This is a genomic window from Alicycliphilus denitrificans K601, assembly GCF_000204645.1.
GTDB lineage: Bacteria > Pseudomonadota > Gammaproteobacteria > Burkholderiales > Burkholderiaceae_C > Alicycliphilus > Alicycliphilus denitrificans.
Genome location: NC_015422.1, coordinates 4,279,286 through 4,335,576, shown reverse-complemented (window position 1 = coordinate 4,335,576; position 56,291 = coordinate 4,279,286). Strand labels below are relative to the sequence as shown.

50 protein-coding genes and 1 other annotated feature (2 of these 51 running past the window's edge) are annotated in these 56,291 nt (G+C 68.8%); of the genes, 33 read left to right on the top strand and 17 right to left on the bottom strand.

Translation table 11 applies throughout. The annotated features are described in order from the left end of the window. From ALIDE2_RS20580 to ALIDE2_RS20555, 6 genes are all read right to left on the bottom strand, one after another. Positions 1-1,008 carry the 5' portion of a branched-chain amino acid ABC transporter ATP-binding protein/permease gene (locus ALIDE2_RS20580; protein ID WP_013723042.1) on the bottom strand. It extends 807 nt beyond the left edge of the window, so 1,008 of the gene's 1,815 nt are visible here — the first part of the coding sequence; its start codon is at positions 1,006-1,008; its stop codon lies off the left edge, out of view. Next, positions 1,005-1,925: a branched-chain amino acid ABC transporter permease gene (locus tag ALIDE2_RS20575; RefSeq protein WP_013723041.1), complete on the bottom strand. Its 921-nt coding sequence runs from the start codon at positions 1,923-1,925 to the stop codon at positions 1,005-1,007. The genes ALIDE2_RS20580 and ALIDE2_RS20575 overlap by 4 nt, the downstream gene beginning before the upstream one ends. Before the next feature lie 128 nt (positions 1,926-2,053). After that, positions 2,054-3,253: an ABC transporter substrate-binding protein gene (locus tag ALIDE2_RS20570; RefSeq protein WP_013520585.1), complete on the bottom strand. Its 1,200-nt coding sequence runs from the start codon at positions 3,251-3,253 to the stop codon at positions 2,054-2,056. Between the two features lie 145 nt (positions 3,254-3,398). Continuing rightward, on the bottom strand, positions 3,399-5,012 hold the full coding sequence (locus ALIDE2_RS20565; RefSeq protein WP_013723040.1) for a GMC family oxidoreductase: 1,614 nt from the start codon (positions 5,010-5,012) through the stop codon (positions 3,399-3,401). 87 nt (positions 5,013-5,099) lie between these two features. Then, complete coding sequence (locus tag ALIDE2_RS20560; RefSeq protein ID WP_013520583.1) at positions 5,100-5,765, bottom strand: glutathione S-transferase family protein; 666 nt, start codon at positions 5,763-5,765, stop codon at positions 5,100-5,102. Positions 5,766-5,824: 59 nt separating this feature from the next. Next, positions 5,825-6,883, bottom strand: a complete 1,059-nt coding sequence (locus ALIDE2_RS20555) for an AraC family transcriptional regulator ligand-binding domain-containing protein (RefSeq protein WP_013723039.1) — start codon at positions 6,881-6,883, stop codon at positions 5,825-5,827. Between the two features lie 145 nt (positions 6,884-7,028). On the opposite strand from ALIDE2_RS20555, the gene ALIDE2_RS20550 reads away from it, so the two are divergent. The 12 genes from ALIDE2_RS20550 to ALIDE2_RS20495 all read left to right on the top strand — a co-directional run bounded on the left by ALIDE2_RS20550 (position 7,029) and on the right by ALIDE2_RS20495 (position 19,956). Beyond that, the gene (locus ALIDE2_RS20550; protein ID WP_013723038.1) at positions 7,029-8,750 is read left to right on the top strand and encodes an AMP-binding protein; all 1,722 of its coding nucleotides are present in this window, start codon (positions 7,029-7,031) and stop codon (positions 8,748-8,750) included. After that, positions 8,747-10,351 (top strand): carboxyl transferase domain-containing protein, encoded by a 1,605-nt coding sequence (locus ALIDE2_RS20545; RefSeq protein WP_013723037.1) that lies wholly within the window; start codon positions 8,747-8,749, stop codon positions 10,349-10,351. The genes ALIDE2_RS20550 and ALIDE2_RS20545 overlap by 4 nt, the downstream gene beginning before the upstream one ends. 10 nt (positions 10,352-10,361) lie before the next feature. Beyond that, positions 10,362-11,141 (top strand): enoyl-CoA hydratase/isomerase family protein, encoded by a 780-nt coding sequence (locus ALIDE2_RS20540; RefSeq protein ID WP_013520579.1) that lies wholly within the window; start codon positions 10,362-10,364, stop codon positions 11,139-11,141. A 21-nt stretch (positions 11,142-11,162) separates the two neighbouring features. Next, on the top strand, positions 11,163-11,882 hold the full coding sequence (locus ALIDE2_RS20535; RefSeq protein WP_013520578.1) for a DUF4126 domain-containing protein: 720 nt from the start codon (positions 11,163-11,165) through the stop codon (positions 11,880-11,882). Beyond that, a complete protein-coding gene (locus ALIDE2_RS20530; protein ID WP_013723036.1) occupies positions 11,883-13,904 on the top strand; it encodes an acetyl-CoA carboxylase biotin carboxylase subunit in 2,022 nt (673 codons plus the stop codon). Positions 13,905-13,941: 37 nt separating this feature from the next. Next, positions 13,942-14,862 (top strand): 2-hydroxyacid dehydrogenase, encoded by a 921-nt coding sequence (locus ALIDE2_RS20525; RefSeq protein ID WP_013723035.1) that lies wholly within the window; start codon positions 13,942-13,944, stop codon positions 14,860-14,862. Between the two features lie 285 nt (positions 14,863-15,147). Then, positions 15,148-16,062 (top strand): hydroxymethylglutaryl-CoA lyase, encoded by a 915-nt coding sequence (locus ALIDE2_RS20520; RefSeq protein WP_013520575.1) that lies wholly within the window; start codon positions 15,148-15,150, stop codon positions 16,060-16,062. 5 nt (positions 16,063-16,067) lie between these two features. Continuing rightward, entirely contained in the window at positions 16,068-16,562 is a 495-nt protein-coding gene (locus ALIDE2_RS20515; protein WP_013723034.1) for a YbaK/EbsC family protein, read from the top strand. After that, positions 16,559-16,819 carry a DUF1289 domain-containing protein gene (locus ALIDE2_RS20510; protein WP_013723033.1) on the top strand — a complete coding sequence of 87 codons (261 nt, stop codon included), beginning with the start codon at positions 16,559-16,561 and terminating at the stop codon, positions 16,817-16,819. Before ALIDE2_RS20515 ends, ALIDE2_RS20510 begins: the two co-directional genes overlap by 4 nt. Further along, positions 16,816-17,457 (top strand): DsbA family protein, encoded by a 642-nt coding sequence (locus ALIDE2_RS20505; RefSeq protein WP_013723032.1) that lies wholly within the window; start codon positions 16,816-16,818, stop codon positions 17,455-17,457. The genes ALIDE2_RS20510 and ALIDE2_RS20505 overlap by 4 nt, the downstream gene beginning before the upstream one ends. Positions 17,458-17,479: 22 nt before the next feature. After that, positions 17,480-19,294 (top strand): DUF294 nucleotidyltransferase-like domain-containing protein, encoded by a 1,815-nt coding sequence (locus ALIDE2_RS20500; protein ID WP_013520571.1) that lies wholly within the window; start codon positions 17,480-17,482, stop codon positions 19,292-19,294. Beyond that, positions 19,291-19,956: a 3'-5' exonuclease gene (locus tag ALIDE2_RS20495; protein ID WP_013520570.1), complete on the top strand. Its 666-nt coding sequence runs from the start codon at positions 19,291-19,293 to the stop codon at positions 19,954-19,956. Before ALIDE2_RS20500 ends, ALIDE2_RS20495 begins: the two co-directional genes overlap by 4 nt. 123 nt (positions 19,957-20,079) lie before the next feature. Here the strand turns inward: ALIDE2_RS20495 and ALIDE2_RS20490 are convergent, their stop codons facing one another. Further along, positions 20,080-21,816, bottom strand: coding sequence for a cation acetate symporter (locus ALIDE2_RS20490; RefSeq protein WP_013723031.1), 1,737 nt, complete (start codon positions 21,814-21,816; stop codon positions 20,080-20,082). After that, positions 21,813-22,121: a DUF485 domain-containing protein gene (locus ALIDE2_RS20485; protein ID WP_013520568.1), complete on the bottom strand. Its 309-nt coding sequence runs from the start codon at positions 22,119-22,121 to the stop codon at positions 21,813-21,815. The genes ALIDE2_RS20490 and ALIDE2_RS20485 overlap by 4 nt, the downstream gene beginning before the upstream one ends. Before the next feature lie 316 nt (positions 22,122-22,437). Between ALIDE2_RS20485 and ALIDE2_RS20480 the strand changes: the two genes are divergently transcribed. The 3 genes from ALIDE2_RS20480 to ALIDE2_RS25315 all read left to right on the top strand — a co-directional run bounded on the left by ALIDE2_RS20480 (position 22,438) and on the right by ALIDE2_RS25315 (position 25,667). Beyond that, a complete protein-coding gene (locus ALIDE2_RS20480; RefSeq protein ID WP_013520567.1) occupies positions 22,438-24,132 on the top strand; it encodes an MFS transporter in 1,695 nt (564 codons plus the stop codon). A 202-nt stretch (positions 24,133-24,334) separates the two neighbouring features. After that, positions 24,335-25,354, top strand: a complete 1,020-nt coding sequence (locus tag ALIDE2_RS20475) for a porin (protein WP_013520566.1) — start codon at positions 24,335-24,337, stop codon at positions 25,352-25,354. Positions 25,355-25,499: 145 nt separating this feature from the next. Beyond that, on the top strand, positions 25,500-25,667 hold the full coding sequence (locus tag ALIDE2_RS25315) for a hypothetical protein (RefSeq protein WP_013520565.1): 168 nt from the start codon (positions 25,500-25,502) through the stop codon (positions 25,665-25,667). Positions 25,668-25,735: 68 nt separating this feature from the next. Here the strand turns inward: ALIDE2_RS25315 and ALIDE2_RS20470 are convergent, their stop codons facing one another. Then, a complete protein-coding gene (locus tag ALIDE2_RS20470) occupies positions 25,736-26,848 on the bottom strand; it encodes an ABC transporter substrate-binding protein (protein ID WP_013520564.1) in 1,113 nt (370 codons plus the stop codon). A gap of 133 nt (positions 26,849-26,981) precedes the next feature. On the opposite strand from ALIDE2_RS20470, the gene uvrA reads away from it, so the two are divergent. Then, positions 26,982-32,816: an excinuclease ABC subunit UvrA gene (gene uvrA, locus ALIDE2_RS20465; protein ID WP_013723030.1), complete on the top strand. Its 5,835-nt coding sequence runs from the start codon at positions 26,982-26,984 to the stop codon at positions 32,814-32,816. 20 nt (positions 32,817-32,836) lie between these two features. Here uvrA and ALIDE2_RS20460 read toward each other — a convergent pair whose 3' ends face one another. Together ALIDE2_RS20460 and ALIDE2_RS20455 are read right to left on the bottom strand one after the other, a co-directional pair. Beyond that, positions 32,837-33,295 carry a carboxymuconolactone decarboxylase family protein gene (locus ALIDE2_RS20460; protein WP_013723029.1) on the bottom strand — a complete coding sequence of 153 codons (459 nt, stop codon included), beginning with the start codon at positions 33,293-33,295 and terminating at the stop codon, positions 32,837-32,839. Positions 33,296-33,304: 9 nt separating this feature from the next. Continuing rightward, complete coding sequence (locus tag ALIDE2_RS20455; protein ID WP_013723028.1) at positions 33,305-33,688, bottom strand: DUF488 domain-containing protein; 384 nt, start codon at positions 33,686-33,688, stop codon at positions 33,305-33,307. A gap of 446 nt (positions 33,689-34,134) precedes the next feature. Between ALIDE2_RS20455 and ALIDE2_RS25525 the strand changes: the two genes are divergently transcribed. The 5 genes from ALIDE2_RS25525 (at position 34,135) to ALIDE2_RS20430 (ending at position 37,711) form a co-directional block, all read left to right on the top strand. Continuing rightward, positions 34,135-34,329: a hypothetical protein gene (locus tag ALIDE2_RS25525; RefSeq protein WP_238530059.1), complete on the top strand. Its 195-nt coding sequence runs from the start codon at positions 34,135-34,137 to the stop codon at positions 34,327-34,329. Between the two features lie 121 nt (positions 34,330-34,450). Next, positions 34,451-35,500, top strand: a complete 1,050-nt coding sequence (gene pyrC / locus ALIDE2_RS20445) for a dihydroorotase (protein WP_013723027.1) — start codon at positions 34,451-34,453, stop codon at positions 35,498-35,500. Then, on the top strand, positions 35,482-36,273 hold the full coding sequence (locus ALIDE2_RS20440; RefSeq protein ID WP_013723026.1) for a DUF3025 domain-containing protein: 792 nt from the start codon (positions 35,482-35,484) through the stop codon (positions 36,271-36,273). The genes pyrC and ALIDE2_RS20440 overlap by 19 nt, the downstream gene beginning before the upstream one ends. A gap of 126 nt (positions 36,274-36,399) precedes the next feature. Further along, the gene (gene htpX / locus ALIDE2_RS20435) at positions 36,400-37,272 is read left to right on the top strand and encodes a protease HtpX (RefSeq protein WP_013520558.1); all 873 of its coding nucleotides are present in this window, start codon (positions 36,400-36,402) and stop codon (positions 37,270-37,272) included. 85 nt (positions 37,273-37,357) lie between these two features. Then, on the top strand, positions 37,358-37,711 hold the full coding sequence (locus ALIDE2_RS20430; RefSeq protein WP_013723025.1) for a YXWGXW repeat-containing protein: 354 nt from the start codon (positions 37,358-37,360) through the stop codon (positions 37,709-37,711). Between the two features lie 123 nt (positions 37,712-37,834). On the opposite strand, the gene ALIDE2_RS24705 is transcribed toward ALIDE2_RS20430, so the two are convergent. Continuing rightward, positions 37,835-38,176 carry a VOC family protein gene (locus ALIDE2_RS24705; RefSeq protein ID WP_193353131.1) on the bottom strand — a complete coding sequence of 114 codons (342 nt, stop codon included), beginning with the start codon at positions 38,174-38,176 and terminating at the stop codon, positions 37,835-37,837. Here ALIDE2_RS24705 and ALIDE2_RS20420 point away from each other — a divergent pair. Continuing rightward, a protein-coding gene (locus ALIDE2_RS20420) for an IS3 family transposase (protein WP_085945337.1) occupies positions 38,175-39,409 on the top strand; the annotation gives its coding sequence in 2 pieces (ribosomal slippage) (positions 38,175-38,463 and positions 38,463-39,409; 1,236 coding nt in all). The genes ALIDE2_RS24705 and ALIDE2_RS20420 overlap by 2 nt on opposite strands. Further along, positions 38,453-38,569: a sequence feature (AL1L pseudoknot), on the top strand. It overlaps the preceding gene by 117 nt. Positions 39,410-39,495: 86 nt before the next feature. On the opposite strand, the gene ALIDE2_RS20415 is transcribed toward ALIDE2_RS20420, so the two are convergent. Beyond that, complete coding sequence (locus ALIDE2_RS20415) at positions 39,496-39,810, bottom strand: DUF1153 domain-containing protein (RefSeq protein WP_013723024.1); 315 nt, start codon at positions 39,808-39,810, stop codon at positions 39,496-39,498. Positions 39,811-39,847: 37 nt separating this feature from the next. Next, a complete protein-coding gene (locus tag ALIDE2_RS20410; protein ID WP_013520555.1) occupies positions 39,848-40,756 on the bottom strand; it encodes a LysR family transcriptional regulator in 909 nt (302 codons plus the stop codon). A 110-nt stretch (positions 40,757-40,866) separates the two neighbouring features. On the opposite strand from ALIDE2_RS20410, the gene ALIDE2_RS20405 reads away from it, so the two are divergent. The 11 genes from ALIDE2_RS20405 (at position 40,867) to ALIDE2_RS20355 (ending at position 53,091) form a co-directional block, all read left to right on the top strand. Further along, a complete protein-coding gene (locus tag ALIDE2_RS20405) occupies positions 40,867-42,984 on the top strand; it encodes a 3-hydroxyacyl-CoA dehydrogenase NAD-binding domain-containing protein (protein ID WP_013723023.1) in 2,118 nt (705 codons plus the stop codon). Between the two features lie 145 nt (positions 42,985-43,129). After that, a complete protein-coding gene (locus tag ALIDE2_RS20400) occupies positions 43,130-44,329 on the top strand; it encodes an acetyl-CoA C-acyltransferase (protein WP_013723022.1) in 1,200 nt (399 codons plus the stop codon). 12 nt (positions 44,330-44,341) lie between these two features. Next, the gene (locus ALIDE2_RS20395) at positions 44,342-45,538 is read left to right on the top strand and encodes an acyl-CoA dehydrogenase family protein (RefSeq protein WP_013723021.1); all 1,197 of its coding nucleotides are present in this window, start codon (positions 44,342-44,344) and stop codon (positions 45,536-45,538) included. Positions 45,539-45,548: 10 nt separating this feature from the next. Further along, positions 45,549-46,679 carry an acyl-CoA dehydrogenase family protein gene (locus tag ALIDE2_RS20390; protein WP_013723020.1) on the top strand — a complete coding sequence of 377 codons (1,131 nt, stop codon included), beginning with the start codon at positions 45,549-45,551 and terminating at the stop codon, positions 46,677-46,679. A 115-nt stretch (positions 46,680-46,794) separates the two neighbouring features. Next, positions 46,795-47,601 (top strand): oxepin-CoA hydrolase, alternative type, encoded by an 807-nt coding sequence (locus ALIDE2_RS20385; protein WP_013520550.1) that lies wholly within the window; start codon positions 46,795-46,797, stop codon positions 47,599-47,601. Positions 47,602-47,637: 36 nt separating this feature from the next. Continuing rightward, entirely contained in the window at positions 47,638-48,060 is a 423-nt protein-coding gene (locus ALIDE2_RS20380) for a PaaI family thioesterase (protein ID WP_013520549.1), read from the top strand. 24 nt (positions 48,061-48,084) lie between these two features. Continuing rightward, positions 48,085-49,317, top strand: coding sequence for a CaiB/BaiF CoA transferase family protein (locus ALIDE2_RS20375; RefSeq protein ID WP_013723019.1), 1,233 nt, complete (start codon positions 48,085-48,087; stop codon positions 49,315-49,317). Between the two features lie 72 nt (positions 49,318-49,389). Next, positions 49,390-50,385: a Bug family tripartite tricarboxylate transporter substrate binding protein gene (locus ALIDE2_RS20370; RefSeq protein WP_013520547.1), complete on the top strand. Its 996-nt coding sequence runs from the start codon at positions 49,390-49,392 to the stop codon at positions 50,383-50,385. A 7-nt stretch (positions 50,386-50,392) separates the two neighbouring features. Continuing rightward, entirely contained in the window at positions 50,393-51,367 is a 975-nt protein-coding gene (locus ALIDE2_RS20365; RefSeq protein WP_013723018.1) for an NAD(P)H-dependent flavin oxidoreductase, read from the top strand. 24 nt (positions 51,368-51,391) lie between these two features. Beyond that, entirely contained in the window at positions 51,392-52,141 is a 750-nt protein-coding gene (locus ALIDE2_RS20360; RefSeq protein WP_013519740.1) for an electron transfer flavoprotein subunit beta/FixA family protein, read from the top strand. A 17-nt stretch (positions 52,142-52,158) separates the two neighbouring features. Then, a complete protein-coding gene (locus tag ALIDE2_RS20355) occupies positions 52,159-53,091 on the top strand; it encodes an electron transfer flavoprotein subunit alpha/FixB family protein (protein WP_013519187.1) in 933 nt (310 codons plus the stop codon). Positions 53,092-53,191: 100 nt separating this feature from the next. Here the strand turns inward: ALIDE2_RS20355 and aliA are convergent, their stop codons facing one another. The 3 genes in view from aliA to badI are tightly spaced (at most 35 nt apart) and all read right to left on the bottom strand, a layout consistent with a single transcriptional unit that may run on beyond the window. Then, the gene (gene aliA / locus ALIDE2_RS20350; protein WP_013723017.1) at positions 53,192-54,847 is read right to left on the bottom strand and encodes a cyclohexanecarboxylate-CoA ligase; all 1,656 of its coding nucleotides are present in this window, start codon (positions 54,845-54,847) and stop codon (positions 53,192-53,194) included. A 35-nt stretch (positions 54,848-54,882) separates the two neighbouring features. Further along, a complete protein-coding gene (aliB, locus tag ALIDE2_RS20345; RefSeq protein WP_013520544.1) occupies positions 54,883-56,040 on the bottom strand; it encodes a cyclohexanecarboxyl-CoA dehydrogenase in 1,158 nt (385 codons plus the stop codon). A gap of 19 nt (positions 56,041-56,059) precedes the next feature. Continuing rightward, a protein-coding gene (gene badI / locus ALIDE2_RS20340) for a 2-ketocyclohexanecarboxyl-CoA hydrolase (RefSeq protein ID WP_013520543.1) crosses the window boundary here: on the bottom strand, positions 56,060-56,291 show its 3' end. 551 nt of this gene lie beyond the right edge of the window; the window shows 232 of its 783 coding nt (coding positions 552-783); its start codon lies off the right edge, out of view; the stop codon is at positions 56,060-56,062.

Below are 56,291 nucleotides of genomic sequence, written 5' to 3'. Positions count from 1 at the left end.
CTCGGCGCCGGTCCCGCTGCGCAGGCGCCAGGGCGCGAGCTGCGCGGGCAGCGCCTCGGCCGGCAGCAGGCCAGGCGCCCACTTGCGCGCCATCTGGCGCACGAAGCCGGCCAACCCGTCGGGCATGGCGTAGAGCGCGAACAGCAGCAGCGCGCCGTAGGTGAAGTGCTGCACGCCCGGCCAGCGCGAGAGGAAGGAGTCGAGCAGCGTCAGCACCACCGCGCCCAGCAGCGGCCCGTAGACCGAATGCCCGCCGAACAGCACCATGAGCAGGATGAAGATCGACAGGTTGAAGGTGATGAAGTCGGAGTTGATGTACTGGTTCTGCTGCGCGATCAGCGCGCCGGCCAGCCCGCAGGTGACGGCACTGATCACGAAGGCCAGCACCTTGAAGCGGTAGACGCTGATGCCCACGCTCTCGGCTGCCACCTCGGCGGTGTTCACTGCCATGAACGCGCGCCCGAAGCGCCCGCGCAGCAGCAGGCGCAGCATCACGTGCAGGGCCACGCCCAGCAGCAGCACGAACCAGACCCACTGCTTGGAGCTGAACATGGTGCCGCCCAGCGACAGCGGCAGCACGCCGTAGATGCCCTGCTGGCCGGCGAACACGTCCTGCCATTCGGAGACGATCTTCTCCACCACGATGCCGAAGCCTATGGTCACCATGGCCAGCGCCGGGCCCTTCACCCGCAGCGCGGGCAGCGCGATGACGACGCCGAAGATGCCCGCCATCACACCCGCGGCGACGAAGGCCGGCCACGGGTTCCAGCCCCAGCGCGCGGTGAGCAGCGCCACCGTGTACGCGCCCACGGCGAAGAGGCCCGCATGGCCCAGCGACTTCTGCCCGGTGTAGCCCACGAGCACGTTCATGCCGGCGGCGGCGATGTAGTTGACGCCGATGAGGAACAGCACGCGCAGGTGGAAATCGTTGTCGGTGGCGAGCGGCACGGCCGCCGCCAGCGCGGCGACCACGGCGAGCCACAGGGTATGTTTGCGCTCGGCCGTCATACCTTCTCCACGATGCGCTGGCCCAGCAGGCCCTGCGGGCGCACCACGAGCACGACGATGATGAGGATGAAGATGCTGATCTCGCGCAGCTCCGCGTGCCACAGGCCCACCAGCGCCTCGATCACGCCGAGCAGGAAGCCGCCCAGCATGCAGCCGCGCGGGCTGGTGAGCCCGCCCACGATGGCCGACGAGAAGGCCTTGAGCGCGAGCGTCAGCCCCATGAAGACGGACGCGGTGGTGATCGGCGCGATCAAGAGCCCGGCCAGCCCGGCAAGGCTGGAGCTGATGACGAAGGCCAGCACCACGATGGCGCCCACGTTGATGCCCATCAGCGTGGCGGTGCTGCCGTTCTGCGCCACGGCGCGAACGGCCTTGCCGATCCTGGTGGCGCGCATCACCCAGTCCAGCGTGAGCAGCACGGCCACGCTGGCCACGAGCACCAGCACCTCCTGCGGCAGCACGCCCGCGCCGCCGATGCGGATCACGTCGTTGCCCAGCGGCGAGGGCATGACCAGCGGCGACGGCCCCCAGATCGCCAGCGCCGTGTTCTGGATGATGATGCCGAAGCCGATGGTGCTCATCACCCAGGCCATGCCGCCCTGGCCCACGAAGGGCTGCACCGCCGTGTAGTACAGCAGCACGCCCAGCAGCGCCAGCACCGCCATCGAACCGGCCAGGCTCAGCAGGTAGCGCGTCAGCGTCACCTCGGAGGGCAGCAGCGCGTCGGTCATCTGCTTGCCCGCGAGCAGCAGCAGCACCGAGACCGCGACGAAGGCCCCGGCCACCAGGAACTCGCCCTGGCCGAAGTTCAGCGTCTTGGTGGTGTTGAACGTGATGTTGAAGCCCACGGCCACGAGCGCGTAGATGCTGCCCAGGGCCAGGCCGCTGAAGATCGCCTGGAGTATCGATTCGGCCATGCGCTGCCTTCCCACTAACGCGGAGCTGTCAAAAAAAGTGAGCTGCCTGCGCTTGGCTGGCAAGTGTTTCAGATGTCTTTCATGCTGAAACTCTTGTTGGACAAGCGCGAGCAGCTCCTGTTTTCAGATCACTGCTTGAGATCGGCGGGTGTGATGGACTTGTAGACGTCGTCCTGGAAGCGTTGCACCTCGGTGCCGTTCTTCCAGCGCGCGAGGTAGAAGTCGCCCACGTGCAGGCCCTCGTGCATGGTCTTGCTGAAGGGCTTGTCGTAGGTCTTGATGACGCCCTTCACGCCGCTCAGGTTCTCCAGCGCGGCGGCCACCTTCTCGCCGTCGGTGGTGTTGGCCTGCTTCATCGCTGCCGACAGCAGCATCACCGAGTCGTAGGCCTGCGCGGCGCAGGGGAAGCACGTCAGCGCCGCGAAGTTCTTGCGCACGCGCTCGCCCAGGGACTTGGTCTTGTCGGACGTGTCCTCGGTGGTGGACGCGGCCATGATCAGGTGCTCGGACAGCTTGGGGCCGGTCATCTTCGGGAACAGCGAGCTCAGGTTGCCCCAGGTGCCCAGCGTGATGGGCATGTAGTTGATCTTCTCCATGCTGCGCACCACCTGCGCGGCGCCGTCGGCGATGCCGTAGATGATCACGGTGTCGGCCCCCGCGGCCTTGATCTTGTTGAGCTGAGAGGTCATGTCCGTGTCCTTGGGGCCGTACTTCTCGACGGCCACGGGCTTGACGCCGTGCAGCGCCAGCACCTCGGTCGCGTCCTTGATGCCGCCCTGGCCGTAGCCCGTGGAGTCGGCCAGCACGGCGATCTTCTTGCCCTTGGACGCCTTGACCGCATAGGCAGCCAGCAGCGACACCTGCTCGCGGTCCACCATCGAGATGCGGAACAGGTAGTTCTGCGGCTCCTTGGCGTAGCGCGTGGTGATCTCGGTGGCCGTGCCGATGGGCACCACCACGGGGATCTTCTTCTGCTGCGGAATGTGCAGCCACGCCAGCGCGTTGCCCGAGTTGGCGGGGCCGACCAGGGCCTGCACCTTCTCGCTGTCGAGCAGGTCCTGCACCGTCTGGATGGCCTTCGGCGGCGTGCCCTGGTCGTCGCGGATCACGCCGACCACCTTCTTGCCCAGGATGCCGCCGGCCTTGTTGACGTCCTCGATGGCGGCCTCGAACCCCCAGCGCCCGGCGATGCCCAGCTCGGCCACGCCGCTGCCGGACTGGTCGGCCGTGTAGCCGATCTTGATGACGTCCTGCGCTTGGGCCGTGAAGGCGCATGCCAGTGAAAGTGCCGCGGTCGCGGCCTGGGCTATCCGACGAATGCCTGTCATTGCGTGTCTCCTGTTGTCGCCATTGCTGCGGATCTGGTGATCCATCTGTGCCCGCCGCCGGCTCCGTCCGTGGAGCGGAGCAGCATGCGAGCGCCTACTGTAAGCCTGCTGTACCCATTGGGACAGGTACAGTTGGTGCTGACAGCTACGCCCGCAGCAGCATGTCCGCCGCCTTCTCCGCGATCATCATGGTGGGGGCGCCGGTGTTGCCCGAGGGCATGGCCGGCATCACCGAGGCATCGGCCACGCGCAGGCCTTCGAGGCCGTGTACGCGCAGCTGCGCATCGACCACGGCCGACGCGTCCTGCGCCGGCCCCATGCGGCAGGTGCCCATGAAGTGCCAGGCCGTTCCGCCGCGCTGGCGCGCGTATTCCAGCAGATCCTCGTCGCTCACTGCCTCGGCGGGCGGTGCCTCGTCGCGCAGCACGTAGGGCAGCAGCGGGGGCGCGTGCAGGATGCGGCGCGTGAGCCGCAGGCCGTCGGTCACCACGCGCCGGTCTTCCTCGCGCGCCATGTAGGCGGGCTGGATCTCCGGCGATTCGAGCGGGTCGGGCGAGAGCGCCCGCACGTGGCCGTGGCTCGCGGGCCGCATCTGGTAGAAGCCCAGCGTCATGCCCGCAAAGCCGTCGAGCCGGCCCGCGATGCCCGAGGCGTAGCTGCCCGGCGAGAAGTGGAACTGCAGGTCCGCCGCGTCCAGCCCGGGCCGCGAGGCCGCGAACGCATAGGCCACCGACGGGCTGATGGCCAGCACGCTGGGCCGGCCCATGGCCCACTTGGCGATCTCCAGCCCCAGGCGCCAGCCGCGCGCCGTGCTGTTGATAGTGGTGGCGCCCTGCACGCGCACCACCGAGCGCACCATGAAGTGGTCCTGCAGCCGCCGGCCCACGCCGGGCAGCACGTGCACCGGCGCCACGCCCAGGCCGTGCAGCCAGTCGGCCGGCCCCACGCCCGAGAGCTGCAGCAGCTTGGGGCTGTTGATGGCGCCCGCGCACAGGATCACCTCGCGCCGCGCACGCACCGTATGCCGCGCGTTGCCCGGCTGCATGAGCACCTGCACGCCCACGGCGCGGCGGCCTTCGAACAGGACCGAGGTGGCGTGCGCGCCCGTGCGCACCTGCAGGTTGGCGCGCGCCCGCACGGGCTTGAGGAAGGCCGTCGCCGCGCTCACGCGGCGGCCCTTGTGGATCCAGCGCTGGTAGTACCCCGCGCCCTCCTGCACGCCCAGGTTGTAGTCGCCCGCCGGGCCTATGCCCAGCGCGTGGGCGCTGGCGATGAAGCCATCGCACAGCGGGTGGCGCCAGTCGCAGTCGGTGATGGGCAGCAGGCCGTCATGCCCGCGGTGCGGCTCGTCGCCGCCGCCGATGCGCCGCTCGGTGCGCCGGAAGTGGGGCAGCACCTCGTCGTAGCTCCAGCCCGGGTTGCCCTGGGCCGCCCAGCCGTCGTAGTCGCGGGCCGTGCCGCGCGTGTAGTTGAAGCCGTTGATCGCGCTCGACCCGCCCAGCGTGCGCCCCAGCCGCGTGGTCACGCGCCGGCCCGCCGTGCCCTCGCCGGGCGCGGTCTCGAAGTCCCAGGTGTAGCGCGGGTCGTAGCCCACTTTGATGAAGCCGGCCGGGATGTGGATGAAGGGGCTGCGGTCCGGCGGCCCCGATTCCAGCAGGCACACGCTGTGGCGCCCGTCCTCGCTCAGGCGGTGGGCCAGCAGGCAGCCGGCCATGCCGGCGCCCACGATGACGTAGTCGAAGGTATCGGGAGTGCTCATGTCGGTCCTGTACCAAACCGGGCGCGGGCGCGCCGCACGGCGCCGCGCAGCTTACCCCGGCGGGGCGATTCGTGCAGAAGAGCGTGCTTAGCGCAGATCGGGTGACGGCGTGGGGTCCACGCCCTGCTCCAGCGCGGCCCGGTGCTGCGCCTGCAGCGCGCGCTCGAAGGCCGGGCGCTCCTGCAGCCGCTGCCAGTAGCCGGCGACCGCGTGCGGGAACTCTCTGGCCAGGCCCAGGTGCTGCGCGAGCTGCAGCGCATAGCCCACGGCCACGTCGGCGGCGGTGAAGCGGCCGGCGCACAGGAACCCGCCCTGCTGCACGGCCGCGTCCACGGCGCGCAGCCGCGCGAGGAACCAGCGCGCGTAGTCCTGCGCCACCTGGGGCTGGCGGCGCTCGGCGGGCTCGAAGTGCGTGTAGCGCAACACCAGCGTCTGCGGGAAGGTGAGCGTCGCATCGCTCATGTGCAGCCAGTTGAGGTAGCTGCCGTGGGCCGGGTCGCCCGCGGCGACGTCCAGGCGCCCGTCGCCATGGCGCGCCGCGAGGTACTGGCACATGGCGGCCGACTCGGTCATGCGCGTGGCCCCATCCTTCATGAGCGGCACGGTGCCCAGCGGGTTGTCCTCGAGGTACTGCCGCGCATGCACGCGCGGCGGGAAGGGCAGCATGCGCAGGCGGTAGGGGACGCACAGTTCCTCCAGCATCCACAGGGGGCGGAAGGAGCGGGCGCTGACGCAGTGGTATAGCTCGATCATGGGTGATGGGAGGAAGTGTCGCTGCGGGCATTGTCGGCGCAGGGGCCGCGCAATCCGCGTCATGCAGGTGACCGATCGGGCCATGCGCCATGGCGCCGGAAGTCCGCGGGCGACTGTCCCGTCCAGCCGCGGAAGGCCCGTATGAAGCTCTTCTCGCTCGCGAAGCCCGAGGCCTCGGCCACCTGCTTGACGGGGCGGCGGGTACGCCGCAGCAGCTCTATGGCGCGGCTCTTGCGCACCTCGTCCTTGAGCGCCTGCAGCGACGCGCCTTCCTCCTTGAGCTGGCGGTGCAGCGTGCGCGTGGAGACGTGCAGCCGGTCGGCCAGCGCGTGGGCGTTGTGCGCGGCGTCGGGCGCGCCGGCCAGCAGCTGGCGCACGCGCTGCACTAGCAGGCGGTCGCGCCGGTACTGGCGCACCATGAGCGGCAGTGCGTGCTGCAGCATCTGGCGCATGGCGGCCTCGTCGCGCGTGAGCGGCAGCGCCAGGTAGCGGGCGTCGAAGTACACGGCCGCCTGGGCGGCCCCGAAGCGCGTGGGGCCGTCGAACAGCACGGCGTAGGCCGGCGCATGCGGCGGCGGGGCGAAGGGGAACTCGGCCGCCGCCATGGGCAAGCGCGAGTCGATGAACCAGCTGGACAGGCCCAGCGCGTTGCGCAGCATGGACACTAGGCAGAACTCGCGCAGGCCGCCCAGGTCGCGCTGCTCGGAGATGGCGAGCCGGGCGCGCCCGCCCTCGCTCGTCAGGTGCAGCAGGACGTCGTCCGTCAGCAGCGCGTGGTGGCGGCACCAGCGCGCCAGCGCCAGCCCCAGCGTGGGCGCGCTCAGCGAGGCGCGCGCCAGCATCCCGTAGCTGCCCCAGGGCAGGCGGCGCGAGAACCAGCCCAGGGCCTCGTCGTCGAGCTCGCGCATGGCGCCGGCGGAGAGCTGCTCCATCTGCTGGCTCGTGATGCGGGCCGCGGCGTCCAGTGCATCGGCTGGCGTGATTTGTGCCTGCTCCAGGACCCGCGACGCATCCATGCCGCGCGCCGCGTAGGCGCGCACGATGGCCTGCACGAAGGCCATGGGCGTGGCGGCCGTGGGCGCGCGTGCGCGGGATGCGGTGCGGTGGGTTTCGGTCATGGCCCGGAGTCTGCATTTACGTGGCGCGATTTGCAACCTTTCTGACCCATGCGGACCATCCCCCGGCCAAGCCTGCGGCGTATGCTGTCGGGCTGATTCTCAACGGACCGCGCCCGCGGTCCACGCCGACCAGGAGACAAGCCCCATGGAGTCCGTCCACCCCTCATCGGCTGCGCCGAGCCATGCGCGTGGCGCCACCGGCACCCCGCTGATCGAGCAGACGCTGGGTGATTTCTTCGCCGGCATGGCGCGCCGCCAGCCCGACCACGAGGCACTGGTCAGCCGCCACCAGGGCTTGCGCTACACCTATGCCGAGCTGCACCGGGAGTCCCTGCGCCTGGCCAGCGCGCTGCTGGGCCTGGGCCTCGCGCCGGGCGACCGCATCGGCATCTGGTCGCACAACAACGCCGAATGGGTGCTGATGCAGCTGGCCACGGCGCAGGTTGGCCTGATCCTGGTGAACATCAACCCGGCCTACCGCACGGCCGAGGTGGAGTACGCGCTCAACAAGGTGGGCTGCAAGGCGCTGGTCACCATGCCCAGTTTCAAGACCAGCGACTACCTCGGAATGCTGCGCGAGCTGGCGCCCGAGATGGCGCTGTGCGCGCCTGCTCTGCTGGCGGCCAGGCGCCTGCCCACGCTGCGCAGCGTGGTGTGGATAGACGTGGCTGGCGAGGGCGGGGAGCAGCCCGGCGCGCTGCGCTTTTCCGAGCTGATGGCGCGCGGCGACGCGCAGGACGCGCGCGTCGCGGCCATCGGCGCCACGCTGAAGCACACCGACCCGATCAACATCCAGTTCACCAGCGGCACCACGGGCTTCCCGAAGGGCGCCACGCTCACGCACCGCAACATCCTGAACAACGGCTTCTTCATCGGCGAGTGCATGCGGCTCACGCCCGCCGACCGGCTGTGCATACCCGTGCCGCTGTACCACTGCTTCGGCATGGTGCTGGGCAACCTGGCCTGCATCACGCATGGCGCCACCATCGTCTACCCCAGCGACGGCTTCGACCCCTTGCGCGTGCTGGAGACGGTGCAGGCCGAGCGCTGCACGGGCCTGCACGGCGTGCCCACCATGTTCATCGCCGAGCTGGACCATCCGCGCTTCGCCGAGTTCGACCTCTCCACGCTGCGTACCGGCATCATGGCCGGCTCGCCTTGCCCGATCGAGGTCATGAAGCGCGTGCAGGCGGACATGCACATGGCCGAGGTGACCATCGCCTACGGCATGACCGAGACCAGCCCCGTGAGCTGCCAGAGCGACACCGACACCCCCCTGGAAAAGCGCGTGTCCACCGTGGGCCGGGTGCAGCCGCACCTGGAGGTGAAGATCGTCGATCCCGAAACCGGCGCCGTCGTGCCGCGCGGCGGGCGCGGCGAGCTGTGCACGCGCGGCTACTCGGTCATGCACGGCTACTGGGGCGACCCCGAGAAGACGCGCGAGGCCATCGACGCCGATGGCTGGATGCACACGGGCGACCTGGCCACCATGGACGGGGAGGGCTACGTGAACATCGTCGGCCGCATCAAGGACATGGTGATACGCGGCGGCGAGAACCTGTACCCGCGCGAGATCGAGGAATTCCTCTACCGCCACCCGCAGGTGCAGGACGTGCAGGTGGTGGGCGTGCCCGACGAGAAGTACGGCGAGGAGCTGTGCGCCTGGATCATCGCCAAGCCCGGCACCAACCCCACCGAGGACGACATACGCGCCTTCTGCAAAGGCCAGATCGCACACTACAAGGTGCCGCGCTACATCCGCTTCGTCACGGGCTTCCCGATGACGGTGACCGGCAAGATCCAGAAGTTCAAGATCCGAGACGCCATGAAGGACGAACTCGGCCTACAGGAAGGCAAGACAGCATGATCCTCGAATCCCAACTCAACCCGCGTTCGGCCGACTTCCAGGCCAACGCCGCCGCCATGCGCGCCGTGGTGGAAGATCTGCGCCAGCATGTCGAGCGCGTGGCCCAGGGCGGCGGCGAGGCCGCGCGCGCCAAGCACGTGGCGCGCGGCAAGCTGCTGCCGCGCGAGCGCGTGGAGATGCTGCTGGACCCCGGCACGCCGTTCCTGGAGATCGCGCCGCTGGCCGCGCTCAACATGTACGGCAACGACGCGCCCGGCGCCGGCCTGATCGCGGGCATAGGGCGCGTCAGCGGCATCGACTGCATGGTCGTGTGCAACGACGCCACGGTGAAGGGCGGCACCTACTACCCCGTCACCGTCAAGAAGCACCTGCGTGCGCAGGAGATCGCCGAGCAGAACCACCTGCCCTGCATCTACCTGGTCGATTCGGGCGGCGCCAACCTGCCCAACCAGGACGAGGTTTTCCCCGACCGCGACCACTTCGGCCGCATCTTCTACAACCAGGCCAACATGAGCGCGCAGGGCATCGCCCAGATCGCCGTGGTCATGGGCTCCTGCACGGCCGGCGGCGCCTACGTGCCCGCGATGAGCGACGAGACCATCATCGTCAAGAACCAGGGCACCATCTTCCTGGGCGGCCCGCCGCTCGTGAAGGCCGCCACGGGCGAGGTCGTCACGGCCGAGGACCTGGGTGGCGGCGATGTGCACACGCGCCTGTCCGGCGTGGCCGACCACCTGGCGCAAAGCGACCTGCACGCGCTGGCGCTGGCGCGCGCCGCCGTGGCCAATTTGAATAGAAACCGGCCTGCGGCGCCCGCGGATACTGCCCCGGAAGCTCCCAAATATGCAGCGGAGGAGCTCTACGGCGTGATCCCCGCCGACACGCGCAAGCCCTTCGACGTGCGCGAGATCATCGCCCGCATCGTGGACGCCAGCGCGTTCGACGAGTTCAAGGCGCGCTACGGCACTACGCTGGTCTGCGGCTTCGCGCGCATCGAGGGCATGGCCGTGGGCATCGTGGCCAACAACGGCATTCTGTTCAGCGAGAGCGCGCAGAAGGGCGCGCACTTCATCGAGCTGTGCTGCCAGCGCAAGATCCCGCTGGTGTTCCTGCAGAACATCACCGGCTTCATGGTGGGCCGCAAGTACGAGAACGAGGGCATCGCGCGCCACGGCGCCAAGATGGTCACGGCCGTGGCCACGGCCAACGTGCCCAAGTTCACCGTCATCATCGGCGGCAGCTTCGGCGCCGGCAACTATGGCATGTGCGGCCGCGCGTACAGCCCGCGCTTCCTCTGGATGTGGCCCAACGCGCGCATCAGCGTGATGGGCGGCGAGCAGGCGGCCAGCGTGCTGGCCACCGTCAAGCGCGACGGCATCGAGCTCAAGGGCGGCAGCTGGTCCGCCGAGGAGGAGGAAGCCTTCAAGGCCCCCATCCGCCAGCAGTACGAGAAGCAGGGCCACCCCTACTACGCCACGGCCCGCCTGTGGGACGACGGCATCATCGACCCCGCCGACACGCGCCGCGTGCTGGCGCTGGCGCTGGCCGCATCGCGCCACGCGCCCATCCCGGACATGAAGTTCGGCGTGTTCCGCATGTAAGGAGGAATCCATGAGCGCTCTTTCCATACGCTACGAAGGCCACCGCGCCACCATCACCCTGACCCAGCCCGAGGTGCGCAACGCCTTCAGCGACGAGGTCATCGCCGAGATCACCGCCGCCTTCCGCGAGGTGGGCGCACGCGAGGACGTGCGCGCCGTGGTGCTGGCCGCCGAGGGCCCGGCCTTCTGCGCCGGCGCCAACCTGAACTGGATGCGCCGCATGGCCGACTACACGCGCGAGGAGAACCTTGCCGATGCAGGCAAGCTCGCCGAGATGCTGCGCGTGATCTATGAGTGCGGCAAGCCCACGATCGCCCGCGTGCAGGGCGACGTGTATGCCGGCGGCATGGGCCTGGTCGCGGCCTGCGACATGGCGGTCGCCGCGGACACGGCGGGCTTTTGCTTGTCCGAGGTGAAGATCGGCCTGATCCCCGCCACCATTAGCCCCTACGTGATCCGCGCCATGGGCGCGCGCGCGGCGCACCGCTACTTCCTGACCGCCGAGCGCTTCGACGCGCAGGAGGCGCTGCGCATCGGCTTCGTGCACGAGGTGGTGACGCCCGACCAGCTCGATGCCAGGGTGGACGCCCTGGTCAAGGCACTGGCCAGCGGCAGCCCGAACGCCATGCGCGCCGCCAAGCGCCTGGTGCTTCAAGTCGCCGGGCGCGAGATCGACGCCGGCCTGATCGCCGCCACGGTCGAGGGCATCGCCGACATTCGCGCGAGCAGCGAGGGGCGCGAGGGCGTGCAGTCCTTCCTGCAAAAGCGCAAGCCCTCCTGGCTGGCCTGATCATCGCCGCCGGCTGCCGCCATGGACGCCCTCTGGTCCCAGATCGTGCAGTGGCTCCACCGCGTGGGCCTGCACGTCGATGCGGGCACCGCGCAGGCGGTGGCCGACGGGGCCGCGCGCGCCACGCAGCAGCTGGACATGCCCGGCCTGCTGGCCCTGGCCGCGGCCCTGGGCTGGGCCAGCGGCGTGCGGCTGTATGCCGTGGTGTTCATCGTGGGCGGCATGGGCGCCCTGGGGTGGCTGGCGCTGCCGCCGGCCCTGGCGGTGCTGCAGCACCCGGCGGTGCTCATGGCCAGCGGCTTCATGCTGGTGGTGGAGTTCTTCGCCGACAAGGTGCCCTGGCTCGACAGCGCCTGGGACGCCGTGCACGCCTTCATCCGCGTGCCCGCCGGCGCGCTGCTGGCGGCCGGCGTGTTCGGCGCCAGTGACGCCAGCATGGCCGTGGCCGCGGGGCTGCTGGGCGGCTCGCTGTCGGCCGCGGCGCTGGCCACCAAGATGACGGCGCGCGCGGCGGCCAACACCTCGCCCGAGCCGTTCTCCAACTGGGGGCTTTCGTTCCTGGAGGACGGCCTGGTGGTGGGCGTGGTCTGGCTCGCCACGCAGCACCCGCTCGCGTTCGGCCTCGCCCTCGCCGTGGTGCTGCTGCTCTCGGCACTGCTGCTCGTGGTGCTGTTCAAGTTCCTGCGCGCCGTGCTGCGGCGCGTTTCCTCCCTGTTTTCTGGTTCTGCCAAGGTGGCCTGAATGTTCAACAAGATCCTGATTGCAAACCGCGGTGAGATCGCCTGCCGCGTCGCCGCCACCGCGCGCCGCATGGGCGTGAAGACCGTGGCCGTCTACTCCGACGCCGACGCCCAGGCCAAGCACGTGGCCGCGTGCGACGAGGCCGTGCACATCGGCGCCAGCGCGCCCAAGGACAGCTATCTGCACTGGGAGCGCATCATCGAGGCCGCCAAGGCCACGGGCGCCCAGGCCATCCACCCCGGCTACGGCTTCCTGTCCGAGAACGAGGACTTCGCCAAGGCCTGCCAGAGCGCCGGCCTGGTCTTCATCGGCCCGCCCGCCAGCGCCATCTCGGCCATGGGCCTGAAGGCCGAGTCCAAGCGCCTGATGGCCAAGGCCGGCGTGCCGCTGGTGCCGGGCTACCAGGGCGAGGACCAGGACCCGCAGCTGCTGCAGCGCGAGGCCGACGCCATAGGCTACCCCGTGCTCATCAAGGCCAGCGCCGGCGGCGGCGGCAAGGGCATGCGCCTGGTCGAGAAAAGCGAGGACTTCGCGGCCGCGCTGGCGTCCTGCCAGCGCGAGGCCATCAACAGCTTCGGCAACGACGCGGTGCTGGTCGAGAAATACGTGCTGCGCCCGCGCCACATCGAGATCCAGGTGTTCGGCGACACGCAGGGCAACTGCGTCTACCTGTTCGAGCGCGACTGCTCCGTGCAGCGGCGCCACCAGAAGGTGCTGGAGGAGGCCCCCGCGCCGGGCATGACGCCGCAGCTGCGCCAGAAGATGGGCGAGGCCGCGGTGGCCGCAGCCAAGGCCGTGGGCTACGTGGGCGCGGGCACGGTGGAGTTCATCGTCGAGCAGCCGGGCGGCTACGACCAGCCCGAGGCCATGAAGTTCTATTTCATGGAGATGAACACCCGTCTGCAGGTGGAGCATCCGGTGACCGAGGCCATCACGGGCGAGGACCTGGTGGAATGGCAACTGCGCGTGGCCAGCGGCCAGCCGCTGCCGAAGCGCCAGGACGAGCTGAGGATCACCGGCCATGCCATCGAGGCGCGCATCTGCGCCGAGAACCCCGACAACAACTTCCTGCCCGCCACGGGCCGGCTCGACGTGTACCGCAAGCCCGCCTGCACCAGCTTTGAAAGAAGCATGGTGCGCGTGGACGATGGCGTGCGCGAGGGTGACGCCATCAGCCCGTTCTACGACAGCATGATCGCCAAGCTCATCGTGCATGGCGACACGCGCGAGCAGGCGCTGGCGCGGCTGGACGATGCCCTTGCGCAGACCCACATCGTGGGGCTGGCCACCAACGTGCAGTTCCTGCGCCACGTGGCGGGCAGCGATGCCTTCGCGCGGGCCCGGCTCGATACCGCGCTGATCCAGCGCGAGGAGGCCGTGCTGTTCGGCCAGGAGAAGGTGGGCCTGCCGCTGGCCGCCGCCGCCGCCGTGGCCAGCCAGCTGCAGCGCGAGCAGGCCGGGCAGGGCGCCGACCCGTTCAGCCGCCGCGACGGCTGGCGCTCGCTGATCCCGTGCCGGCGCCGCTTCGAGTTCGACTTCGGCGGCCAGCACGCCAAGGCCTGGCTGACCTACGAGCGGGACGGCGGCTACGGCCTGGAGGTGGGCGAGGGCGAGGCCGCCGTGCACGGGCCGCTGGCCTTCGCGCCGGCGGCGGGCGGCGGCATGGACCTGCAGTACGCGGGCCAGCGCACGCAGGCTGTGGTCCATGCCCAGGGCGAGACCGACCACATCTTCACGCCGCGCGGCGCCACGCGCATCGAGGCGCTGGACCTGCTGGCCCATGCCGGCGAATCCGCCAGCGAGGGCGGGCGCCTGACGGCCCCCATGCCGGGCAAGGTGGTGTCGTTCGCCGTGCAGGCCGGCGACAAGGTGGCCAAGGGCCAGGCCCTGGCGGTGATGGAGGCCATGAAGATGGAGCACACCATCGCCGCGCCCGCCGACGGCGTGGTGGCCGAGCTGCTCTACGCGCCCGGCGACCAGGTGACGGAAGGCGCGGAACTGCTCAGGCTTTCCGCCGCCTGACGGCGGCGGGGCCGGGGGCGCGGTACGCTCGGGCGTCATGAAGATCACTTTTTGCTGTACCGACACCAAGACCGAGCCCTGGCTGCAGGGCCTGGCCGCCGCGCTGCCCCAGGCCCACGTCAGCGCCTGGCAGCCGGGCGCGCCCCAGGCCGACTACGCCGTGGTCTGGGCGCCGCCCCAGCGGTTCATCGACGAGCAGCCGGGCCTCAAGGCCCTGTTCAACATCGGCGCGGGCGTGGACGCGCTGCTCGGGTTGCGCCTGCCGCCTGCCCTGCCCGTGGTGCGCCTGGACGACGCGGGCATGGCCGTGCAGATGGCCGAGTATGTCTGCCATGCGCTGATACGGCATTTCCGCGAGTTCGACGGCTACGAGGCCGACATGCGCGCCGGCCGCTGGGGCTACCGCAGGCCGCGCCTGCGCCAGGACTTCCCCGTGGGCGTGATGGGCCTGGGCGTGCTGGGCGAGCGCGTGGCGCGCGCGGTGGCGCAGTTCGAGTTCCCGGTGATGGGCTGGAGCCGCGGCCCCAAGCGGATCGAAGGCGTGCGCTGCTTCAGCGGCGCGGAAGGCTTTGGCGGCTTCCTGGCCGCGAGCCGCGTGCTCGTGAACCTGCTGCCGCTCACGCCCGGGACGCGGAACATCATGGACCGCGGCACGCTCTCGCGCCTCATGCCCGGCGCCTACGTGATCAACGTCGCGCGCGGCGCGCACCTGGTCGACGAGGACCTTCTCGCGCTGATCGACGAAGGCCACGTGGCGGGCGCGACGCTGGACGTGTTCCGCACCGAGCCGCTGCCCGCCGGCCACCCGTTCTGGAACAACCCGCGGATCACCCTCACGCCCCACACCTCGGCGCGCACGCTGCGCGACGAAAGCATTGCCCAGATCGCCGGCAAGATCGCGGCGATGCAGCGCGGCGAGCCCGTCGCGGGCATCGTCGATGCGGCACGCGGTTATTAGAACGTGTTTACGATCTTTTCATGGAGCCCGTTGCCCCGCTTTGGGCCTGGCTGCAAGGCGCAAAGCGCAGCCGGGCTGGTGGCCCGGCGAGGATTTGCAACGCCGCAGACGCTGTTTTTGCGGGGCAACCCTTCGGGCAAGGCAGCAAAAAGCCGCACTCGTCGTTGCGCGCCTTGTCCAGGCCGCCAGCATGGCCTGCGGCACGCGCCTGGATTGCGGCTTTCTGCCGCCTTGCGGGCAACATGAAGAGATCGTAAACACGTTCTTAAACAAAGGAGAGACAGCATGAACCCGAACATCCCCACCCGAGTCAAGCTCATCGACGTGGGCCCGCGCGACGGGCTGCAGAACGAGAAGCAACCCGTGCCGGCCGACGTCAAGATCGGCCTGGTGCACCGCCTGCAGGACGCGGGCCTCAAGGAGATCGAGGTCACGAGCTACGTTTCTCCGAAGTGGGTGCCGCAGATGGCCGACAACCACGAGGTCATGGCCGGCATCGCGCGCAGGAGCGACGTGCGCTACTCGGTGCTCACGCCCAACCTGAAGGGCTGGGAGGCGGCCGTGCTCGACAAGCCCGACGAGATCGTGGTCTTCGGCGCGGCCAGCGAGGCCTTCAGCCAGAAGAACATCAACTGCTCGATCGCCGAGAGCATCGAGCGCTTCGCCCCCGTGGTCGAAGCCGCGCGCGCCGCGGGCATCCAGGTGCGTGGCGCCATGAGCTGCACCGTGGGCTGCCCCTATGAGGGCGAGGTGGCGCCCGAGCGCGTGGCCTACCTGGCCGGCCTGCTCAAGGGCATAGGCGTGCAGCGCGTGGACGTGGCCGACACCATCGGCGTGGGCACGCCGCGCAAGGTGCAGCGCGCCATCGAGGCGACGCTCAAGCACTTCGGCATCGACGACGTGTCGGGCCACTTCCACGACACCTACGGCCAGGCGCTGTCCAACACGCTGGCCGCGCTGGAGCTGGGGGTCTGGAACTTCCAGTCCTCGGTGGCGGGCCTGGGCGGCTGCCCCTACGCCAAGGGCGCGACCGGCAACGTGGCGACCGAGGACCTGGTCTACATGCTGCACGGCATGGGCATAGAGACGGGCATCGACCTGGACCGGCTGGTCGATGCCGGCGCCTACATCAGCGACTTCCTGGGCCGCAAGCCCCAGTCGCGCGTAGCGGTGGCGCTGCTCAACAAGCGGGCGGGGTGACGGCCATGTGCGGTGCTGAACTGCAAGCCTTGCCCGAGGGCGTGCGCCGCGTGGCCGCTGCCCTGCAGGCGGCGGGCCACCCGCACATGCCGGTGATGCTCGACGACGCGGCGCGCACCGCCCAGCAGGCGGCCGACGCCCTGGGCATCGCCGTGGGGCAGATCGCCAAGAGCATCATCTTCCGGCGCAAGAGCGACGACGCGGCCGTGCTCGTCATCACCTCGGGCGACCGGCGCGTTCATGAAAAGAAGGTGGACGCACTGGTGGGCAAGACGGGCCGCGCCGATGCGGAGTTCGTCAAGGCCAGGACGGGCTTCTCCATCGGCGGCGTCTCGCCCGTGGCCCACGCCACCGCGCCCGTCACGCTGATCGACCGGGAGCTGTTCCGCTTCGGCGTGATCTGGGCCGCCGCGGGCCACCCGCACGGCGTGTTCCAGTTGCGCCCGCAGGATCTGGAGGCGCTCACCGGCGCGCCCGTGGTCGACGTGGTGCAGGAATGAGTGCCGCAAAAATGCTAGCTGATCGCGCTTTCCAGATAAGCGCTGCAGGCCAATTTGGCTTGAAGTCCGAAGAGTCGGTGCCGTCGCCCTGCGTGTCCGTGTGCCGCATGGCGCCCGACCGCAGCCACTGCGAGGGGTGCTTCCGCACCCTGGACGACATACGCGCCTGGTCGCAGGCGGGCAACGGCCAGCGCCGCGCCATCTGGGCCGCGGCCCTGCGCCGCGCGGGCCTGGCGCTTCCCGAGGAACTGGAATGAAAGAAATCACCTTCTACCTGGACTTCGTTTCGCCCTATGCCTGGCTGGCCTTCGAGCGCCTGCCCCAGGCGCTGGAGGGGCTGTCCTACCACCTGCGTTACAGGCCCGTGCTGCTGGGCGCGCTGCTCAAGCAGCACACCAACCCTGGCCCCGCGGGCATAGCGCCGAAGCGCGCATGGACCTACCGCCACGTGAGCTGGCTGGGCCACAGCCTGGGCGTGGGGCTGGACATGCCCGCGCGCCACCCCTTCCCGCCGCTGCCGCTGCTGCGCCTGGCGCTGGAGTGCAGCGGCGACGGCTTCGTCAACCGTTTCGTCGCCGGCACCATCCTGCGCCACGTGTGGCAGGGCGGGGCGGACGCGCTCGACCCGGCGCGGCTCGATGCGCTGCGCGCCGCCCTGGCCGACCAGCTGCGCCAGGACGAGGACGCCCCCGAGCGCGCAAAGCGCCTGCTGCGCGAGAACACCGAGGCGGCGGCCGCGGGCGGCGTGTTCGGCGTGCCCGCGTTCGAGGTGGAGGGCCGCCTGTTCTGGGGCCTGGACAGCCTGCCCATGCTGCGCGCCTGCCTGGACGGCGACGCGTGGTTCGACCAGCACTGGGAGCGCGCTGCAAGCGTGCCGCAAGGACTCGGGGGTTGAATGGCGGGCAGGAGCCTTGCCCATGCCCAACGCCTTCAATTTTTCCGCCTCGCCCTTTGACTGCCTGAGCGCCGAGGAGCAGGCGCTGGTGCGCGATAGCGTGGACATCGCCTATTACCCGCAAGGGGCGGTGGTGCTCGACGTGGGCGACGCGCCCGCCTGGCTGTTCGTCGTCATCAAGGGCTACGTCACGCAGACCGAGGGCGATGAACAGCTCGCCACCTACGGGCCCGACGACTGCTTCGACGGCCGCGGCCTGGTGGCGGGCCGCGTGAGCAGCCGCTTCGCCGTGGCCGAGGAGCTGGTGGCCTACCAGCTCGCGCGCGCCACCGTCATGGACCTGATCGCGCGCAACCGCGCGTTCGGTGCGCTGCTGTTCTCCGACCTGGGGCAGAAGCTCAGCGCGCTGGCCCAGCGCGCCCAGCAGCACCAGATGCAGTCGCTGACCCTGGCCCGCGTGGACCAGGCCTTCCTGCGCCCGGCCCACGTGGTGCCGGCCGGCACCGACATCGTCGCCGTGGTGCGGCTGTTCCAGAGCCAGCGCACCACCAGCGTGCTGGTATCGGGGCTGCAGGGCGGGCTGGGCATCTTCTCCAACACCACGCTGCAGCGCGCCGTGCTCGACGGCCGGCCGCTGGCGCAGATCACCGTGGGCGAGCTGGCCAGCCACCCCGTCATCACCGTGCGCGCCGGCGACCAGTTGGGCGACGCCATGGCCCTGCTGCTGCGCGCGCGCGTGCACCGGCTGGCGGTGCTGGGCGAGGACGGCCAGGTGCAGGGCATCCTGGAGGCGCTGGACCTGTTCAGCTTCCTGGCCAACCACTCGCACCTGATCACCGTGCAGATTGAGCAGGCCGCCGACCTGCAGGCGCTGGAGGCCGCCGCCGCCCAGATCACGCGCCTGCTGGCCGCGCTGCACCGCGGCGGCACGCGCATCGCCCTCATGGCGCAGCTGGTGCAGCAGCTCAATGCGCGGCTGTTCGAGCGCGCCTGGCAGATGATCGCCCCGCCCGGCCTCGTGGCCAACAGCTGCCTGTTCGTTATGGGCAGCGAGGGCCGGGGCGAGCAGCTCCTGAAAACCGACCAGGACAACGGCCTACTGCTGCGCGACGGCTACGAGCCCCCCGCCGACCTGCAGGCCGTCTGCGAACGCTTTTCCGCGGCGCTGGCGCGCTTCGGCTACCCCGAGTGCCCGGGCCGCATCATGCTCAGCAACCCCGCGTGGCGCGCCAGCGTGAGCGGCTTCGGTCTCAAGGTGCGCGACTGGCTGCTGCAGCCTCAGGGCGACAGCCTCATGCACCTGGCCATCTTCATGGACGCGCATGCCGTGGCCGGCGACGCGCAGCTGCTGGCCGACGTGCGCCAGCGCCTGATGCAGCTCGCCACCGACAACGACGCGCTGATCGCCCGCTTCGCGCTGGCCATAGATGCCTTCGGCGGCCCCGCGGGCTGGTGGAACCGCTTGCTGAGCCTGGGCGACGCCGAGCCCATGAACCTGAAGAAGGCCGGCATCTTTCCCATCGTGCACGGCGTGCGCAGCCTGGCGCTGGCGCGGCGCATAGCCGCCACCGGCACGGCCGAGCGCATCGCCGCGCTGCAGGCCGAGGGCCAGCTCGATGCGGCCCTGGCCCAGGAACTGGTGCAGGGCCTGCACTTCCTCATGGGCCTGCGGCTGCAGGCGGGACTGGCAGAGCAGGAGCTGCAGCGCCCGGTGACGGGCAACGTCGATCCGGCGCGCCTGTCCACGCTGGAGCGCGACCTGCTCAAGGACACGCTGCTGGTCGTCAAGCGCTTCAAGGCGCTGCTGCACCAGCGCCTGCGCCTGGACGCAGCATGAGCCGCCACTATGCCTCCCTGCCCCCGCTGTGGTGGGAAAGGCTGCGCCGCTGGTGGCTGGTCTACCACCTGGGCGAGCCCGAGTTCGCGTTCATGTTCGACCCGCCCCCGCCGGGCGAATGGGTGGCGCTGGACTGCGAGACCACGGGGCTCAACCCGCGCACCGACGAGATCGTCTCCATCGGCGCGGTGCGCATCGTGGGCGAGCGCATCCTGACCAGCGAACGCCTGGAGCTGCTGGTGCGCCCGGAGAAGGGCGTGTCGGCCGGCAGCGTGCGCATCCACCGCCTGCGCGAGCGCGACCTGGCCGGCGGCATCCCGCGCGACGAGGCCATGCGCCGGCTCATGCACTTCATCGGCAGCCGCCCGCTGGTGGGCTACTACCTCGAATTCGACGTGGCCATGCTGGGCCGCGCCATCTGGCCGCTGCTGGGCATGGGCCTGCCGCAGCGCAAGATCGAGGTCTCGGCCCTGTACTACGACTACAAGTTCCGCCAGCTGCCGCCCTACCAGCAGCAGGCCAATGCCGACATCGACCTGCGCTTCTCCACGCTGATGCGCGACCTGCAGCTGCCCGAGCGCGAGGCGCACGACGCGCTCAACGACGCGGTGATGGCGGCCATGGCCTTCATCAAGCTGCGGCGCCTGCGCGGCGAGGTTTGAGCCGAAACGGGTACAAAGCTGCGCCCAGACTGCGCTGGCAGCTCTCATTCGATGAGCAAATGAAAAAGCCGGGCACCCGGGCCCAGCTTTCCAGGGGCTTCGCAGCCCTCCCTTCGTATCGGCTCAGTGGCCCGATGCGCCGGACGCGCCCAGGCCGGTCTCGGAGCGCACCTGCTGCGCGGCGAAGGCCTCACGCTCCTTGGCCGCGCGCGCGCTGCCGTCGGTGATCGAGAACAGCCACACGCCCACGAAGCCGATCACCATGGAGAACAGGGCCGGCGAGGAGTAGGGGAACAGCGCCGACCCGGCCGGGTTGCCCAGCGTGGCTTCCCACACCGAGGGCGACACGATGGTCAGGCCCACCGAGGAGATCAGGCCCAGGAAGCCGCCGATCACCGCGCCGCGCGTGGTGCAGCCCTTCCACAGGATGGACAGGATCAGCGCCGGGAAGTTGGCCGAGGCCGCGACCGCGAAGGCCAGCGACACCATGAAGGCGATGTTCTGCTTCTCGAACGCGATGCCCAGCAGCACGGCGATCACGCCCAGCGCCAGGGTGGTGATGCGCGAGACCTTGAGCTCGGCGGCGCTGTCGGCCTTGCCGTTCTTGATGACGGTGGCGTACAGGTCGTGCGACACGGCCGAGGCGCCCGACAGCGTCAGGCCCGCGACCACGGCCAGGATGGTGGCGAACGCCACGGCGGAGATGAAGCCGTAGAAGATGTTGCCGCCCACGCTCTTGGCCACCAGCACGGCCGCCATGTTGGCCGTGCCCGCGCCGCCCTTGATCACGCCCTTGACGGTGTCGGACATCTCGGGGTTCGTGAGCACCATGGTGATGGCGCCGAAGCCGATGATGAAGATCAGGATGTAGAAGTAGCCGATCCACACCGTGGCCCAGCCCACGGACTTGCGCGCCTCCTTGGCGTTGGGCACGGTGAAGAAGCGCATCAGGATGTGGGGCAGACCGGCCGTGCCGAACATCAGCGCCATACCGAACGAGATGGCCGAGATGGGATCCTTGATGAAGCCGCCCGGGCCCATGATGGACAGGCCCGCCCTGGCCGCCTCTTCGGGCGTCTTGCCCGCGTTGGCGGCGATCTGCGTGCGCACCTCCACGCCCTTGGCGAACAGCGCCTCGGGGCTGAAGCCGTAGTTGGCCAGCACCATGAAGGCCATGAAGGTCACGCCGGCGAGCAGCAGGCAGGCCTTGATGATCTGCACCCAGGTGGTGGCCGTCATGCCGCCGAACAGCACGTAGACCATCATCAGCGCGCCGACGATGACCACCGCCATCCAGTACTCCAGGCCGAACAGCAGCTTGATGAGCTGGCCGGCGCCGACCATCTGCGCGATCAGGTAGAAGGCCACCACGATCAGCGTGCCCGAGGCTGCGAACATGCGGATGGGCGCCTGCGCGAAGCGGTAGCCGGCCACGTCGGCGAAGGTGAACTTGCCCAGGTTGCGCAGGCGGTCGGCCATCAGGAAGGTGATGACGGGCCAGCCCACGAGGAAGCCGATGGAGTAGATCAGCCCGTCGTAGCCCGAAGCCATCACGGCCGCCGAGATGCCCAGGAACGAGGCTGCGGACATGTAGTCGCCGGCGATCGCCAGGCCGTTCTGGAAGCCCGTGATGCCGCCGCCAGCGGTGTAGAAGTCCGCCGCCGAGCGGGTCTTGGATGCGGCCCACTTCGTGATCCACAGCGTGCCGGCCACGAAGATGGCGAACATGACGATGGCCGTCCAGTTGGTTTCCTGCTTGGCGGCCTGGCCCAGGTCGCCACCGGCGGCGTGGGCTGCGTTGGCGGCCCACAGGCTGGCCAGGGCCAGCGTGCTGCTGGCTGCGGTCTGTATGCGCTTCATTTCGTGACGTCCTTCAGGAGCTCTTCGGTCAGGGCGTCGAACTTCTTGTTGGCGACGCGCACGTAGTACACCGTGATGGCGATCGTGAACACGATCACGCCCATGCCGATGGGGATGCCCAGCGAGGTCACGCCGTCGCCGATGGGCTTGGCGAGGAAGGGCTTGTCGAAGGCGATCAGGCCGATGTAGCCGTAGTACACGACCAGCATCAGCACCGTCAGCACGACGCTCAGCGGATTGCGCCGCGCGCGCAGCTCCTGGTACTTGGGATGGCGTTGAATCTTCTCAACGGCGGGGTCACTCATGCTTGTCTCCTGGTTCGGTCGAATGCCGTGTCCTGCATGTGCTGCAGTGCACAAACGGGGCGGATTCTGCGAATGGCGACTGACCCAATGCTTACGCGCTGCAATGCAGCAAATGCGCGGCCCGGCGACGTTCTGCTCGTGTTTTTCACATCGGAAAACAGGGGCTCAGGGTTTCTTCCAGACTTGTAAGTTTGCGTTCAGCAATGCGTCAGCTTCGGTAAGAAATACGTCAGTGCACCGTCAGTTGCCGCGCAGATAGTGGTGCGACAGGTATTTTGTAAGTACCTGTGATCCACAACGACTCAGGAGACAAACCATGGCTATCAACGCTGCGCAAGGCGTGGGCAGAGGGGCGGCCCACCGTCCCATGACCACGGAAGAAAAGAAGGTGATCTTCGCCTCGTCACTCGGCACCGTGTTCGAGTGGTACGACTTCTATCTATACGGCTCCCTGGCGGCCATCATCGCCAAGCAGTTCTTCAGCGGCCTGGACGCAGGCGCGGCATTCATCTTCGCGCTGCTGGCCTTCGCCGCGGGCTTCCTGGTGCGCCCCTTCGGCGCGCTGGTGTTCGGCCGCCTGGGCGACATGATCGGGCGCAAGTACACCTTCCTGGTCACCATCCTGATCATGGGCATCTCGACCTTCATCGTCGGCGTGCTGCCCAACTACGCCAGCATCGGCGTGGCCGCCCCCATCATCCTGATCGCGCTGCGCATGCTGCAGGGCTTGGCGCTGGGCGGCGAGTACGGCGGCGCGGCCACCTACGTGGCCGAACACGCGCCGCATGGCAAGCGCGGCGCCTACACGTCGTGGATCCAGACCACGGCCACGCTGGGCCTGTTCCTGTCGCTGCTCGTGATCCTCGGCACCCGCACGGTCATGGGCGAGCCCGCGTTCAACGACTGGGGCTGGCGCATTCCCTTCCTGGTGTCCATCCTGCTGCTGGCCGTCTCGGTGTGGATCCGGCTGTCGCTGTCCGAATCGCCCGCCTTCCAGAAGATGAAGGCCGAGGGCAAGACCTCCAAGGCCCCGCTGTCCGAATCCTTCGGCCAGTGGAAGAACCTGAAGATCGTGATCCTGGCGCTGATCGGCCTGACCGCCGGCCAGGCCGTGGTCTGGTACACGGGCCAGTTCTACGCGCTGTTCTTCCTGATGCAGCAGCTCAAGGTCGATGCCGTCACGGCCAACCTGATGATCGCCGCGGCCCTGCTGATCGGCACGCCCTTCTTCGTGGTGTTCGGCTCCCTGTCCGACAAGATCGGCCGCAAGCCCATCATCATGCTGGGCTGCGTGCTGGCCGTGCTGACCTACTTCCCCGTGTTCAAGGCCCTGACCGGCGCTGCCAACCCCGATCTGGCCAAGGCACAGGCCACGGCCGGCGTGTCTGTGACCGCCGACCCCGCCACCTGCTCCTTCCAGGGCAACCCCGTGGCGCGCGAGATCGACTTCAAGAGCTCCTGCGACATCGCCAAGCGCTACCTGGTGCAGAACTCCGTGAGTTATGAAAACGTCGCTGGCCCGGCAGGCTCGCCCGCCGTGGTGAAGATCGGCGACAAGACGGTCACCGCACCCACCGGAACGGTCGTGAACCACAAGTTCGACGAGGAAAGCGCCAAGGCCATCGCCGCTTTCAAGAAGGAGATGGGTGAGGACCTGAAGCTCGCTGGCTACCCCACCAAGGCCGACCCCGCCAAGATGAACAAGCCCATGATGATCGCCATCCTGGTGTACCTGGTGATCCTGGTGACCATGGTGTACGGCCCCATCGCCGCCATGCTGGTGGAGCTGTTCCCCACGCGCATCCGCTACACCTCGATGAGCCTGCCTTACCACATCGGCAACGGCTGGTTCGGCGGCCTGCTGCCCACCACCTCGTTCGCGCTGGTGGCATCGGCCGGCAACATGTACAGCGGCCTGTGGTACCCCATCGTCATCGCCGGCATGACGGCCGTGGTCGGCACGCTGTTCCTGCGCGAGACCAAGGACGTGGACATCTACGCCAACGATTAAGTTGAGCCTGGCCCCGCCGCCACGCCCTCGCCGTGCGAGAGTGTGGCGGCAAAACATCAGGGTCGAGCCGGCGCCGCCTTTCCCGTGTGCCGGCCGATAAAATCCGACGCCGTAGACGCACATGGGGCCTACCGGCCGCATGCAGGCGGCAAGCCGTGCCTACCCACCCCCGATGGACACAAGCATTCTTCAAGGAAATCACATGCAAAAACCAAGCCGTTTGTTGCTCGCAACCCTGGCACTGCTGGGTACTTCTGCCGTCTTCGCACAGAGCAGCGTCACCCTGTATGGCCGCATCAACACCACCGTGGAACGCCAGAAGGACGGCGGCGTCAGCACGACCGGCATGTTCAACAATGCTTCGCGCTGGGGCGTCCGTGGTACTGAAGACCTGGGTGGCGGCCTGAAGGCGGGCTTCCAGCTCGAAAGCGGCTTCGCGTCCGATACCGGCACCGGCACGGGCTGGCCGGGCCTGGCCACCGTCGGCAACGGCCTGAACTTTGGCCGCCAGAGCGAAGTCAACCTGGCCGGCGGCTTCGGCATGGTGCGCCTGGGCAATTTCGTGCCCGAGTCGTACTACGCGACTGCCGACTACGTGAGCATGCACAACCACGACACCGGCTCGTCGTCCGACGCCCTGTACTACGACCCCGTGTGGTTCGGCGGCCTGGGCACCAAGAACAAGATCGGCTACCGCACCCCCAGCCTCGGCGGCCTGACCGTCGATGCCGCCGTGCTGCTGCACGAAAGGGCCGCCGGCACCAACGACAAGAACGGCTACGACCTGGCTGCCAACTACAACATGGGCCCCCTGCACCTGGGCCTCGGCTACAGCTCCGTCGACAGCAACTACCAGGTGGGCCTGCGCGCCCTGTACACGTTCGGCCAGTTCACGGTGGGCGGCTACTACCAGCGCAACAAGGATGACAACCAGATCGTCACCACCGGCGCCGGCACGCGCAACAACTTCCGCCTGTCGGGCATGTACGCCCTGGGTGCTTCCGAGTTCCACGTGAACGTGGGCCACGCCAACTCCTGGAGCAACGTCAACGACTCGGATGCCACGCAGTGGACCCTGGGCTACAACTACAACCTGAGCAAGCGCACCAAGGTGTACACCTACTACACCCGCGTGAACAACGGCAACAACGCTGGCTACAACGTGACGAACTCGGGTTCCGACTTCAGCTCGTTCGCCCTGGGCGTGCGCCACAACTTCTGATTCCCGGGCAGCGTAAGCTGCCTGCAATCCAGGCCTGATCCAATGGAGCCGGGCCTGCGATCGGACAGGACAGGCCCCACACGGATGTGTGGGGCCTTTTTGTTGGAGCCCCTTTTGTGTTGACGACAACTTTCAGGAGACAAGCATGTGGAAGCTCGTGCTGGGTTTTGTGGTGTTCGCGGTGATCGCGCTGTTCGTGATCATGAAGGCGGGAGACCAGGTGGACATGAGCGGCGAAAAGCATGGCGTGGAGGCCGTGCACGCGCCCGAGCCGGCGGCGGCGCCCGCTTCGGCAGCCAGCGCCGCGCAGTAAGGCTGCCGGCCCCGATAAAAAAACCCGCAGGCCGTGGCCTGCGGGTTTTTTTCATGTGCTGCCTTGGGTCAGCGGCGGAACTTGCCGTCGGCGCCGATGATGGACAGGTCCGCGAAGTCGAGCCCCGTGTGGTCATTCTCGCCGTAGGAGACGAGCAGGCCGCCCAGGTCGAGCTGCTGTATCGATTCGAGCGCCGACTGGATCTTCTCCCGCGTGGGCTTGGGGCCGGCGCGGCGCAGTCCTTCGACCAGCACCTTGGCGGCGGCGAAGCCTTCGAGCATCGCGGGGCTCACCTCGCCCTGGCCGCGTGCCTTGTTCAGCTCGATCGCCTCCCGGACCATGGGATAGCCCAGGCTGCGTTCGTTGGGGAAGACCTGGGACACGATGACGCCGCGCGCGTGCTCGCCCAGGCTCTTGATGAAGCCGTTGGAGGCGTTGTTCGACAGCGTCACGAGCTGTGCCGTTGAGCCCGCCTTGCGCAGCGCCGCATAGCCGTCGACCACGGTGGTGCCCGAGCCGATGATCATCACGGCCTGTGCCTGCGCCTGCGCGATCTTCGCCGCCGGGGGAGCGAAGTCGGGCTGGGCGCGGTTGAATTTCTCCAGCACCACGGGCTCCAGCCGGGCCTGCGCCAGGCCCTTCTGCGCGCCGGCCACGCCGTCGGCGCCGAAGCTGTCGTCGGCATACAGCACGGCGATGCGCGTCATGCCCAGCGAGGCCAGGTGGGCCATGGCCTTCTCGGCCTCGCGCTGGTAGGTGGCGCGCACGTTGAAGACATGCTTGCGCACGGGCTGGTGCAGCACCATGGCGCCCGTGGAGGGGCCCACGAGGGCCACGCCATGCTTGTCCAGGTGCGGGATGATGGCCTCGGTGTGTGGCGTGCCGCGCGTGAGGAACATGACGTGCACCTTCTTGTCCTCGATCAGCACGCGCGCGTTCTCGCCGGCGGTCTTGGGGTCGAACTTGTCGTCCATGGCGATCAGCTCGATCTTCTGGCCGTGGACTCCGCCCTTGGCGTTCACCGCGTCGATGAAGAGCCTGGCGCCCGCGGCGGTTTCCTGCACGCCTGGACCGACCACGCCCGAAAGCCCCGCGGTCTGGCCCACCAGGATCTGGGCCTGGGCCGTGCCCAGCAGCGCGCCCAGGGCCAGGGCCGCTCCCCATTTCTGCCATGCCTGCATGGTCTCGCCTCTCCTTGGTTGATGCTGCGCGGCAGTCTACCGGATCGGGTGCCCCGAAGGGATGTTTTGCACGAGGCGAGCGTGCGATCCGCGCATCCCTAGAATGTTCGGCCTCGAAGCAGAAAGAACCCCCATGACCCAGGGACTGATCCGTATCCACGGCGCGCGCCAGCACAACCTCAAGAACCTCGACCTGGACATCCGCACGGGCGAGCTCACCGTGGTGACCGGCCCGAGCGGCTCGGGCAAGTCCAGCCTGGTGTTCGACACGCTGTACGCCGAGGGCCAGCGCCGCTACGTGGAGACTTTCAGCGCCTATGCGCGCCAGTTCCTGGACCGCATGGACAAGCCGGCCGTGGACAAGGTGGAGGGCGTGCCGCCGGCCATCGCCATCGACCAGACCAACCCCGTGCGCAGCTCGCGCTCCACCGTGGGCACGATGACGGAGCTCAACGACCACCTGAAGCTGCTGTTCGCGCGCGCCGGCCAGCTGTTCGACCGCAAAACGGCGCTGCCCGTGCGCCACGACTCGCCCGACACCATTTACGCCGAGCTGCAGCGGCGCTGCGCTGCCGAGGGCGACCCGCGCATCGTGCTCACCTTCCCCGTGGAGCTGCCGGCCGGCATCACGGCCGAGCAGCTCGAACAATGGCTGTCCGCCAGCGGCTTCACCAGGGTGCAGGCCGAGCGCGAGCGGGACGGCAGGAAGCTGCTCGACGTGGTGGCCGACCGTTTCCGCATGGGCGGCGCCGAGCGCGTGCGCGTGGTCGAGGCCATCGAGGTGGCGCTCAAGCGCGGCGGCGGGCGGCTCAATGTCTATCGCTTGCGCGACGAGAGCGAGAGCGAGCTGTGGCGCTTCTCCACCGGCCTGCACTGCCCCGAGAGCGACCTGCGCTACGCCGAGCCCATCGCCTCGATGTTCTCCTTCAACTCGGCCGTGGGCGCCTGCGATACCTGCCGGGGCTTTGGCCGCGTGATCGGCGTGGACTGGGGCCTGGTCGTCCCGAACGAGAAGCTCACGCTGCGCGCCGGCGCCATCAAGCCCATACAGACGCCCGCGTGGAAGGAATGCCAGGACGACCTGATGCGCCATGCCGAGGCCGCGGGCATTCCGCGCGACACGCCCTGGTACAAGCTCACGGCCGAGCAGCGGCAATGGGTGATCGAGGGCACGCCGGGCTTCAAGGAGGGCAACTGGAACAGGCAGTGGTACGGCATACGGCGCTTCTTCGCGTACCTGGAGAGCAAGGCCTACAAGATGCACATCCGCGTGCTGCTGTCCAAGTACCGCAGCTACACGCCATGCCCCGTGTGCGCGGGCGCGCGCCTGAAGACCGAGAGCCTGCTGTGGCGCATCGGCAGCAAGGAAGACGCCGACACGGTGCTGGACCCCGCGCGCCGCTTCATGCCGCAGGGCGTTCAGTGGACCCGCGCGCAGCTGGAGGCGCTGCCGGGGCTGTGCCTGCATGACCTGATGATGCTGCCGATCGAGCGGCTGCGGCGGTTCTTCGCGCGCCTGGGGTTCGCCCCCGCGCAGGGCAAGGACGCAGGGCCGGGCGAGGGGGAGCGGCAGGCGCTGCAGCTGCTGCACGAGGAGATCTCCACGCGCCTCAAGTACCTGTGCGACGTGGGCATCGGCTACCTCACGCTGGACCGGCAGAGCCGGACCCTGAGCGGCGGCGAGGTGCAGCGCATCAACCTCACCACGGCGCTGGGCACCAGCCTGGTCAACACACTGTTCGTGCTGGACGAGCCCAGCATAGGCCTGCACCCGCGCGACATGCACCGCATCACCGAGGCCATGCTGCGCCTGCGCGACGCGGGCAACACGCTGGTGGTGGTGGAGCACGACCCGGCCGTCATGCTCGCGGCCGACCGCATCCTCGACTTCGGTCCCGGCCCGGGCGAGCGCGGCGGCCGCATCGTGTTCGACGGCACGGTGGGCGAGCTGCGCCGCGCGCCCACGCTCACGGGCCAGTACCTGGGCGGGCGCAGGCACATCGGCACGGGCCTCAAGCGCCTGGTGACGGATTCCACGCCGCGCCTGATCCTCGAAGGCGCGCGCGAGCACAACCTGCAGGGCCTGACGGTGGAGTTCCCGCTGCAGCGCCTGGTTACCGTGACCGGTGTGTCGGGCTCGGGCAAGTCCACGCTGATCCAGGACGTGCTCGCGCCCGCGCTCATGCGCCACTTCGGCAAGGCGACCGAGTCGCCCGGCGCGCATGACCGGCTGCTGGGCGCGGACCACCTGAGCGACGTGGTGTTCGTGGACCAGTCGCCCATCGGCAAGACGGCGCGCTCCAACCCCGTGAGCTATGTGGGCGCGTGGGACGCCATCCGCGAGCTGTTCGCCGTGGCGCCGCTCGCGCGCGAGCGCGGCTACACCGCGGCCAAGTTCAGCTTCAACTCGGGCGACGGGCGCTGCCCCTCCTGCGGCGGATCGGGCTTCGAGCATGTGGAGATGCAGTTCCTGTCGGACGTGTACCTGCGCTGCCCCGACTGCGACGGCAAGCGCTACCGGCCCGAGGTGCTGGAGGTGCGCATCGAGCGCGGCGGCAGGCTGCTCAACGTGGCCGACGTGCTGGAGCTGACCGTGCACGAGGCCGCTGAGGCGTTCGCGGGCGACCGCGAGGTGATCCGCGCGCTCGCGCCCATCGTGGACGTGGGGCTGGAATACGTGCGCCTGGGCCAGCCCGTGCCCACGCTGTCGGGCGGCGAGGCGCAGCGCCTCAAGCTCGCGGGCTTCCTGGCCGAGGCCGCGCGCACCCAGGCCAAGTCGCGCCAGCCCGTCGCGCGCAAGGGCACGCTGTTCCTGTTCGACGAGCCCACCACGGGCCTGCACTTCGACGACATCGCCAAGCTCATGCGCGCGCTGCGCAAGCTCCTGGACGCGGGCCACTCGCTCATCGTCATCGAGCACAACCTGGACGTGATCGCCGCCTCCGACTGGCTCATCGACCTGGGGCCCGAGGGGGGCGACGCCGGCGGCCAACTCGTCGCCGAGGGCGCGCCCGAGGAGGTGCGCCGGCACCCGCACTCGCACACCGGCGCCGCGCTGCGCGAGTACGAGCAGGCGCTCGGAGAGGGCGGCCATTCGGTGCACGAGCAGCGCGCCGTGCTACGGAAAGAGAAGCTGCTGGCGCTTGATGGAAAAGCGCTGGATGCCAAAAACGCGATTGAAATCGTGAATGCCCGCGAGCACAACCTGCAGCACCTCACGCTGGACATTCCGCGCGGGCGCTTCAACGTGATCACGGGCGTCAGCGGCTCGGGCAAGTCCACGCTGGCCTTCGACATCCTGTTCAACGAGGGGCAGCGCCGCTACCTGGAGTCGCTCAACGCCTACGCGCGCTCCATCGTGCAGCCCGCGGGCCGGCCCGAGGTGGACGCCGTCTACGGCATACCGCCCACCGTGGCCATAGAGCAGCGCCTCTCGCGCGGCGGACGCAAGAGCACCGTGGGCACGACCACCGAGGTCTGGCACTTCCTGCGCCTGCTGTACGTGAAGCTCGGCGTGCAGCACTGCGTGCACGACGGCGCGGCGGTGCAGCCGCAGACCATGGAGAGCATCGCCGCGCAGCTGCTCACGCAGTTCCGCGGCCAGCACATCGGCCTGCTGGCGCCCCTGGTGATGAACCGCAAGGGCGTCTACACCGAGCTGGCCGACTGGGCGCGCCCGCGCGGCTACACCCACCTGCGCGTGGACGGCAACTTCCTGCCCACGGCGGGCTTCCCGCGCATCGACCGCTTCAAGGAGCACACCATCGAGCTGCCCGTGGCCAGCCTGCACGTGTCGGCCGAAAAGGAGGACGCGCTGCGCGCTCAGCTTGCCAAGGCGCTGGAGCTGGGCAAGGGCGTGGTCCACGTGCTCAGCCACCTCGACGGCCTGCAGGAGGCGCTGCAGGACGGCGCGTCCACGGCCCACATCGGCCGGCTGCAGGTGTTCTCCACCAAGCGCGCCTGCCCCGTGTGCGCGACGAGCTACGCCGAGCTGGACCCGCGCCTGTTCTCGTACAACAGCAAGCACGGCTGGTGCCCCGACTGCGTGGGCACGGGCGTCAAGCTGACCAAGGAGCAGCGCAAGGCCTTCGACGACTCGGTGCAGTCCGACGACCGCGGCCGCGAGCAGACCTTCGCCGAGCCCGAGGTGGAAGACCTGGCGGACCTGGCCTGCCCCGCCTGCCAGGGCACGCGCCTGAACCCCGTGGCGCGCGCCGTGCGCTTCGCCGGCACGGCCATCACCGAGGTGGCGCACCTGTCGGTGAGCGAGGTGCGGCAGTGGATCGCGGGGCTGCAGCTCTCGGGCCGCATGACCCAACGGGATAACGACATCGCGCGCGACCTGGTCCCCGAGATCCAGAGCAGGCTCGAATTCCTGGAGGAAGTCGGCCTGTCCTACCTCACGCTCGACCGCGGCGCGCCCACGCTCAGCGGCGGCGAGGCGCAGCGCATCCGCCTGGCGGCGCAGCTCGGCAGCAACCTGCAGGGCGTGTGCTACGTGCTGGACGAGCCCACCATAGGCCTGCACGCGCGCGACAACCAGATCCTGCTGAACGCCCTGCACAAGCTCGGCGACAAGGGCAACACGCTGGTGGTGGTGGAGCACGACGAGGACACCATCCGCCGCGCCGACCACATCATCGACATAGGCCCCAGCGCCGGCAAGCGCGGCGGGCGCCTGGTGGCGCAGGGCACGGTGGCCGACGTGCAGGCCGCCGAGGACTCGCAGACCGGCCGCTACCTGCTGCACGCCATGCGCCATCCGCTGCAGGCGCGGCGGGTGGTTCATGCTCCTGAAAACGGAGCTTCTGGCGCTCTTCGACAAACAGTTTCAGATACGAAAACATCTGAAAACAAGGAGGGGAAAGCGCTGGCAGCTAGCAAAACAGAAGCTGCCCAGCCCCTGGCCTGGCTCACCGTGCTGGGCGCCTGCCTGCACAACCTGCGGGACATCGACGCGCGCGTGCCGCTGCAGCGCCTGGTCGCCGTCACGGGCGTGTCGGGCTCGGGCAAGTCCACGCTGGCGCGCGACGTGCTGCTGGCCAACGTGGCGGCCTGGGTGGGCCAGCGCGCCACCAAGGCCGGGCGCGAGGCCATGGACGCGGGCAAGGCGCCCGCGCTCGTGGGCTGCAAGGGCCTGCAGGGCTTCGAGACCATCGACCGCGTGCTGGAGGTGGACCAGACGCCCATCGGCAAGACGCCGCGCAGCTGCCCCGCCACCTACATCGGCTTCTGGGACACCATCCGCAAGTTGTTCGCCGAGACGCTGGAGGCCAAGGCGCGCGGCTACGCGCCCGGGCGCTTCAGCTTCAACACGGGCGAGGGCCGCTGCCCCGGCTGCGAAGGGCAGGGCATGCGCACCATCGCCATGAGCTTCCTGCCCGACGTGAAGGTGCCCTGCGAGGTCTGCCACGGCGCGCGCTTCAACCCCGAGACCCTGGCCGTCACCTGGCGCGGCAAAAGCATCGGCGACGTGCTGCAGATGGAGGTGGACGAGGCCGTGGAGTTCTTCGCCAGCATGCCCAGCATCGCGCACCCGCTGCAGCTGCTGAAGGACGTGGGCCTGGGCTACCTCACGCTCGGCCAGCCCAGCCCGACGCTCTCCGGCGGCGAGGCCCAGCGCATCAAGCTCGTGACTGAACTGACCAAGGTGCGCGACGACGTGGGCCGTCGCGGCCAGAAGGCGCCGCACACGCTCTACGTGCTCGACGAGCCCACCGTGGGCCTGCACATGGCCGACGTGCACAAGCTCATCAAGGTGCTGCACCGCCTGGTGGACGGCGGCCACAGCGTGGCCGTCATCGAGCACGACCTCGACGTGATCGCCGAGGCCGACTGGATCATCGACCTGGGCCCCGAGGGCGGCAAGGACGGCGGCACCATCGTGGCCGCAGGCACGCCCGAGGACCTGGTGCGGCTGGGCACGCACACGGGCCGGGCGCTGGCGCCGGTGCTGGCGCGCGCATGATGCGGCGTTCGCCGTGCCCTTCAATGATGGCCGGGCTGGTAGCTGCCGGCCTCGGTGCGGAACGACACCGACAGCCGGTTCCAGCCGTTGATGGCGACGATGGCCAGCGTCAGGTCCACCAAAGCCTTCTCGTCGAACTGCCGGCGCGCCTGCTCGTACACCTCGTCCGGCACCTGCTGGTCCTTGAGCAGGGTCACGGCCTCGGCCCAGGCCAGCGCGGCGCGTTCGCGCTCCGTGTAGCAGGGCGCCTCGCGCCATGCGGGGAGCAGGTACAGGCGCTGCTCGTCCTCGCCGGCGGCGCGCGCGTCCTTGGTGTGCATGTCCAGGCAGAAGGCGCAGCCGTTGAGCTGCGAAACGCGCGTCTTCACCAGTTCCAGCAGGCCGTGCTCCAGCCCGCTCGCGCGCGCGTGCAGTTCCAGCGCGAGCATGGCGGCAAAGCCCTTGGGCGATGCGTTCTTGTAGTCCAGGCGTTGTGTCATCGAAAGCTCCTAGCCATCCAGGCCGCCGCGCTGCAGCAGGAAGCCGCGCATGGCGACGGCGTTGTTCACGGTCTCGTCATGTGCCGAATACACCAGCGTCACCACGCCGTGGCGCGCGCGCTCGCGCAGCGCGTCGAAGGCCGGGCGCTGCGCGCGCAGCTCGGCGGCGTAGCGGCGGCGGAACTCGTCCCACAGGGCCGGGTCGTGGTTGAACCACTGGCGCAGTTCGGTGCTCGGGGCCAGCGCCTTGGTCCATTCGGTGAGCGCCAGCGCCTCCTTCTTCACGCCGCGCGGCCACAGCCGGTCGATCAGGATGCGCGCGCCGTCCTCGGCCGCGGGCGGCTCGTAGGCGCGCTTGATGCGGACATGGTGGGGTGGGATGGTCTTGTCCATGGCATGGTCCTGCAGGGCCCAACACCCGGGCAGGATAAGCGCCCCTGCGGCTTCGGCCGCCAGCAGGGGTATTGGCCGCGGCACCCATCGCGGCCGCCGGCGCGCCGACCAGGCCGCGCGGGCTTTTCTTACAGGGTGTGTGGGGGGGGCGTGGCTCACGCGCTCCCGGCCACGCCCTTCCTGGGATCGAACCATATTCAACCACCCTGGAGCACTCAGCATCATGAATGCCTTCCTCAGAACCTCTTGCGCCGTCATGGTGGCCGCCGCCCTTCTTCTCAGCGCTTGGGGTGGCGGCAACGACGACGATCCCACACCCAGCGACCAGCTCGGCGTGTTGACGGTCACGGGCGCTGCCGTGGAAGGCCTCAACGGCGTTTATGACGACGGTAACGTCAACCTCACCAATGTGGACAAGAAGAACCCCATCGGCTCGTACCTCGGAGGTGTGTACCTTCTGCTTCGACGGTGTCAACCGCGTGGGTGGCAGCGGGCAGGCGTTTGGCGACATCCGCTACCGGCCCGATGCCAGCGTGGTGTACGAGGCCTTCTTCACCTTCCTGGACCATGAGTTCCGCGCCGACGATTGGAGCGACGTCGCCGTGGTGCCCATGCGGCCCAACCGTCCCTCGGGCTGCTGATCCATCGGCCCGCTTCCGCTTGCCCCTCGTCTCCGCAGCGGGATCTGCCCCGGCCACCCTGGCGGTGCCGGGGCTCGTTTCTTCCCGCACACGGCAGGGAGTGAATGGGACAATAACGGCCATGACCGCAGCCCACCGCCCCGACACCCTCACCATCACCCGCCCCGACGACTGGCACCTGCACGTGCGCGACGGAGACCCCCTGCACACCGTCGTGCCGCACACGGCGGCGCAGTTCGGGCGCGCCATCATCATGCCCAACCTGCGCCCGCCCGTGACCACGGTGGCCCAGGCGCTCGACTACAAGGAGCGCATCCTGGCCGCCGTTCCGCAGGGCGTGTCGTTCGAGCCCCTGATGACGCTGTACCTCACCGACAACCTGCCGCCCGACGAGATCGCCGCTGCCCGCGATGCCGGCGTGGTCGCGTGCAAGCTCTACCCCGCGGGCGCCACCACCAACAGCGACGCGGGCGTAACCGACATGCGCAAGACCTACGCGACGCTGGAGGCCATGCAGAAGGCCGGCCTGCTGCTGCTGGTGCACGGCGAGGTGACGAGCAGCGACATCGACCTGTTCGACCGCGAGGCCGTGTTCATCGACCGGCAACTGATCCCGCTGCGCCGCGACTTCCCCGAGCTCAAGATCGTCTTCGAGCACATCACCACCCGCGAGGCCGCGCAGTACGTGGCGGACAGCGACGCGTACACCGCGGCCACCATCACCGCGCACCACCTGCTGTACAACCGCAACGCCATCTTCACGGGCGGCATACGCCCGCACTACTACTGCCTGCCCGTGCTCAAGCGCGAGCTGCACCGCCAGGCACTGGTGCAGGCGGCCACCAGCGGATCTGCCAAGTTCTTCCTGGGCACCGACAGCGCGCCGCACCCCGCGCACCTCAAGGAGCACGCCACGGGCTGCGCCGGCTGCTACACCGCGCACGCCGCCATCGAGATGTACGCCGAGGCCTTCGACAACGCGGGCGCGCTCGACAGGCTGGAGGGCTTCGCCAGCTTCCACGGCCCGGCCTTCTACGGCCTGCCGCGCAACCAGGGCACGATCACGCTGCGCCGCGAAAGCTGGATGCCGCCCGACAGCTTCCCCTTCGGCGAGGCCGACCTCAAGCCACTGCGCGCGGGCGAGGCGCTGCCGTGGCGGCTGGTGGGGTGAGCTGCCCGCCTGCGCAGCCCTGCCTGGACGCCATCGACTGGCGGCGCCCCTGGCTGGCACCGCTGGCATCCATGGGGCAGCGCGTGGCCGCGCGCGTGCAAGCCGGCGCCGGCGTGGCCGATGCGCTCAACGCGCTGATCGACGAGGGCGCTGCCCCGCCGCCCGGCGTGCGCTTCGTGCCCCAGGCGGCGCTGCCGCCGGGCATGGCCTACGAGCAGTTCATCCACGCCGAAGGCCGCGTACCCACGCGCGACAACCTGCACGACTTCTTCAACGGCCTCGTCTGGCTGCATTACCCGGCCGCCAAGCGCCGCTTCAACCGGCTGCAGGCCGGGGTGATAGCGGCCGAGGGCGTGGGCGCGGTGCGCGGGCCGCTGCGCGACGCGCTCACGGTGTTCGACGAAAACGGCGCCGTGCTGCTGGCCCCGCCCGCCCTGCACGAGGCGCTGGCCGCGCGCCAATGGCGCAGGCTGTGCGTGGAGCTGCGCCCGCTGTGGCGGCAGGCGCGGCTGCTGCTCATCGGCCATGCCCTGCTGGAAAAGCTGGTTTCACCACGAAAACAGGTCACGGCTCATGTCTATAAAGCGCATGCAGCTACTGAAAGTGTAGTGAACGTGGATGGCTGGCTGGCCGCCGGCCTGTCGGCGCAGCGGCTGGCGGCCAAGCCTTTCAATCCCCTGCCGGTTCTGGGCGTGCCAGGCTGGTGGCCCGAAAACGAGAACTTTTGCTTTTATGATGACTCTCTCGTTTTCCGCAGCGCGCGCATCGCATAAGCCATAAACAACAGGTGCCTGTCGCTGGCCGCGTGGCTTGAACTGCCCCGCTTTATCCCCACCTTGTTGTCTGCCCATGGCGCGGCGCCGCGGGCGGCTTCCTGTCCTTGTCCGGAGAACCCTTCGATGAAACGCATTGCGCTCTTTCTGCTGACCAACGTCGCCGTGGTGGTGGTGCTGGGCATCGTCGCCAGCCTGCTGGGCGTGAACCGCTACTTGACGGCCAACGGCCTGAATTTGGGCGCGCTGCTCGGCTTCGCCTTCGTCATGGGCTTCGGCGGCGCCATCATCTCGCTGCTGATGAGCAAGCCCATCGCCAAGATGAGCATGGGCGTGCAAATCATCAACGCGCCGCGCAACGCCGACGAGGCCTGGATCGTCGAGACCGTGCGCGGCTTCGCCGACAAGGCCGGCATCCAGATGCCCGAGGTCGGCATCTACGAGGGCGAGCCCAACGCCTTCGCCACGGGCGCATTCAAGAACTCGGCGCTGGTGGCCGTTTCCACGGGCCTTCTGCAGGGCATGACGCGCGAGGAGGTCGAGGCCGTGATCGGCCACGAGGTGGCCCACGTGGCCAACGGCGATATGGTGACCATGGCGCTGATCCAGGGCGTCATGAACACCTTCGTGGTGTTCCTCTCGCGCGTGATCGGCTACGCGGTGGACAGCTTCCTGCGCAGGAACGACGAGAACAGCTCGGGCCCCGGTATCGGCTACATGATCACCACCATCGTGCTCGACATCGTGCTGGGGTTCCTGGCCGCCATCATCGTGGCCTGGTTCTCGCGCCAGCGCGAGTTCCGCGCCGACGCCGGCGCCGCCCAGCTCATGGGCCGCAAGCAGCCCATGATCAACGCCCTGCACCGGCTGGGCGGCATGCACCCGGGCCAGATGCCCCAGAGCCTGCAGGCCATGGGCATCACGGGGAACATCGGCAAGCTGTTCTCCTCGCACCCGCCCATCGAGGAGCGCGTGGCTGCACTGCAGAACCTGCGCTGAACGGATCTTTACCTCCACTTCACAAGCCCCTGTCAACAACTGGCGGGGGCTTTTTCGTTGTGGAGATGACTGTCAGGAGAGCACCGTGATTCTTACATCGACGTTTACGACGGGCCTGCGCCGCGCGCTGCCGGCCCTGGCGCTGGCCGCCGCCGGCCTGGCGCTGACCGGCTGCGTGGTGGCACCGGCCTATCCGGCGGGTGACGTGGTCTACGCCTCCTCGGCGCCGCCGCCCCTGCAGGCCGAGGTGGTCCCCGTCGCGCCCTCGCCGGTGCATGTGTGGATCAATGGCTACTGGGGCTGGGGCGGCGGGCGCTATGCCTGGACGCCGGGCTACTGGGCCGTGCCGCCGCGCCCCGGCTATGTCTGGCACCCGCGCCGCTGGGACCATGGGCCGCGCGGCTGGCAGCAGCGCGGCGGCCGCTGGGGCCCGCGCTGAAATACCTCCTGAGCCGCTTCGCGTTTCCATGCAGCCGCCGGAAGCGGTTGCTCTCTAGGCTCGTCCAAGCCTGCACGGGAAGGCTTGGACGAGCCGTCGCAACGACTCAAAGATCGATCTCATTTATCGATAGCCATAGTAGGCCAAGACGTTCGGATCTCGTTCTGAGCCAGGCTCAAACGCTTCGATCAGCACCTGATCAGGCGCTTCCAGCATAAAGTAGCCGCCGCCTTTCGAGTGGCGAATCGGATTGGGCAGGTGTACGCCCGCGGCTTTCATGCGGTCATACAAATCCTGCAGGCCGACAACCTGCATACCCAAATGGTGTATCGCATTGCGGCGCAGTTCGCGGGGGGCCTGATCGTAGAAATGCAATGCACCGATACCGATACGCATGAACACGTTGCGTGAACTGAACAGCCCCGGATTTCGAGGAGGCACCAACTCTTGAGAAGATGGAGCCATGAACAAGTCACCGAAGTTCTCCCCGGAAGTCCGCGAGCGCGCCGTTCGCATGGTGCAGGAGCACCGAGCCGACTACCCGTCGCTGTGGGCAGCCATTGAATCGATTGCGCCCAAGATTGGCTGCGTGCCGCAGACCTTGAATGACTGGGTCAAGAAGGCCGAGGTCGACAGCGGCCAGCGCCCCGGCACCACCACGGCAGACGCCCAGCGCATCAAGGAACTGGAGCGTGAGGTCAAAGAGCTGCGCCGGGCCAACGACATCCTGAAGACGGCCAGCGCGTTTTTCGCGCAGGCGGAGCTCGACCGCCGATTGAAGTCTTGAAGAACTACATCGACCGCCACCGTGATGACTACGGGGTCGAGCCCATCTGCCGGGTGCTGCAGATGGCCCCGTCGTGTTACTGGCGCCACGCAGCCCGGCAACGCAACCCGCAACTGCGCAGTCAACGCGTCCAGCGTGACGAGGGTTTGAAAGCCGACATCCAGCGCGTGTGGCACGCCAACTGGCAGGTCTACGGGGCCGATAAGGTCTGGCTGCAGATGAACCGCGAGGGCATCGCAGTGGCGCGCTGCACGGTCGAGCGCCTGATGCGTGCCATGGGCTTGCAAGGAGCACGCCGTGGCAAGACAGTGCGCACCACCACGCCGGACACATCGGCACCGTGCCCGCTGGACCACGTCAACCGGCAATTCAAGGCCAGCCGGCCCAACGAGCTGTGGGTGTCGGACTTCACCTACGTCTCCACCTGGCAGGGCTGGTTGTACGTGGCCTTCGTGGTGGACGTGTACGCCCGGCGCATCGTGGGCTGGCGGGTCAGCCGCAGCATGCAAACGGACTTCGTGCTGGATGCGCTGGAGCAGGCGCTGTATGACCGCCAGCCAGCAGCCCATGCCTTGACGCACCATTCCGACAGGGGCAGTCAATACGTTTCCATACGCTACACCGAACGCTTGGACCAGGCGGGTATCCAGCCATCAGTGGGCAGCCGGGGTGACAGCTACGACAACGCACTGGCCGAGACCATCAACGGGCTGTACAAGGCCGAGCTGATTCACCGCCGGGGACCCTGGAAGACCAGGGAATCCGTGGAGCTGGCCACCCTGCAGTGGGTGCACTGGTTCAATCACGTCCGACTGCTCACGCCGATTGGGGGCATCCCTCCGGCAGAAGCTGAGGCAAACTACTGGAGGCAACTCGCCGTCAGCGACACCTCGACAGAGGTGTCAACTTAAACCAATCGGCCTCCTTGAAAGCCGGGGCGGTTCAGAGATCGAGACGGTGATGCCGTCGGCCTGCAGTCCCTGGCGGATCGTCTCGATCACTTCTCGTCCTCGCCCAGCAGGGACTGCAATTTTTTTCTAGCGCGCAACTCCAGCATCGCCTCGCCGTAGGCCTCCTGCAGATCCTTGAGCTGGCGCTCGTATTGCTCGCGCACGTCCTGCGGGTTGGCCTTCAGGGCGTTCTCCATCCCTTTGCGGCCGTCCTCCACCCAGCTCTCGATCTCCGAGGGCGGAAGATCATAGGACCGACTGGCCTCGGCCACGCTGGTCTTGCCCTGGATGATTTCCAGTACCAATGCCGTCTTGCGCTTCGCGGTCCAGCGCTTGATCTCTTCGTCCATCAACGTACTCATGGTGTTTTCCTCTCGACGGTAATACCTGAGCAGGTTTTCACTGGGTCAATACAGGCGACGCGCCATGCCCGGCCTTGGCCATCAGGAAGTCGATGCAGGTGCGCACGGCGCGCGTCTGGTGGCGGCCGGGCAGGTACATCAGGTACATGTGGCTGCCGAAGATGCTCAGGCGGTATTCCTGCAGCGCGAGCAGCACCTCGCCGCTGGCCACCTCGGCCTGCACCACGTAGTCGGGGACCAGGCCCACGCCCAGCCCGGCCAGGATGCCCTGGCGCAGGAACGGGAAATGCTCTGAGATCAGCGTGGGCTCCAGCAGCACCTCCTGGCGCTCCTTGCCCTGGTAGGCCGACAGGCGCAGCTGGTGCCCGATCACGCCGGCCGTGATCACCGGGCTGTTGCGCAGTTCGTAGAGCGTGGCGGGCAGGCCGTGCTCGGCCACGTAGGCGCGCGAGGCGCAGGCCACATAGCGCATGGGACCCAGGCTGCGCGCGATGACCGACAGCGGCGGTTCGGGAATGACGCGGATGACGATGTCCACTTCGTCGCGCAGGTGGTCGGCGCGGTTCTCGAACAGCACGTCCAGCACGATGCCGGGGTACAGCCGCTTGAACTCGATGAGCCAGTCGCTCATCACCATCTGGCCATAGCCGCTGGGCACGCTGATGCCCACGCGTCCCAGCAAGCCCTGGCCCAGGCTGGTCACGGTCTCGCGCGCGGCCAGCACTTCGTTGCGGATGGCGAGGCCATGCTCGTACAGGCGCAGGCCGACCTCGGTGGGCTCCACGCGGCGCGTGCTGCGCCGGATGAGCTGCACGCCCGCAGATTTTTCCAGCTGCGTCAGATGGTAGCTGACGTTGGCGCGCGTCATCTTGAGCTTGCGCGCCGCCTGGCTGAGGTTGCCGCTGTCGATGATCTCCACTAAAAGGGTGAGCGATTGCAGGTCCATTCTATCAATTGTCAAATTTTATTTGACGCTTTGTCAATGGATGATGTGATTGTTAAAACTGCCTGTCTATGCAGAATGGGTGTTTTCACTTTCCACCCGGAGACAACACGATGAGCGAGCAAGCCAGCGCTTCCCCCGTCCACATCCGCCTCGATGGCGAAGTACTGGTGGTCACCATCGACAACCCCCCCGTCAACGCGCTGCGCCAGGCCGTGCGCGCCGGCCTGCAGGAGGCCGTGGAGCAGCTGGAGCAGGACGCCGCCTCCCGCGCCATGCTGATCGTGGGCCAGGGCAAGGCCTTCATCGCCGGCGCGGACATCCGCGAGTTCGGCAAGCCGCCGATGGCGCCCTTCCTGCCCGAGGTGCTCAACCGCATGGAAGCCGGCGGCAAGCTGGTGGTGGCCGCCATCCACGGCCCGGCGCTGGGCGGCGGGCTGGAGGTCGCCATGGCCACGCATTACCGCCTGGCTCTGCCCGGCGCCAAGCTGGGCCTGCCCGAAGTCAACCTGGGCCTGCTGCCCGGCGCAGGCGGCACGCAGCGCTCGCCGCGCCTGATGGGGGCGCTGCCCGCGGCCGAGCTGATGCTCAGTGGCAAGCACCTGTCGGCCAAGGCGGCCCTGGCCGCCGGCCTGGTGGACAAGCTGGTCGAGGGCGACGACCCCGTGGCCGCCGGCCTGGCCTATGTGCGCGAACTGCTCGCCAGTGGCACGCAGCCGCGCCGCACCTGCGACCTGGAGGTGGCCGACAAGGCCGCCGCGCTGGCGGCGCTGGACCAGCTGGCCCAGGACACGGCCAAGAAGACGCGCGGCCTGTTCTCTCCGGCCAAGATCATCGAATGCGTCAAGGCCGCCGTGCAGATGCCCTTTGCCGAGGGCGTGAAGCGCGAGCGCGAGCTGTTCCTCGAATGCCTGAACAGCCCGCAGCGCGCTGGCCTGGTGCACGCCTTCTTCGCCGAGCGCGAGACCGCCAAGATCCCCGAGGCCAGGGCCGCAGCGCCGCGCCATTTCGCCAAGCTGGCCATCATCGGCGGCGGCACCATGGGCGCCGGCATCACCGTGGCGGCCCTGGACGCGGGCCTGTCGGTGGTGATGATCGAGCGCGACGCCGAGTCCATCGCGCGCGGCCGCAAGAACGTGGAGAAGGTCTACGACGGCCTGATCGCCAAGGGCCGCATGACCGCCGAGGCCAAGGCCGCCACCATGGCGCGCTACCAGCCCAGCACCTCGTATGACGACATCAAGGACGTGGATCTGGTGATCGAGGCGGTGTTCGAGGACATCGAGGTCAAGAAGGCCGTGTTCAAGGAGCTCGACCGGGTGTGCAAGAGCGGCGCGGTGCTGGCCACCAACACCTCGTATCTGGACATCGACGCCATCGCCGCCGTCACCAGCCGCCCGCAGGACGTGATCGGCCTGCATTTCTTCAGCCCGGCCAACATCATGAAGCTGCTGGAGATCGTCGTGCCCGCCAAGGTGGCGCCCGACGTGGTGGTCACCGCGTTCGAGCTGGCCAAGCGCATGAAGAAGGTGCCGGTGCGCGCCGGCGTGTGCGACGGCTTCATCGGCAACCGCATCCTATCGGTCTACCGCGAGGCGGCCAACTACATGCTCGAAGACGGCGCCAGCCCCTACGAGATCGATGCGGCCGTGCGCGAGTTCGGCTACCCCATGGGGCCGTTCCAGGTGTCGGACCTGGCCGGCGGCGACATCGGCTGGGCCACGCGCAAGCGCAAGGCTGCCACGCGCGATCCCAGGGCGCGCTACGTCGAGATCGCTGACCGCATCGCCGAGCGCGGCTGGTACGGCCAGAAAACCGGACGCGGCTGGTACCTGTACCCCGAAGGAGCGCGCACCGGCCAGCAGGACCCCGAGGTGCTGGCCATCGTGGACGCCGAGCGCACGAAGAAGGGCATCACGCCGCGCGCCTTCACGCACGAGGAGATCATGCGCCGCTACATGGCGGCCATGGTCAACGAGTGCGCCAAGGTGCTGGAGGAGGGCATCGCGCTGCGTCCGCTCGACATCGACGTGACCTTCCTGTTCGGCTATGGCTTTCCGCGCTGGCGCGGCGGCCCGATGCAATGGGCCGACATGCAGGGCCTGCCCAAGGTGCTGGCCGACATCGAAGCCTTCGCCAAGGAGGACGCGCTGTTCTGGCAGCCCGCGCCGCTGCTCAAGAAGCTGGTGGCCGAGGGCAGGAACTTCGCCAGCCTGAACCAGCGCGGCTGACGGCCGGCCCCCGCTCCTCCCCTCCCGAGGGGGGAGGAAACCGGCCCTCTTCATAGATTTCAATAAAAACCGCTCGAACGCCCGTCCACGCTGCGCAAGCAGCTATCGATTCCATAGAAACGCAGCCATTTCCAAGGAGCCTCCCATGCGCGAAGCCGTCATCGTTTCCACCGCCCGCACGCCGCTGGCCAAGTCCCACCGCGGCGAATTCAACGTCACACCCGGTGCCCAGCTGGGCGCCTTCTCGGTGCAGGCCGCGGTGCAGCGCGCCGGCATCGAGCCCGGCCTGATCGAGGACCTGATCTGGGGCTGCGGCTACCCCGAGGGCACGACGGGCCGCAACATCGGCCGCCAGACCGCGCTGCGCGCCGGCCTGCCGGTGACGGTGGGCGGCACCGTGATCAACCGCTTCTGCTCGTCGGGCCTGCAGGCCATCGCCGTGGCGGCCGGGCGCATCGTCATGGAGGGCGTGCCCGCCATGGTCGCCGGCGGCGTGGAGAGCATCTCGCTGATGCGCCCCGCGGGCCGCACCGGCACGGCCGACATGGACCCCTGGCTGCTCGAGCACAAGCCCGCGCTGTTCATGGAGATGATCGACACCGCCGACGTGGTGGCCCAGCGCTACGGCATCACGCGCGAGGACCAGGACGCGTTCGCGCTGCAGAGCCAGCAGCGCACGGCCGCCGCTCAGGCCGCCGGCGTGTTCGAGGGCGAGATCGTGCCCTGCGCCACCACCATGGCCGAGAAGAACAAGGAGACCGGCGAGGTCACCTACAAGAACGTGACGGCCACCATGGACAACTGCAACCGCCCCTCGACCACGCTCGAAGGCCTGGCCAAGCTGGAGCCGGTCAAGGGCCCGGGCAAGTTCGTCACGGCGGGCAACGCCTCGCAGCTGTCCGACGGCTCGGCCGCCTGCGTGCTGATGGAGGCCAAGGAGGCCGAGCGCCGCGGCCTCTCGCCGCTGGGCGCCTTCCGCGGCTTCGCCATCGCCGGCTGCGAGCCCGACGAGATGGGCATCGGCCCGGTGTTCGCCGTGCCGCGCCTGCTGGAGCGCACGGGCCTGAAGGTCGAGGACATCGACCTGTGGGAGCTCAACGAGGCCTTCGCCTCGCAGGCGCTGTACTGCCAGCGCAAGCTCGGCATTCCCAATGAGCGCCTGAACGTCAACGGCGGCGCCATCTCCATCGGCCACCCGTTCGGCATGACGGGCGCGCGCCTGGCGGGCCACGTCCTGCTCGAAGGCCAGCGCCGCAAGGCGCGCGGCGAGAAGGTCAAGTGGGGCGTGGTCACCATGTGCATCGGCGGCGGCATGGGCGCGGCCGGCTTGTTCGAGATTTTCTGAAAAGGCACCACCATGGACCTGCAATTCACCCCCGAAGAAGAGGCGTTCCGCGCCGAGGTGCGCGCGTTCCTCAAGGACCATCTGCCCCCGCAGCTCGCCGCCAAGGTCAAGGCCGGCCAGCGCCTGACGCGCGCCGACCAGGAGGGCTGGCACGCCATCCTGAACAAGAAGGGCTGGCTGGCCTACCACTGGCCCAAGGAGTACGGCGGCACCGGCTGGACGCCGATCCAGAAGTTCATCTTCGACGACGAGTGCGCCATGGCCGGCGGCCCGCGCCTGGTGCCGTTCGGCCTGTCCATGCTGGGCCCGGTGCTGATCAAGTACGGCAACGAGGAGCAGAAGAAGCGCTGGCTGCCGCGCATCCTCAATGGCGACGACTGGTGGTGCCAGGGCTATTCCGAGCCCGGCGCGGGCTCGGACCTGGCGAGCCTCAAGACGACGGCCGTGCGCGAGGGCGACCACTACGTCGTCAACGGCCAGAAGACCTGGACCACCCAGGGCCAGCACGCCAACATGATGTTCTGCCTGGTGCGCACCGACAGGCAGGCCAAGGCGCAGTCGGGCATCAGCTTCGTGCTCATCGACATGAACCAGCCCGGCGTGGAGGTGCGCCCCATCCGCACGCTGGACGGCGACGCCGAGGTCAACGAGGTCTTCCTCACCGACGTGAAGGTGCCGCTGGAGAACCTGGTGGGCGAGGAGAACAAGGGCTGGACCTACGCCAAGTACCTGCTGACCTACGAGCGCACGGGCATCGCCGGCGTGGGCTTCTCCATGGCCGCGCTGGAAAAGCTCAAGGCGATCGCCAGCCGCGTGCAGCGCAATGGCAAGCCCTTGGCGCAGGACCCGCAGTTCGCCACGCGCATGGCGCAGGTCGAGATCGACCTGAACAACATGGCCACGACCAACCTGCGCGTGCTCGCGTCGGTGCAGGGCGGCGGCGTGCCGGGGGCCGAGAGCTCCATGCTCAAGATCCGCGGCACGGTGATCCGCCAGGAGCTGCTGTCGCTGATCCGCCGCGCCATGGGGCCGTACGCGCTGCCCTACATCGAGGCCGCCCAGTTCGCCGAGTACGACCAGGAGCCCGTCGGCCCCAAGGAGGCCGCCACCGCCGCGGCCGCGTACTTCAACTACCGCAAGCTGTCGATCTTCGGCGGCTCCAACGAGATCCAGCGCAACATCATCTCCAAGATGATCCTGGGGCTGTGAGGGGACAGGCATGAACTTTGAACACAACGAAGACCGCCGCATGCTGGCGGACGCTCTGAACCGCTACCTGAGCGAGCAATACCCGGCGGAATACCGCAACCAGGCGGCCTATGGCGAGGCCGGCTACAGCGCCGAGACCTATGCCAAGCTGGCCGAGATCGGCGCCATCGGCGCGCTGTTCAAGGAGGCCGACGGCGGCCTGGGCGGCGCCGGCCCCGACATCCACCTGGTGTTCGAGGCCCTGGGCAACCACCTGGTGGCCGAGCCGCTGCTTGGCGCGCTGCTCGTGGGCCGCGCGCTGGCCGAGGCCGGCACGCCGGCGCAGAAGGCGCGGCTCGAAGACATCGTCGCCGGCACCGCGCTGGCGGCGCTGGCGCACGACGAGCCGGCCAACCATTACGAGCTGGGCCGCGTCGCCACCACCGCGAAGAGGAACGGCGATGGCTGGCGCATCGACGGCGCCAAGGCCGTGGTGCCGTTCGGCGACCAGGCGCAACTGCTGCTGGTGAGCGCGCGCACCGCGGGCGCCGTGGACGACGAGGCCGGCATCTCGCTGTTCCTCGTGCCGGGCGACGCGGCCGGCATCGGCGCGCGCGGCTATGGCCGCATCGACGGCGGCCATGCGGCCGAGCTCCGCTTCGCGGGCGTGCAGGTCGGCGCCGACGCGCTGCTGGGTGCCGAAGGCCAGGGTTGCGCGCTGCTCGAACGCATCGTGGGCTACGGCCTGCTGGCGCTCGCGGCCGAAAGCCTGGGCGCCATGGACAAGGCCAAGGGCGACACGCTGGAATACCTGCGCACGCGCAAGCAGTTCGGCGTGCCGATCGGCAGCTTCCAGGCCCTGCAGCACCGCATGGCCGACATGCTGCTGGAGGTGGAGCAGGCGCGCTCGGCCGTGATCAACGCCGCCGCGGCCATCGACGAGACCGACCGCGTGACGCGCGAGAAGGCCCTGTCGGCCGCCAAGTACAGCGTGGGCAAGATCGGCACGCTGATCGCGGAGGAGGCGATCCAGATGCACGGCGGCATCGGCGTGACCTGGGAGCTGCCGCTGGCCCACTACGCCAAGCGCCTGGTGATGATCGACCACCAGCTCGGCGACATGGACCACCACCTGGCGCGCTGGATGGCGCTGTCCGCCTGAGCCTTGCCGCACGCCCCCTCTCCCGCCGGCGGGAGAGGGTTTCAAGCAAAAACAGCCCCCAGCCCTTGCCTAGCAAGCGCTGCCAGCTATCAGAAAAGTAGTACAGGAGATGCCCATGACCGACAACGCCCTGCTGACCCGCCGCGAAGGCGCCGTGCTCGTGCTGTCCAACAACAACCCCGGCGCGCGCAACGCGCTCACGCCGGGCTTCTACATGGGCCTCACGGCGGCGCTGCACACGGCCGCGTGCGACACCACCATAGGCGCCGTGGTGGTCACCGGCGAGGGCGGGCATTTCTGCTCCGGCGGCGACCTGCGCCAGATCATCCAGCGGCGCGAGCTGCCCCTCGCCGAGCGCCGCCTCAGGCTCGAAGGCCTGCACAACCTGGTGCGCGCGCTGCGCGACTGCCCCAAGCCCGTGATCATGGCGGTGGAGGGCGCGGCCGCGGGCGCCGGCCTGTCGCTGGCGCTGGCCGGCGACATGCTGGTGGCCGCGAAGAACGCGCAGTTCTCGGTGGCCTACGTCAAGGTGGGCCTCACGCCCGACGGCGGCGCCACGGCGCTGCTGGCCGAATTCGTCTCGCGCCAGGTGCTCACCGAGCTGTGCCTGACCGGCGAGCGCGTGAGCGGCGAGCGCATGCACCAGCTCGGCGTGGTCAACCGCCTGGCCGAGCCCGGCCAGGCGCTGGAGCAGGCGATCGCCCTCGCGCAGCAGGTGGCCGCCGGCCCCGAGCTGGCCATGGCGCGCATCAAGCACCTGTGCCGCGTGGCGCCGCGCAACACGCTGGAGCAGCAGCTGGAGCTGGAGGCGCTGTACATGCCGCTGTCGCAGGAGACCGAGGAGTCGCGCGAGGGCATTAACGCCTTCCTGGAAAAGCGCGCGCCCGACTTCGCCAAGCTGCGCGGCGGCAGGCAGGGTTGAGCGCTGGTGCGCCTGGCGCGGGGAGACGTAGGACGTATGAGCCGATCCATTGAGGACGCACGGCGGGTCCTGGACGCGCAGCCGTTCAGCCGCCTGGTTCAGGCAGAAGTGATGCAATACACGGCGCAGGTGGTGGAGCTGCGTGTGCCCGTCACCGAACAGATCAGGCAGCAGCACGGCTTCGTGCACGGCGGCGTGGTCTCGTATCTGGCGGACAACGCGCTCACGTTTGCCGGCGGCATGGCACTGGGGCCCGGTGTCGTGACCTCGGAATACAAGATCAACTATGTGCGCCCCGCTGTCGGCGATTTTCTTGCGGCACGCGCCACGGCCGTGCATGCGGGCCGAACGCAGGCGGTCTGCCGCTGCGATGTCTATGCGGTCTCCGATGGCACCGAGAAACTGTGCGCCGTCGCCCAGGGAACGATTGCCCTCATGGGCGCCAGGAAAACGGATTGACGTGAGCAACAAGGAGTGCGAGCCATGACATCGACCAACCCGTCCGTCCAGGACTTTCCCCTGCAAGGCGTGCGCGTGCTCGACCTCTCGCGCGTGTTCGCCGGTCCCATGTGCGCCATGGTGCTGGCCGACTTCGGCGCCGAGGTCATCAAGGTGGAACACCCGGGCCGCGGCGACGACACGCGCGACTGGGGCCTGCGCATCGGCAAGACCGAGACCACCTACTACAACAGCATGAACCGCAACAAGCGGTCCATCACCATCGACCTTCAGACCCCAGAGGGGCTGAAGATCATCCACGACCTGGTGCCGCAGTGCGACGTGGTCATCCACAACTTCAAGACCGGCGGCGCCGAGAAGCTGGGCCTGGGCTACGAGCAGCTCAAGGCCCTCAGGCCGGGCCTGATCTACTGCGCCGTGGCCGGCTACGACACGAGCGGCCCCGAGGCCAGCCGCCCCGGCTACGACCTGGTGATCCAGGGCGAGTCCGGCCTCATGGCGCTCAACGGCGAGGCGAACACGCCGCCGCTCAAGTTCGGCGTGGCCGTGGTCGACCTGATGACCGGCATGTACGCGGCCCAGGCCATCCTGGCTGCCATGCTGCGCCGCGAGCGCACGGGCAAGGGCCAGCTCATCGAGATGGCGCTGTACGACTGCGGCCTCATGGTCACGGGCTACTACGGGCTCGACGCGCTCAAGCTCGGCCACGACCCCGAGCGCTACGGCAACGCCCACCCGTCCATCGTGCCCTACGGCATGTACGAGGCCGCCGACGGCCCCCTGATCATCGCCGTGGGCAACAACGCACAGTTCGACAAGTTCTGCCGCCAGGTCATCATGCGCCCGGACATCGTGGAGGATCCGCGCTTCGCCACCAACGTGGAGCGCGCCAAGCACCGCCTGGAGCTCGGCCCCATGCTCAAGGAGCTGATCCACACCTTCCCGCGCGACCTGCTGCTCGAACGCCTGACGGCCGCCGGCATCCCCTGCGGCCGCGTGGCCGGCCTGCACGAGGCGCTGACCAGCGAGCGCACGCGCCGCGGCCGCCTGGTGCAGGACATGCCGCACCCCGTGGTCGGCACCACGCCGGTGTTCGCGCCGCCCTACCGCCTGGACGGCCGGCGCCTGCCGATCCGCAACGCGCCGCCCACGCTGGGCGAGGGCACGCGCGAGGTGCTCACGAGCCTGCTGGCCATGAGCGACGAGCAGCTGCAGGCCCTGCAGGCGCAGGGCGTGCTGACCCTGCCGCAGCTGTGATGCTTTGAAAAGCATAGCTTCAACCGCTTGTTGCACAAGGGGTACAAGCATTTTTGATTAAAGGAATAGAGCATGAAGTCTTTCGCAATGAACCGCCGCACCGCCCTGGCCCTGGCCGCCGCGCCGCTGCTGGCCGGCGTGGCCGGCGGCGCGCAGGCGCAGGGCGCCTGGCCCGACAAGATGATCAAGCTGGTCGTGCCCTTCCCGGCCGGCGGCCCGACCGACACGGCCTCGCGCATCGTGGGCCAGAAGCTGGCCGAGCGCCTCAAGCAGCCCGTGGTGGTGGACAACCGCCCCGGCGCCTCGGGCTCCATCGCCGCGGCCCAGGTCGCCAAGAGCCCGGCCGACGGCTACACGCTGATGATGCTGGCCACGCCCACGCTGCTGGCCCCGCACCTGTACAGGAAGACCGGCTACGACACGGTGAAGGACTTCGCGCCCGTGGCCACGGTGTACGACCTGCCCATCGTCATCGTCGTCAACCCCAAGCTGCTGCCCGACGTGACCGACCTCAAGGGCCTGATCGCCCACGCCAAGGCGCAGAAGACGCCGCTGAACTACACCAGCTCGGGCGCGGGCAGCTTCGGCCACCTGAGCATGGAGCTGCTCAAGCAGATGGGGGACTTCGACATGCAGCACGTGCCCTACAAGGGCGGCGTGCCGGCGATCACCGACACCATCGGCGGCCAGGTGCCCATCATGTATGCCGACCTCGTGGCGGCGCTGCCGCACATCCAGGCGGGCAAGCTGCGCGCCATCGCCGTGGGCTCGCCCCAGCGCGTGGTCATGCTGCCCGAGGTGAAGACCATCGCCGAGCAGGGGATCAAGGGCTACGACGCCGTGTCCTGGGGCGGCCTGCTGGCGCCCCGCGGAACGCCCAAGGCTGTGGTGGACCGCATCGCCGCCGAGGTCAAGCAGATCCTGGCCGACAAGGAGATCCAGGACAAGCTGCTCGGCGTGGGCGCCATCGCCCACTTCCAGGATCCGGCGCAGATGGGCCAGCGCATCCAGAACGACTACGGCCGCTGGGGCCAGATCATCCGCGACAAGGGCATCGCGCCAGAGTGAGGACCGCATGAAGACCCGCATCACAGAACTGTTCGGCATAGAGCACCCCATCATCCAGGGCGGCATGCACCACGTGGGCTATGCCGAGCTGGCATCGGCCGTCTCCAACGCCGGGGGGCTGGGCGTCATCACCGGCCTGACGCAGAAGACGCCCAAGCTGCTGGCCCGGGAGATCGCGCGCTGCCGCGAGATGACCGACAAGCCCTTCGGCGTGAACCTGACCTTCCTGCCCGCCGTCAACCCGCCCGACTATCCCGGCTACGTGAAGGCCATCGTCGAGGGCGGCGTGAAGATCGTCGAGACCGCGGGCAACAACCCGCAGAAATGGCTGCCCGCGCTCAAGGAGGCGGGCATCAAGGTCATTCACAAGTGCACCTCGGTGCGCCATGCGCTCAAGGCCGAGGCCATTGGCTGCGATGCCATCAGCGTGGACGGCTTCGAATGCGGCGGCCATCCGGGCGAGGACGACATCCCCAACTTCATCCTGCTGCCGCGCGCGGCCGAGGAGCTCAAGATCCCGTTCGTCGCCTCGGGCGGCATGGCGGACGGCCGCTCGCTCGTGGCCGCGCTGGCGCTGGGCGCCGATGGCGTCAACATGGGCACGCGCTTCATCGCCACCCGGGAGGCGCCGGTGCACGACAACGTCAAGCAGGCCATCGTCGCCGCCAGCGAGCTGGACACGCGCCTCATCATGCGGCCGCTGCGCAATACCGAGCGCGTGCTCACCAACGCCGCCACCGAGCGCGTGCTGCAGAAGGAGCGCCAGCTGGGCGCGGCCGTCACGTTCGCCGACATCGCGCCCGAGGTGGCAGGCGTCTACCCGCGCATCATGCAGCAGGGCGACATGGAGGCCGGCGTCTGGTCCTGCGGCATGGTCGCCGGCCTGATCCGCGACGTGCCCACCGTGCAGCAACTCATCGACTCCATCATGTCCCAGGCCGAGGCGCTGATCCGGGAGCGCCTGGCCGGCATGCTCCGATAACCCTCCAGCAGAAAGAAGCTCTCCATGAAAATCCTCGTCCCCGTCAAACGCGTGGTGGACTACAACGTGAAAGTCCGGGTGAAATCGGACGGCACGGGCGTAGACATCGCCAACGTGAAGATGAGCATGAACCCGTTCGACGAAATCGCCGTCGAGGAAGCCGTACGCCTGAAGGAAAAAGGCGCGGCCACCGAAGTCATCGCCGTCAGCTGCGGCGTGGCCCAATGCCAGGAAACCCTGCGCACCGCCATGGCCATCGGCGCCGACCGCGCCATCCTCGTGGAAACCGACGCCGAACTGCAGCCGCTGGCCGTGGCCAAGCTCCTGAAGGCCCTGGTGGACAAGGAACAGCCCGGCCTCATCATCCTGGGCAAACAGGCCATCGACGACGACGCCAACCAGACCGGCCAGATGCTCGCGGCGCTGGCCGACCTGCCCCAGGCCACCTTCGCCAGCAAAGTCGAAATCGCCGGCGACAAAGCCAACGTCACGCGCGAAATCGACGGCGGCCTCGAAACCCTGGCGCTCAGCTTGCCCGCCGTGGTGACCACCGACCTGCGCCTCAATGAACCGCGCTACGTCACCCTGCCCAACATCATGAAGGCCAAGAAAAAGCCGCTGGAGAGCGTCAAGCCCGAAGACCTGGGCGTTCAAGTTGCCCCGCGCCTGAAAACCCTCAAAGTGGCCGAACCCCCGAAACGCGGCGCCGGCATCAAAGTCCCCGACGTCGCCACCCTCGTGGCCAAACTCCGGAACGAAGCCAAAGTGATCTGAGGCAAAGGAAACAGACCATGACCGCACTCGTCATCGCAGAACACGACAACGCGACCATCAAGGCCGCCACCCTCAACACCGTCACCGCAGCGGCCGCCTGCGGCGCCGACGTGCACGTACTCGTTGCCGGAGAAAACGCCCAGGCCGCGGCCCAGGCAGCAGCCCAGATCGCCGGCGTCGCCAAAGTCATCCACGCCGACGGCGCCAGCCTCAAGGACGGCCTGGCCGAGAACCTCGCCGCCCAGGTACTGCAGATCGCCGGCAACTACAGCCACATCCTGTTCCCGGCCACCGCCGGCGGCAAGAACGTGGCCCCGCGCGTGGCCGCCAAGCTCGACGTCGCGCAAATCAGCGACATCACCAAAGTCATCTCCGCCGACACCTTCGAGCGCCCCATCTACGCGGGCAACGCCATTGCCACCGTGCAAAGCGGCGACAGCGTCAAAGTCATCACCGTGCGCACCACGGGCTTCGACGCCGCGCCCGCCACGGGCGGCGCGGCCAGCGTCGAGGCGATCGCCGCCGTGGCTGACAGCGGCAAAAGCCGCTTCGTGGGCAGCGAAATCGCCAAGAGCGACCGACCCGAACTCACCGCCGCCAAGATCATCGTCAGCGGCGGCCGCGCCCTGGGCAGCGCCGAGAAATTCAACGAAGTCATCACCCCGCTGGCCGACAAGCTGGGCGCGGCCATCGGCGCGAGCCGCGCTGCGGTGGACGCGGGCTACGCGCCCAACGACCTGCAGGTGGGGCAGACGGGCAAGATCGTGGCGCCGCAGCTGTACATCGCGTGCGGCATCTCGGGGGCCATCCAGCACCTGGCAGGCATGAAGGACTCCAAGGTCATCGTGGCCATCAACAAGGACCCCGAGGCGCCGATCTTCAGCGTGGCCGACTACGGGCTGGAGGCGGACCTGTTCCAGGCCGTGCCGGAACTGGTCAAGGCGCTGTAAAGGCGTCCCCAGGATCGATTTTCAGGAAAAACGGCTTGCAGCGCTTGTATATCAAGCGCCGCAAGCTATATTTTTGAGAGCGAACGCACCCTGGGAGGCTTCAGTTCGCGGCGCTGCCTGCATCCTGCTGCAGCATCTCGCGCAGCCTGAATTTCTGGATCTTTCCGGACGGCGTGGCGGGCATGGCCTCCCTGACCACCAGCTTTTCCGGGATGTACTGCAGGGCCACCTTCTGGCTCTTCAGGAATTCCACGATGGCGGGCAGGTCGATGCTCTGGCCGGGCTTGGGCACCACCACGGCGCAGGCGCGCTCGCCCAGGCGCTCGTCGGGGTAGGCCACGATGGCGGCCATGGCGATGGCGGGGTGCTTGTACAGCAGCGACTCGATCTCCACCACGGGGATGTTCTCGCCGCCGCGGATGATCACGTCCTTGCTGCGGCCCGTGATGCGCACGTAGCCGCGCTCGTCGATGCGGGCCAGGTCGCCGGTGTCGAACCAGTCATCCGCATCCGTGCCGTTGAGCTGCGGGCGCTTCAGATACCCGCCGAAATTGGAGCACGCGCGCAGCAGCAGCCGGCCCGAATCGCCCGGGGGCAGGGCGCGGCCGTCCACGTCCACCACCTTGATCTCCACGCCCGGCAGCGGGCAGCCGTCGGTGTTCACGGAGCGCTCGTCGCCGTCGTCGAGCTGTGTGAGGGTGACTGCGCCGTTCTCGGTCATGCCCCAGGCCGAGACCACCTTGGCGCCCAGCGCGGAGCGCGCCTGCTCCACCAGAGGCCCGGGGATGGGTGCGCCGGCGCACAGGAAGGTGCGCAGCGTGGGCACGCCCTGCCCGGACTCGGCCACCGTGCGCGCCAGGTCGGTCAGGAAGGGCGTGGACGCCATGGTGAAGGTGACACGCTCGGCCTGGATCAGCGCCACGGCCTTTTTCGGCTCCCACACGTCCTGCAGCACCGCGCTGGCCTTGAGCACGATGGGCATCATCAGCCCGTACATGAAGCCGGTCTGATGCGCCATGGGCGAGGCCATGAGGATGGTGTCGTCCGCGCCCAGGCGCAGGCGCTCGGCGTAGGGGACGATGTTGGACAGCAGCGTGTTCGCCGAGTGCATCACGCCCTTGGGCTCGCCCGTGGTGCCCGAGGTGTAGATGAGCTGGGTCACGTCGTCCGCGCCGGGGCGGCTGCGCGTGAGGATGTCCTGCGCGTCGGCCTCCTTCTCCCATTCGGGGCCGGACAGCAGCGCGTCGAAGCTGTTGGCGCCGCTGCCGCCCACGACCACCAGGTGCTTGAGGTCCGGCAGGCTCGGCTGCAGCGCGGCGAGCATGGCCTCGAAATCGAAGCCGCGGAAGGTCTTGGGTGCGATCATGACCTTGGCCTCGCCGTGCCGGAGCATGAACGACAGCTCGCGCTCGCGGAAGATGTGCATCAGCGGGTTCATCACCGCGCCGATGCGCGAGCACGCCAGGTACACCAGCGTGAACTGCCACCAGTTGGGCAGCTGGCAGGCCACCACGTCGCCCGGGCCCACGCCCAGGCGTGCCAGGCCCACGGCGATGCGGTCTGCCATCTGCGCGAGCTCGCGGTAGCTGAAGCGGCGCATGGCGCCCGACTCGACCTGCAGCGCGGACAGCGCGGGCCTGTCGGGACAGGCGGCCACGCAGGCGTCGAGGTAGTCGTTGATGGTGCGGTCGCGCCACAGGCCCTGGGCGGCCATGCGGGCGCGGCGCGGGGGCAGCAGTACGGCGTCGAATTCCATGGTTTGTCTCCTTCGGTGTCGTGTGCCGCGCTCTTTCAGGCGGGCACGTTCCTGCGCCCGGCGCGGGTGCGGGCGATGATGGTTTTCATGATCTGGGCCGTGCCGTCGCCCAACTGGTAACCGAGCACGTCGCGCAGGCGCTGCTCCATCGGGCCGCGGTCGTAGCCGCCGTGGCCGAAGCTCAGCAGGCACTGGTGGATCACGTCGTAGGCCAGCTTGGGCCCCCACCACTTGGCCATGCCGGCTTCCGCGGAATGGGGCAGGCCCTTGTCCTTGAGCCACAGGCCCTGCAGGCAGAGCAGCCGTGCGCCCTCCACCTCGGTGTCGAATGCCGCCAGCGGATGCGTGACGCCCTGGAAGGCCGAGAGCGGCTGGCCGAACGCCTCGCGCTGCGTGATGTACTGCCAGGTCTCCTCCAGCGCGGCCCGCGCCACCGCCAGGCAGCTCAGGCCGATCAGCGAGCGCGAGTAGTCGAAGCCCTGCATCACCTGGACGAACCCCTTGTTCTCGTCGCCCAGGCGGTGGTTCGCCGGCACGCGCACGTTCTCGAAGAAGATCGAGCCGCGGCCGATCGCGCGCTGCCCATGGCAGTCGAAGCGGTTGGTGGTGATACCCGGGGTGTCCATGGGGACCAGCAGGGCCGTCACGCCATGGGCGCCGTCCTCGGGCCGGCCGGTGCGCCCGAAGACCACGGCGATGTCGGCCTGGTCGGCGGCCGAGATGGAGGTCTTCTCGCCGTTGATGACGTAGGAGTCGCCGCTGCGCTCGACGCGCAGGCGCAGGTTGGCGGCGTCGGAGCCGCCGCGGGGCTCGGTCAGCGCGATGGCGCACAGTGCCTCCCCCGAGACCAGCTTGCGCAGCCACGGGCCGACCACCCCGGGGTCGCCGTACCGCGAGAGGATCTGCCCGTTGAGGGAGGACAGGAGGTTCAGGTAGGAGCAGCTCAGGTCGGCGCGCGCGATCTCCTCGTGGATGACGCCCGCGGCCAGGCAGCCTAGCCCCAGGCCGCCGAACTGCTCGGGCAGTTCGGGGCACAGGAACCCGAGCTCTCCCATTTCGCGCATCAGCGCGCGGTCGAGCGTCCGGGTCTTGTCGCGCTCCAGGAAGCCCGGCGCCACGCGCTCCTGGGCGAAGCGCCGCGCGGTCCCGGCCAGCGCCTGCAGGTCCTCGTCGATGTAGGGGTTCGGGTTCATCGCGGTTCTCCGGGGCGCCTTACCTGGCGTACTTGCGGAACTCGGGCTTGCGCTTTTCCTTGAGCGCGTTCACGCCCTCGCGCGATTCCTCGGTGTCGTAGAACAGCTTGAGCGCGTACATGCCCATGCCGGCGATGCCCGCCTGGTGCGCCGTGTCCATGTTGAAGCTGCGCTTGGCGATGGCCAGCGCCGTGGGGCTGCGCTCGCACAGCTCCTCGCCGATCTTCTGCACCTCGGCATCGAGCTGGTCG

Excerpts from the sequence above, each read along its gene's own strand:
- ALIDE2_RS20575 (WP_013723041.1), bottom strand. The coding sequence starts at position 1,925 with ATGGCCGAATCGATACTCCAGGCGATCTTCAGCGGCCTGGCCCTGGGC.
- ALIDE2_RS20570 (WP_013520585.1), bottom strand. The coding sequence starts at position 3,253 with ATGACAGGCATTCGTCGGATAGCCCAGGCCGCGACCGCGGCACTTTCA.
- ALIDE2_RS20565 (WP_013723040.1), bottom strand. The coding sequence starts at position 5,012 with ATGAGCACTCCCGATACCTTCGACTACGTCATCGTGGGCGCCGGCATG.
- ALIDE2_RS20560 (WP_013520583.1), bottom strand. The coding sequence starts at position 5,765 with ATGATCGAGCTATACCACTGCGTCAGCGCCCGCTCCTTCCGCCCCCTG.
- ALIDE2_RS20555 (WP_013723039.1), bottom strand. The coding sequence starts at position 6,883 with ATGACCGAAACCCACCGCACCGCATCCCGCGCACGCGCGCCCACGGCC.
- ALIDE2_RS20550 (WP_013723038.1), top strand. The coding sequence starts at position 7,029 with ATGGAGTCCGTCCACCCCTCATCGGCTGCGCCGAGCCATGCGCGTGGC.
- ALIDE2_RS20545 (WP_013723037.1), top strand. The coding sequence starts at position 8,747 with ATGATCCTCGAATCCCAACTCAACCCGCGTTCGGCCGACTTCCAGGCC.
- ALIDE2_RS20540 (WP_013520579.1), top strand. The coding sequence starts at position 10,362 with ATGAGCGCTCTTTCCATACGCTACGAAGGCCACCGCGCCACCATCACC.
- ALIDE2_RS20535 (WP_013520578.1), top strand. The coding sequence starts at position 11,163 with ATGGACGCCCTCTGGTCCCAGATCGTGCAGTGGCTCCACCGCGTGGGC.
- ALIDE2_RS20530 (WP_013723036.1), top strand. The coding sequence starts at position 11,883 with ATGTTCAACAAGATCCTGATTGCAAACCGCGGTGAGATCGCCTGCCGC.
- ALIDE2_RS20525 (WP_013723035.1), top strand. The coding sequence starts at position 13,942 with ATGAAGATCACTTTTTGCTGTACCGACACCAAGACCGAGCCCTGGCTG.
- ALIDE2_RS20520 (WP_013520575.1), top strand. The coding sequence starts at position 15,148 with ATGAACCCGAACATCCCCACCCGAGTCAAGCTCATCGACGTGGGCCCG.
- ALIDE2_RS20515 (WP_013723034.1), top strand. The coding sequence starts at position 16,068 with ATGTGCGGTGCTGAACTGCAAGCCTTGCCCGAGGGCGTGCGCCGCGTG.
- ALIDE2_RS20510 (WP_013723033.1), top strand. The coding sequence starts at position 16,559 with ATGAGTGCCGCAAAAATGCTAGCTGATCGCGCTTTCCAGATAAGCGCT.
- ALIDE2_RS20505 (WP_013723032.1), top strand. The coding sequence starts at position 16,816 with ATGAAAGAAATCACCTTCTACCTGGACTTCGTTTCGCCCTATGCCTGG.
- ALIDE2_RS20500 (WP_013520571.1), top strand. The coding sequence starts at position 17,480 with ATGCCCAACGCCTTCAATTTTTCCGCCTCGCCCTTTGACTGCCTGAGC.
- ALIDE2_RS20495 (WP_013520570.1), top strand. The coding sequence starts at position 19,291 with ATGAGCCGCCACTATGCCTCCCTGCCCCCGCTGTGGTGGGAAAGGCTG.
- ALIDE2_RS20490 (WP_013723031.1), bottom strand. The coding sequence starts at position 21,816 with ATGAAGCGCATACAGACCGCAGCCAGCAGCACGCTGGCCCTGGCCAGC.
- ALIDE2_RS20485 (WP_013520568.1), bottom strand. The coding sequence starts at position 22,121 with ATGAGTGACCCCGCCGTTGAGAAGATTCAACGCCATCCCAAGTACCAG.
- ALIDE2_RS20480 (WP_013520567.1), top strand. The coding sequence starts at position 22,438 with ATGGCTATCAACGCTGCGCAAGGCGTGGGCAGAGGGGCGGCCCACCGT.
- ALIDE2_RS20475 (WP_013520566.1), top strand. The coding sequence starts at position 24,335 with ATGCAAAAACCAAGCCGTTTGTTGCTCGCAACCCTGGCACTGCTGGGT.
- ALIDE2_RS25315 (WP_013520565.1), top strand. The coding sequence starts at position 25,500 with ATGTGGAAGCTCGTGCTGGGTTTTGTGGTGTTCGCGGTGATCGCGCTG.
- ALIDE2_RS20470 (WP_013520564.1), bottom strand. The coding sequence starts at position 26,848 with ATGCAGGCATGGCAGAAATGGGGAGCGGCCCTGGCCCTGGGCGCGCTG.
- uvrA (WP_013723030.1), top strand. The coding sequence starts at position 26,982 with ATGACCCAGGGACTGATCCGTATCCACGGCGCGCGCCAGCACAACCTC.
- ALIDE2_RS20460 (WP_013723029.1), bottom strand. The coding sequence starts at position 33,295 with ATGACACAACGCCTGGACTACAAGAACGCATCGCCCAAGGGCTTTGCC.
- ALIDE2_RS20455 (WP_013723028.1), bottom strand. The coding sequence starts at position 33,688 with ATGGACAAGACCATCCCACCCCACCATGTCCGCATCAAGCGCGCCTAC.
- pyrC (WP_013723027.1), top strand. The coding sequence starts at position 34,451 with ATGACCGCAGCCCACCGCCCCGACACCCTCACCATCACCCGCCCCGAC.
- htpX (WP_013520558.1), top strand. The coding sequence starts at position 36,400 with ATGAAACGCATTGCGCTCTTTCTGCTGACCAACGTCGCCGTGGTGGTG.
- ALIDE2_RS24705 (WP_193353131.1), bottom strand. The coding sequence starts at position 38,176 with ATGGCTCCATCTTCTCAAGAGTTGGTGCCTCCTCGAAATCCGGGGCTG.
- ALIDE2_RS20415 (WP_013723024.1), bottom strand. The coding sequence starts at position 39,810 with ATGAGTACGTTGATGGACGAAGAGATCAAGCGCTGGACCGCGAAGCGC.
- ALIDE2_RS20410 (WP_013520555.1), bottom strand. The coding sequence starts at position 40,756 with ATGGACCTGCAATCGCTCACCCTTTTAGTGGAGATCATCGACAGCGGC.
- ALIDE2_RS20405 (WP_013723023.1), top strand. The coding sequence starts at position 40,867 with ATGAGCGAGCAAGCCAGCGCTTCCCCCGTCCACATCCGCCTCGATGGC.
- ALIDE2_RS20400 (WP_013723022.1), top strand. The coding sequence starts at position 43,130 with ATGCGCGAAGCCGTCATCGTTTCCACCGCCCGCACGCCGCTGGCCAAG.
- ALIDE2_RS20395 (WP_013723021.1), top strand. The coding sequence starts at position 44,342 with ATGGACCTGCAATTCACCCCCGAAGAAGAGGCGTTCCGCGCCGAGGTG.
- ALIDE2_RS20390 (WP_013723020.1), top strand. The coding sequence starts at position 45,549 with ATGAACTTTGAACACAACGAAGACCGCCGCATGCTGGCGGACGCTCTG.
- ALIDE2_RS20385 (WP_013520550.1), top strand. The coding sequence starts at position 46,795 with ATGACCGACAACGCCCTGCTGACCCGCCGCGAAGGCGCCGTGCTCGTG.
- ALIDE2_RS20380 (WP_013520549.1), top strand. The coding sequence starts at position 47,638 with ATGAGCCGATCCATTGAGGACGCACGGCGGGTCCTGGACGCGCAGCCG.
- ALIDE2_RS20375 (WP_013723019.1), top strand. The coding sequence starts at position 48,085 with ATGACATCGACCAACCCGTCCGTCCAGGACTTTCCCCTGCAAGGCGTG.
- ALIDE2_RS20370 (WP_013520547.1), top strand. The coding sequence starts at position 49,390 with ATGAAGTCTTTCGCAATGAACCGCCGCACCGCCCTGGCCCTGGCCGCC.
- ALIDE2_RS20365 (WP_013723018.1), top strand. The coding sequence starts at position 50,393 with ATGAAGACCCGCATCACAGAACTGTTCGGCATAGAGCACCCCATCATC.
- ALIDE2_RS20360 (WP_013519740.1), top strand. The coding sequence starts at position 51,392 with ATGAAAATCCTCGTCCCCGTCAAACGCGTGGTGGACTACAACGTGAAA.
- ALIDE2_RS20355 (WP_013519187.1), top strand. The coding sequence starts at position 52,159 with ATGACCGCACTCGTCATCGCAGAACACGACAACGCGACCATCAAGGCC.
- aliA (WP_013723017.1), bottom strand. The coding sequence starts at position 54,847 with ATGGAATTCGACGCCGTACTGCTGCCCCCGCGCCGCGCCCGCATGGCC.
- aliB (WP_013520544.1), bottom strand. The coding sequence starts at position 56,040 with ATGAACCCGAACCCCTACATCGACGAGGACCTGCAGGCGCTGGCCGGG.